This is a genomic window from Saccharothrix deserti, assembly GCF_009769385.1.
Taxonomy (GTDB): Bacteria; Actinomycetota; Actinomycetes; order Mycobacteriales; family Pseudonocardiaceae; genus Actinosynnema; species Actinosynnema deserti.
The window spans coordinates 228,787-285,721 of the sequence record NZ_ML775961.1 but is presented as its reverse complement, the minus strand read 5'-3'; the positions used below and the strand labels follow the sequence as shown (position 1 = coordinate 285,721).

The 56,935-nt window shown below is 71.2% G+C and carries 51 protein-coding genes, 2 pseudogenes and 1 riboswitch (2 of these 54 running past the window's edge); of the genes and pseudogenes, 20 read left to right on the top strand and 33 right to left on the bottom strand.

Features of this window, described 5'->3' with window-relative positions:
* Positions 1–1,529, top strand: the 3' portion of a protein-coding gene (locus FM051_RS06075) for an ATP-binding cassette domain-containing protein (RefSeq protein ID WP_158841511.1). The gene continues 733 nt to the left of window position 1, outside the view; 1,529 of the gene's 2,262 nt are visible here — the last part of the coding sequence; its start codon lies beyond the left edge, outside the window; its stop codon occupies positions 1,527–1,529.
* A gap of 209 nt (positions 1,530–1,738) precedes the next feature.
* Here the strand turns inward: FM051_RS06075 and FM051_RS06070 are convergent, their stop codons facing one another.
* Positions 1,739–2,884 carry a cellulose-binding domain-containing protein gene (locus FM051_RS06070; RefSeq protein ID WP_158841509.1) on the bottom strand — a complete coding sequence of 382 codons (1,146 nt, stop codon included), beginning with the start codon at positions 2,882–2,884 and terminating at the stop codon, positions 1,739–1,741.
* 281 nt (positions 2,885–3,165) lie between these two features.
* On the opposite strand from FM051_RS06070, the gene FM051_RS06065 reads away from it, so the two are divergent.
* Positions 3,166–4,014 (top strand): tetratricopeptide repeat protein, encoded by an 849-nt coding sequence (locus FM051_RS06065; protein ID WP_158841507.1) that lies wholly within the window; start codon positions 3,166–3,168, stop codon positions 4,012–4,014.
* On the top strand, positions 3,948–4,235 hold the full coding sequence (locus tag FM051_RS06060; protein WP_158841505.1) for a hypothetical protein: 288 nt from the start codon (positions 3,948–3,950) through the stop codon (positions 4,233–4,235). Before FM051_RS06065 ends, FM051_RS06060 begins: the two co-directional genes overlap by 67 nt.
* On the opposite strand, the gene FM051_RS06055 is transcribed toward FM051_RS06060, so the two are convergent.
* The 6 genes and pseudogenes from FM051_RS06055 to FM051_RS06030 all read right to left on the bottom strand — a co-directional run bounded on the left by FM051_RS06055 (position 4,218) and on the right by FM051_RS06030 (position 11,572).
* Positions 4,218–6,611: a PEP/pyruvate-binding domain-containing protein gene (locus FM051_RS06055; RefSeq protein ID WP_158841503.1), complete on the bottom strand. Its 2,394-nt coding sequence runs from the start codon at positions 6,609–6,611 to the stop codon at positions 4,218–4,220. The two genes, FM051_RS06060 and FM051_RS06055, sit on opposite strands and share 18 nt — an antisense overlap.
* A gap of 41 nt (positions 6,612–6,652) precedes the next feature.
* Positions 6,653–7,198, bottom strand: coding sequence for a QsdR family transcriptional regulator (locus FM051_RS06050; protein ID WP_158841501.1), 546 nt, complete (start codon positions 7,196–7,198; stop codon positions 6,653–6,655).
* A 112-nt stretch (positions 7,199–7,310) separates the two neighbouring features.
* Entirely contained in the window at positions 7,311–7,502 is a 192-nt protein-coding gene (locus tag FM051_RS06045; RefSeq protein ID WP_158841499.1) for a hypothetical protein, read from the bottom strand.
* 329 nt (positions 7,503–7,831) lie between these two features.
* Complete coding sequence (locus tag FM051_RS06040) at positions 7,832–9,013, bottom strand: S8 family peptidase (RefSeq protein WP_158841497.1); 1,182 nt, start codon at positions 9,011–9,013, stop codon at positions 7,832–7,834.
* 115 nt (positions 9,014–9,128) lie between these two features.
* Positions 9,129–10,089 (bottom strand): annotated as a pseudogene (locus FM051_RS06035) (DMT family transporter).
* 223 nt (positions 10,090–10,312) lie between these two features.
* A complete protein-coding gene (locus FM051_RS06030) occupies positions 10,313–11,572 on the bottom strand; it encodes a cytochrome P450 (RefSeq protein ID WP_158841495.1) in 1,260 nt (419 codons plus the stop codon).
* A 70-nt stretch (positions 11,573–11,642) separates the two neighbouring features.
* A riboswitch (cobalamin riboswitch) is annotated at positions 11,643–11,786 on the top strand.
* A 91-nt stretch (positions 11,787–11,877) separates the two neighbouring features.
* On the opposite strand from FM051_RS06030, the gene FM051_RS06025 reads away from it, so the two are divergent.
* Genes FM051_RS06025 through FM051_RS06005 form a run of 5 tightly spaced genes read left to right on the top strand, consistent with a single transcriptional unit; the run spans position 11,878 to position 17,245 of the window.
* Positions 11,878–13,071 carry a prenyltransferase/squalene oxidase repeat-containing protein gene (locus tag FM051_RS06025; RefSeq protein ID WP_158841493.1) on the top strand — a complete coding sequence of 398 codons (1,194 nt, stop codon included), beginning with the start codon at positions 11,878–11,880 and terminating at the stop codon, positions 13,069–13,071.
* A gap of 28 nt (positions 13,072–13,099) precedes the next feature.
* Positions 13,100–13,735 (top strand): hypothetical protein, encoded by a 636-nt coding sequence (locus tag FM051_RS50400; RefSeq protein ID WP_202918702.1) that lies wholly within the window; start codon positions 13,100–13,102, stop codon positions 13,733–13,735.
* Positions 13,732–14,811, top strand: a complete 1,080-nt coding sequence (locus tag FM051_RS06015) for a CbiQ family ECF transporter T component (protein ID WP_238412159.1) — start codon at positions 13,732–13,734, stop codon at positions 14,809–14,811. Before FM051_RS50400 ends, FM051_RS06015 begins: the two co-directional genes overlap by 4 nt.
* The gene (locus tag FM051_RS06010; RefSeq protein ID WP_158841489.1) at positions 14,808–16,409 is read left to right on the top strand and encodes an ABC transporter ATP-binding protein; all 1,602 of its coding nucleotides are present in this window, start codon (positions 14,808–14,810) and stop codon (positions 16,407–16,409) included. The genes FM051_RS06015 and FM051_RS06010 overlap by 4 nt, the downstream gene beginning before the upstream one ends.
* Positions 16,406–17,245, top strand: a complete 840-nt coding sequence (locus FM051_RS06005; RefSeq protein ID WP_158841487.1) for an ECF transporter S component — start codon at positions 16,406–16,408, stop codon at positions 17,243–17,245. The genes FM051_RS06010 and FM051_RS06005 overlap by 4 nt, the downstream gene beginning before the upstream one ends.
* Here FM051_RS06005 and FM051_RS06000 read toward each other — a convergent pair.
* The 5 genes from FM051_RS06000 to FM051_RS05980 form a co-directional block, all read right to left on the bottom strand.
* Positions 17,190–17,852, bottom strand: coding sequence for a hypothetical protein (locus FM051_RS06000; RefSeq protein WP_158841485.1), 663 nt, complete (start codon positions 17,850–17,852; stop codon positions 17,190–17,192). The two genes, FM051_RS06005 and FM051_RS06000, sit on opposite strands and share 56 nt — an antisense overlap.
* Before the next feature lie 153 nt (positions 17,853–18,005).
* Positions 18,006–19,238 (bottom strand): TolB-like translocation protein, encoded by a 1,233-nt coding sequence (locus FM051_RS05995; protein WP_158841483.1) that lies wholly within the window; start codon positions 19,236–19,238, stop codon positions 18,006–18,008.
* Between the two features lie 95 nt (positions 19,239–19,333).
* On the bottom strand, positions 19,334–20,554 hold the full coding sequence (locus tag FM051_RS05990) for a sugar efflux transporter (protein ID WP_158841482.1): 1,221 nt from the start codon (positions 20,552–20,554) through the stop codon (positions 19,334–19,336).
* A gap of 80 nt (positions 20,555–20,634) precedes the next feature.
* Complete coding sequence (locus tag FM051_RS05985; RefSeq protein WP_158841481.1) at positions 20,635–22,011, bottom strand: acyl-CoA reductase; 1,377 nt, start codon at positions 22,009–22,011, stop codon at positions 20,635–20,637.
* Positions 22,012–22,111: 100 nt separating this feature from the next.
* A complete protein-coding gene (locus FM051_RS05980; RefSeq protein ID WP_158841480.1) occupies positions 22,112–23,182 on the bottom strand; it encodes a LuxE/PaaK family acyltransferase in 1,071 nt (356 codons plus the stop codon).
* A 318-nt stretch (positions 23,183–23,500) separates the two neighbouring features.
* Between FM051_RS05980 and FM051_RS05975 the strand changes: the two genes are divergently transcribed.
* Positions 23,501–24,100 (top strand): TetR family transcriptional regulator, encoded by a 600-nt coding sequence (locus FM051_RS05975; protein WP_158841479.1) that lies wholly within the window; start codon positions 23,501–23,503, stop codon positions 24,098–24,100.
* 502 nt (positions 24,101–24,602) lie between these two features.
* Here the strand turns inward: FM051_RS05975 and FM051_RS05970 are convergent.
* Positions 24,603–25,304, bottom strand: coding sequence for a hypothetical protein (locus FM051_RS05970; protein WP_158841478.1), 702 nt, complete (start codon positions 25,302–25,304; stop codon positions 24,603–24,605).
* Between the two features lie 312 nt (positions 25,305–25,616).
* Here FM051_RS05970 and FM051_RS05965 point away from each other — a divergent pair, with 312 nt between their 5' ends.
* Entirely contained in the window at positions 25,617–26,492 is an 876-nt protein-coding gene (locus tag FM051_RS05965) for a hypothetical protein (protein ID WP_158841477.1), read from the top strand.
* Positions 26,493–26,497: 5 nt separating this feature from the next.
* Here FM051_RS05965 and FM051_RS05960 read toward each other — a convergent pair whose 3' ends face one another.
* Positions 26,498–26,692 carry a hypothetical protein gene (locus FM051_RS05960; protein WP_158841476.1) on the bottom strand — a complete coding sequence of 65 codons (195 nt, stop codon included), beginning with the start codon at positions 26,690–26,692 and terminating at the stop codon, positions 26,498–26,500.
* A 181-nt stretch (positions 26,693–26,873) separates the two neighbouring features.
* A complete protein-coding gene (locus tag FM051_RS05955; RefSeq protein ID WP_158841475.1) occupies positions 26,874–27,656 on the bottom strand; it encodes an MOSC domain-containing protein in 783 nt (260 codons plus the stop codon).
* 79 nt (positions 27,657–27,735) lie between these two features.
* On the opposite strand from FM051_RS05955, the gene FM051_RS05950 reads away from it, so the two are divergent.
* Positions 27,736–28,194 carry an Lrp/AsnC family transcriptional regulator gene (locus tag FM051_RS05950; RefSeq protein ID WP_158841474.1) on the top strand — a complete coding sequence of 153 codons (459 nt, stop codon included), beginning with the start codon at positions 27,736–27,738 and terminating at the stop codon, positions 28,192–28,194.
* Between the two features lie 16 nt (positions 28,195–28,210).
* On the opposite strand, the gene FM051_RS05945 is transcribed toward FM051_RS05950, so the two are convergent.
* The 4 genes and pseudogenes from FM051_RS05945 to FM051_RS05930 form a co-directional block, all read right to left on the bottom strand.
* Complete coding sequence (locus tag FM051_RS05945) at positions 28,211–28,666, bottom strand: nuclear transport factor 2 family protein (RefSeq protein WP_158841473.1); 456 nt, start codon at positions 28,664–28,666, stop codon at positions 28,211–28,213.
* 422 nt (positions 28,667–29,088) lie between these two features.
* Entirely contained in the window at positions 29,089–30,114 is a 1,026-nt protein-coding gene (locus tag FM051_RS05940) for a cellulose binding domain-containing protein (protein WP_158841472.1), read from the bottom strand.
* A 97-nt stretch (positions 30,115–30,211) separates the two neighbouring features.
* Positions 30,212–31,201 (bottom strand): annotated as a pseudogene (locus FM051_RS05935) (glycoside hydrolase family 10 protein); the annotation flags it as partial.
* Between the two features lie 212 nt (positions 31,202–31,413).
* Complete coding sequence (locus FM051_RS05930) at positions 31,414–31,827, bottom strand: winged helix-turn-helix transcriptional regulator (RefSeq protein WP_158841470.1); 414 nt, start codon at positions 31,825–31,827, stop codon at positions 31,414–31,416.
* A gap of 121 nt (positions 31,828–31,948) precedes the next feature.
* On the opposite strand from FM051_RS05930, the gene FM051_RS05925 reads away from it, so the two are divergent.
* The 3 genes from FM051_RS05925 (at position 31,949) to FM051_RS51535 (ending at position 35,670) form a co-directional block, all read left to right on the top strand.
* Positions 31,949–32,803, top strand: coding sequence for an SDR family oxidoreductase (locus FM051_RS05925; protein WP_158841468.1), 855 nt, complete (start codon positions 31,949–31,951; stop codon positions 32,801–32,803).
* Positions 32,804–32,943: 140 nt separating this feature from the next.
* Positions 32,944–33,372, top strand: coding sequence for a DUF6069 family protein (locus FM051_RS05920; protein WP_158841466.1), 429 nt, complete (start codon positions 32,944–32,946; stop codon positions 33,370–33,372).
* Between the two features lie 498 nt (positions 33,373–33,870).
* A complete protein-coding gene (locus FM051_RS51535; RefSeq protein ID WP_238412158.1) occupies positions 33,871–35,670 on the top strand; it encodes a Crp/Fnr family transcriptional regulator in 1,800 nt (599 codons plus the stop codon).
* 105 nt (positions 35,671–35,775) lie between these two features.
* On the opposite strand, the gene FM051_RS05910 is transcribed toward FM051_RS51535, so the two are convergent.
* The 11 genes from FM051_RS05910 to FM051_RS05860 form a co-directional block, all read right to left on the bottom strand.
* A complete protein-coding gene (locus FM051_RS05910) occupies positions 35,776–36,999 on the bottom strand; it encodes an FAD-binding protein (protein WP_202918701.1) in 1,224 nt (407 codons plus the stop codon).
* 148 nt (positions 37,000–37,147) lie between these two features.
* A complete protein-coding gene (locus tag FM051_RS05905) occupies positions 37,148–38,731 on the bottom strand; it encodes an FAD/NAD(P)-binding protein (protein ID WP_158841464.1) in 1,584 nt (527 codons plus the stop codon).
* Positions 38,728–39,138 carry a carboxymuconolactone decarboxylase family protein gene (locus FM051_RS05900; RefSeq protein WP_158841462.1) on the bottom strand — a complete coding sequence of 137 codons (411 nt, stop codon included), beginning with the start codon at positions 39,136–39,138 and terminating at the stop codon, positions 38,728–38,730. Before FM051_RS05900 ends, FM051_RS05905 begins: the two co-directional genes overlap by 4 nt.
* A 42-nt stretch (positions 39,139–39,180) precedes the next feature.
* On the bottom strand, positions 39,181–40,659 hold the full coding sequence (locus FM051_RS05895; protein WP_158841460.1) for a class I adenylate-forming enzyme family protein: 1,479 nt from the start codon (positions 40,657–40,659) through the stop codon (positions 39,181–39,183).
* Positions 40,656–42,071, bottom strand: a complete 1,416-nt coding sequence (locus FM051_RS05890; protein ID WP_158841458.1) for a CoA transferase — start codon at positions 42,069–42,071, stop codon at positions 40,656–40,658. The genes FM051_RS05895 and FM051_RS05890 overlap by 4 nt, the downstream gene beginning before the upstream one ends.
* A complete protein-coding gene (locus FM051_RS05885) occupies positions 42,068–42,835 on the bottom strand; it encodes a class I SAM-dependent methyltransferase (RefSeq protein ID WP_338019458.1) in 768 nt (255 codons plus the stop codon). Before FM051_RS05885 ends, FM051_RS05890 begins: the two co-directional genes overlap by 4 nt.
* Positions 42,832–44,370 (bottom strand): class I adenylate-forming enzyme family protein, encoded by a 1,539-nt coding sequence (locus FM051_RS05880; protein WP_158841860.1) that lies wholly within the window; start codon positions 44,368–44,370, stop codon positions 42,832–42,834. The genes FM051_RS05885 and FM051_RS05880 overlap by 4 nt, the downstream gene beginning before the upstream one ends.
* A gap of 11 nt (positions 44,371–44,381) precedes the next feature.
* Entirely contained in the window at positions 44,382–45,728 is a 1,347-nt protein-coding gene (locus tag FM051_RS05875; protein WP_158841454.1) for an NAD(P)/FAD-dependent oxidoreductase, read from the bottom strand.
* The gene (locus FM051_RS05870; RefSeq protein ID WP_158841452.1) at positions 45,728–46,651 is read right to left on the bottom strand and encodes a UbiA family prenyltransferase; all 924 of its coding nucleotides are present in this window, start codon (positions 46,649–46,651) and stop codon (positions 45,728–45,730) included. Before FM051_RS05870 ends, FM051_RS05875 begins: the two co-directional genes overlap by 1 nt.
* Entirely contained in the window at positions 46,648–47,811 is a 1,164-nt protein-coding gene (locus tag FM051_RS05865) for a DegT/DnrJ/EryC1/StrS family aminotransferase (protein ID WP_158841450.1), read from the bottom strand. Before FM051_RS05865 ends, FM051_RS05870 begins: the two co-directional genes overlap by 4 nt.
* Positions 47,808–48,896 carry a DegT/DnrJ/EryC1/StrS family aminotransferase gene (locus FM051_RS05860; RefSeq protein WP_238412193.1) on the bottom strand — a complete coding sequence of 363 codons (1,089 nt, stop codon included), beginning with the start codon at positions 48,894–48,896 and terminating at the stop codon, positions 47,808–47,810. The genes FM051_RS05865 and FM051_RS05860 overlap by 4 nt, the downstream gene beginning before the upstream one ends.
* A gap of 275 nt (positions 48,897–49,171) precedes the next feature.
* On the opposite strand from FM051_RS05860, the gene FM051_RS05855 reads away from it, so the two are divergent.
* The 6 genes from FM051_RS05855 to FM051_RS05830 are packed head-to-tail and all read left to right on the top strand — an operon-like array spanning position 49,172 to position 54,657.
* Entirely contained in the window at positions 49,172–50,209 is a 1,038-nt protein-coding gene (locus FM051_RS05855) for a Gfo/Idh/MocA family protein (protein WP_238412156.1), read from the top strand.
* Positions 50,199–51,047, top strand: a complete 849-nt coding sequence (locus tag FM051_RS05850; RefSeq protein WP_158841446.1) for a sugar phosphate isomerase/epimerase family protein — start codon at positions 50,199–50,201, stop codon at positions 51,045–51,047. Before FM051_RS05855 ends, FM051_RS05850 begins: the two co-directional genes overlap by 11 nt.
* Before the next feature lie 13 nt (positions 51,048–51,060).
* On the top strand, positions 51,061–52,296 hold the full coding sequence (locus tag FM051_RS05845) for a M20/M25/M40 family metallo-hydrolase (protein ID WP_158841444.1): 1,236 nt from the start codon (positions 51,061–51,063) through the stop codon (positions 52,294–52,296).
* Complete coding sequence (locus tag FM051_RS05840) at positions 52,293–53,345, top strand: Ldh family oxidoreductase (protein ID WP_158841442.1); 1,053 nt, start codon at positions 52,293–52,295, stop codon at positions 53,343–53,345. The genes FM051_RS05845 and FM051_RS05840 overlap by 4 nt, the downstream gene beginning before the upstream one ends.
* Complete coding sequence (locus FM051_RS05835; RefSeq protein ID WP_158841440.1) at positions 53,342–54,244, top strand: Gfo/Idh/MocA family protein; 903 nt, start codon at positions 53,342–53,344, stop codon at positions 54,242–54,244. The genes FM051_RS05840 and FM051_RS05835 overlap by 4 nt, the downstream gene beginning before the upstream one ends.
* Positions 54,244–54,657, top strand: a complete 414-nt coding sequence (locus FM051_RS05830) for a DUF6917 domain-containing protein (RefSeq protein ID WP_158841438.1) — start codon at positions 54,244–54,246, stop codon at positions 54,655–54,657. Before FM051_RS05835 ends, FM051_RS05830 begins: the two co-directional genes overlap by 1 nt.
* 66 nt (positions 54,658–54,723) lie before the next feature.
* Here FM051_RS05830 and FM051_RS05825 read toward each other — a convergent pair whose 3' ends face one another.
* The 3 genes from FM051_RS05825 to FM051_RS05815 all read right to left on the bottom strand — a co-directional run.
* Positions 54,724–55,266 (bottom strand): EF-hand domain-containing protein, encoded by a 543-nt coding sequence (locus FM051_RS05825; RefSeq protein WP_238412155.1) that lies wholly within the window; start codon positions 55,264–55,266, stop codon positions 54,724–54,726.
* Between the two features lie 89 nt (positions 55,267–55,355).
* Positions 55,356–56,603: a nucleotide sugar dehydrogenase gene (locus FM051_RS05820; protein ID WP_158841436.1), complete on the bottom strand. Its 1,248-nt coding sequence runs from the start codon at positions 56,601–56,603 to the stop codon at positions 55,356–55,358.
* Between the two features lie 45 nt (positions 56,604–56,648).
* On the bottom strand, positions 56,649–56,935 hold the 3' portion of the coding sequence (locus FM051_RS05815; protein ID WP_238412154.1) for a hypothetical protein. The gene runs 19 nt beyond the window's last position; the window shows 287 of its 306 coding nt (coding positions 20–306); its start codon lies off the right edge, out of view — the gene reads right to left on this strand; the stop codon is at positions 56,649–56,651.

The window sequence follows — 56,935 nt, the reverse complement described above, 5'->3', positions numbered from 1 at the left end:
TGCAACCCCACATCCGCGCCTTCGTCGACCGCGCCGTCACCTTCACCGAATGCCCCACCTGCCACGGCGCCCGCCTCAACGCCGCCGCCCTCTCCTCCGAGATCGACGGCGTCAACATCGCCGACTGCTCCACCATGCAGATCAGCGACCTCGCCGACTGGGTCGCCAAGATCACCGACCGCTCCGTCGGCCCCATGCTCACCACCCTCAAAGAACTCCTCGACTCCCTCGTCGAAATCGGCCTCGGCTACCTCAGCCTCGACCGACCCGCCGCCACCCTCTCCGGCGGCGAAGCCCAACGCGTCAAGATGGTCCGCCACCTCGGCTCCGCCCTCACCGACGTCACCTACGTCTTCGACGAACCCACCATCGGCCTGCACCCCCACGACATCCAGCGGATGAACGACCTCCTCATCCGCCTGCGCGACAAGGGCAACACCGTCCTCGTCGTCGAACACAAACCCGAAACCATCCGCATCGCCGACCACGTCGTCGACCTCGGACCCGGCGCCGGCACCAACGGCGGCCACATCACCTTCACCGGAACCGTCGCCGAACTCCGCGCCTCCGACACCCTCACCGGTCGCCACCTCGACCACCGCGCCCGACTCCGCGACGAAGTCCGCACCCCCACCGGCCAACTCCCCATCACCGGCGCCTCACTGCACAACCTCAAAGACGTCGACGTCGACATCCCACTCGGCGTGCTCACCGTCGTCACCGGCGTCGCAGGCTCCGGCAAGAGCTCACTCATCCACGGATCCCTCGCCAAGCGCCCCGACGTCGTCACCGTCGACCAATCACCCATCCGTGGCTCACGACGCTCCAACCCCGCCACCTACACCGGCCTGCTCGACCCCATCCGCACCGCCTTCGCCAAGGCCAACGGCGTCAAAGCCGCCCTCTTCAGCGCCAACTCCGAAGGCGCCTGCCCGACCTGCAAGGGCATCGGCCTCGTCTACACCGACCTCGCGATGATGGCCGGCGTCGCCTCCGTCTGCGAGGAGTGCGAAGGCAAGCGGTTCACCGCCGAAGTGCTCACCCACGAACTCCGCGGCAAGAACATCAGCGAAGTCCTCGGCATGTCCGTCACGGAAGCCCGCGAGTTCTTCACCGAGAAGCAGGTCAAAGCCATCCTCGACCGACTCGTCGACGTCGGCCTCGGCTACCTCTCACTGGGCCAACCCCTGACCACGCTCTCCGGCGGCGAACGGCAACGGCTCAAGCTCGCCATCCACATGGCAGAGAAGGCGTCCACCTACATCCTGGACGAGCCCACCACCGGCCTGCACCTCGCCGACGTCGACCAGCTGCTCGCCCTGCTCGACCGCCTCGTGGACGACGGCAACACCGTCATCGTGATCGAACACCACCAGGCCGTCATGGCCCACGCCGACTGGATCATCGACCTCGGCCCCGGCGCCGGGCACGACGGCGGCCGGATCGTGTTCACCGGCACTCCTACGGACCTGGTCGAGAACGCCTCCACCCTGACCGCCCAACACCTCCGCGCCTACGTCGGCCTCTGACCGTCCTGGCGTGTTTTGAAACGAGTCTTTCCCGGTGGCACGGACCACTGGGAAAGACTCGTTTTAGTCAACACTGAAGTTATTGAGAAGACGGTACCGATGGGGCGCATCTCACGACCGGGTGATCGCCCGGTCGGACCGGGCGAAGGCTGGTCCTCCCAGCGTTCCGTGGGCGCCGGAGCCGTACGGACCCCGGCGCCCACGCCCGACTAGCAGGCGATCGGCGAGGAGCCGACCGTGACGTCGTCGTACCAAAGGGTGTCCGCGCCGTCGCCGTAGCTCTCCCAGCCCAGCCGCAGGTCCGTGACGGCGGGCCGCCAGCCGGACCTGGCCAGCCACTGCTGGTCGATATCGGGCGTCGGCACGCCGTCCACCTGCAGACCCTCGACCGGCGCGCCGTTCAGCGAGGTCGAGAGCCTGCCCGCCGGGTCGACGGTGAACTGCACGCAGTTCCACTGGCCGGTGGGCAGCGGTTTGCTCATCGCCACGCCCTGCGGGCTCTGCGCGGGCAGGGTGGCGTCGTCGGACTCCCGGTTCCACTGCAACGCCGCGTTCTGGCCGCCCATGCGCAGGTCCTTGCCCGCGTCAGCGGTGTCCTTCATGGCCATGAACGTCACGTGCGCCGCCGGCAGCGCCGTGGTGTGGCGGACGTAGAACCGGCCGTGCACGGCGGCGGACGACCCGGTCACCGGAGTGCCGAAGAAGATGTGGTTGCAGTAGCCCGCCGCACCGTTGACGCGTACCGACTTCGAGCCGCTGTGCGCGACCGAGTTGTCGATGCTGACCGCGCCCTGGCCGGTGCAGTTGGCCGCGCCGACGGTCCACCGGCCGGCCGGGGTGGTCCCGGTCTGCTGCTCGAAGTCGTCGCACAACGCCGCCGTGCCGCAGCCGACTGGCGGCACACCGGTCGTGGTGGTGGTGGTGGTGGTCGTAGACGTCGTGGTGGTGGTCGGCCCGTCACCACTGCACGAGACGCCGTTGAACGCGAAGTCGGTCGGCACCTCGTTCGTGCCGCTGTAGGTGGCCTGGAAGCCGAACTGCGCGCTCGCGCCCGTGGCCAGCGAACCGTTCCACGGCATGTTGGAGACCGTCACCCGGGCGCCGGACTGCTTCACGTCGGCGCTCCACCCGGAGCTGATCGCCTGGTTGCCGGCGAACGTCCAGGCGAGGTTCCACGAGGTGACCGGAGCGGACTGGTTGGTCACGGTCACGTTCGCGGTGAACCCGGTCGCCCACTGGTTCAGCTTGTAGTCCACGGCGCAGACGGGAGCCGCACCCGCGGTGCTGGTCCCGCCGATCACCACCAACCCGGCTATCGACACCACAGCGGCCACCGCCGCCAGCAGATTTCGCACAACAACCCCTTCGTTGTCGTTTCTGGGAGCGTTCCCAGACACCGACTGTAACGATCCGGTCACCACAACGGAATACCCCGCCTGCCGCCACGGTCACTCGAACGAAGGCGTGCCCGACCGGTCACTACGGTGCACTGTGATCGACAACGGACCGGGCCACCGAGGGGGACCCATGCCGACCGCCGCCGAGGTGAGCTGGACCAGGCCGAGGCGTTGGCCGGACGCACCCTCGCCTCGCCCACTCCCCCGACGACGTCGACCTGCGCATCGCGTGGGGCCGCGTGCTGGTGGCCCGGCACCGCGACGCCGAGGCCATGGCGGCGTTCGTTGGTGACGACGACCGCCTGGTCGCGTGCCGCGTGACCGAACTGTCCCGTGCCCACGAGTACGACCGGGCCGTCGCGGTGGCCACCGACGCGCTCGCGAAGTCACCGGACAGCGTGCCGCTGCGCCTGGCCCTCGGCCGGACCCACCTGGACGCGTGGCGGCCCGGGGCGGCACTGGCGGTCTTCGAAGAGGCCCGGCGGCTCGCCGGGCCGGACGACCCGCGCGCCATCCGCGCCCGGATCAGCCGCCTGCGGGCCGCCCGCCGGTTCGAGGAGGCGGAGGAGACCGCGCGGCAGGCGTTGATCAACGCCCCGGACGAGGCGGCCCTGCACGTGCTGCTGGCCGAGGTGTACGACCACGTGCGCGCGTTCGACCGAGCCGAGCGGCAGTTCGCCGCGGCTCGCGAGATCGACCCGTACCACGGCAGCCACGCCGACCTCGGCGCGTTGTACGTCCAGATGGGGCGGTACGAGGAGGCGTACGCGCAGGCGCAGTCGGCGATCGAGTCGGCACCGGACACGGAGGCGGACCCGCATTTCGTAGCCGGGGTCGCACACCACCGCATGGGGTCGTTGGCGGCCGACGCGCGCGGCCGGTTCGGGTACCGGGTGCGTGCCATGCACCACCTGCGGGAGTGTCTGACGCGCAGTCGCGGGCACGTGGATGCCCAGCGGAACCTGCAGTTGCTGGAGCGGGAGATGAAGGCGGTCGCGCCGGCATCTGGGGCGGCTACGCGGTGGCGACGATCTCGTTGCTGCTGCTCGGCACGATGTGGACGGCGTTCTTCTTCTCCACGAAGGTGACCGCCGTGATGGTGACCGCCACCACGCCGGTGCTGGTCGGGCTGTTCACCGTGGCCGTGCTGCTGCCCGCGTTGATCCGGCTCAAGCTGCCCGGTTTCGAGGCGGATCTGCAGGCGGGCAGCGCCACCGTCTCCCCCGGACCCACCGGGCAGGTCACGTTCGGGCCGGGGCGGTTCACCGTGACCACCGGGCCGACCGGTCAGCTACCCCGACGGGAGTGACTGCGCCAGCACGGTCACGGTGCCGCGTCCGCCGTCAACCCGGACGCGGTCGCTGGTCTTGATGCGGGTGGTGGCGTTGCCGCAGCCGACGACGGCCGGGATGCCCAGCTCGCGCGCGACGATCGCGGCGTGCGACAGCGGTGCGCCGACGTCGGTCACCACGGCGGCGGCGCGGGGGAACAGCGGGGTCCAGCCGATGTTCGTCACCGTGGTCACCAGGATCTCGTCCTGTCGGAGGGCGGCGCCGTCCGCGACGTCGTGGATCACCCGTGCCACGCCCTCCACGACACCGGCCGCGCCGGGGAAACCAGATACCGCATCACCCTGCGGTTCGGGTTCGGTGGACGCGTCGTAGACGTCCGACCTGCGGTTCGGGTCGGCGGCCCACGTCTCGGGGTCGAAGTGGCCCCGGATCAGCGTCGGGTACGGCGGCAGCGCGCGGTAGCGGTCGTAGGCGGCTCGGCGGGCCGGTACCGCTGCCAACGGGGTCTCGTCGCCTTCGAGAACGCGCAAGGTCTCCTCGATCGGCAGGAAGAACACGGCGTCGCCGTGCCCGGTCACCTCCCCCGCCCGCACCAGGAACGCCCGCAGCACGCCGAACGTCCGGGCGAACTCCGACCGTGCGCGCTCACGTTCACGAGCCCGTTCGGCGAATTCGTCGACCTGGCGGCGCAGGCCGGCCACCTTGCCGGGGTGGGCGGCTCGCAGGCGTTCCCACGCCGCGTCCCGCACGGCCGCCTGTCGTGCCAGCAACTCGTCGGGGTCGACTCCGACGTCCTGCAGATCGGGCCACGTCGGGTCCTCGGCCGGGCGCGGCGCGGACACCTCGAACTCGTCGGCGAACCGGTGGCCGTACTGCCGGACGTACGCCTCACGGGTGATCTCGCCACGCCGCAGGCGTGCCAGGCCCAGGACCGGCCCCAGGCTCTCCAACTCCCCCGCCGCGCCGTGCGCGCCGGTCAGCAGCGCGGTGGCGTCGTCCTCCCCCACCAGCTTCACCAGCCGGCGGCGGACCTTGAGCGTCGACATCTGGCCGTTGCGCGCGCCCGTGTCGAACACCCTGGCGTCCACGTGCAGCGCCTCGTCCACATCGGACTTCCACAGCGCGAGCAGTTCGGCGGGCGTGGTCGCGGCGCGGAACGCCGCGTGCAGCCGTTCGGCCCGGCCGGGCGCGGACGCCAGCAGGCCGTCGATCTTCGCCCGGTACTCCCGGCCCTGCCGGAGGAACGGCACCACCGCGCCGACCGCCGCGCGCAGCACGGCCGGGCGTGACAGCGGCAGCCGCGGCAGTTCCACGCCGGGCGGGATGCGCCCGAACGCCTGCTCGGCCACCCGGCGCATCAACCCGCCGAGCCCGAGCGCCGAGCCGACGGCCAGCGCGGCGCTCATGTTGAGGTAGAACCGGCCGCCGATGTTGCCCGACGTCGGGTGCCCGGCGATCGGCGGCTGCGCCAGCACCTTGGCGAACGACCAGGTGGCGGACGTCATCACGCTCGGCACGGCTTCGCGCAGGTTCGCGCACGTCCACAGGTAGTCGCCGCGCAGGCTGTCGTTCCAGACCTCGGCCAGCGCCGTGATCGGGCGGGCCTGCAACACCGCGATCCGCCCGTCGGCCACGGCCCACTCGACGTCCATCGGCACGCCGTACAGGTCCTGGATCCGCGCGCCCAAATCGGCCAGCTCCAGCACTTGGGCATCGGACAGCAGGGAACCACCCGACCGCCGCACCTCGCCGGACGTCGCCACGTACTCGTCGGGGGTGACCGATCCGCCGACGAGCGCCTCGCCCAGGCCGGGCGCGGCGTTGACCACGGTCTCCGTCCGCGCGCCGGTGACCGGGTTCGCGGTGAACAGCACCCCGGCCGCGTCGGCGGGGACCATCTCCTGCACGACCACGGCCAGTGCCACGTCGGTGATGCCGTTGCGGGCGCGGTAGGCGATGGCGCGTGCCGTCCACAGCGACGCCCAGCACCGCTTGACCGCGTGCAGCACGTCGTCGCCCGAGACGTCGAGGAACGTGTCGTGCTGGCCCGCGAACGACAGGTCCGGCAGGTCCTCGGCGGTGGCCGACGAGCGCACCGCGACCGGCCCGGACGGCAGGGCCGCGCGGATCGCGGCGGCGATGTCGTCCGGCACGTCCCTGCGCGCGAACGCGGCGGCGATCGCGGTGGCCGGGTCCTCGCCCCGGAGCCCTTCCCGGATCTCCGCGTCGAGGTCGGCGGTGAACCGGCGGTAGGCGTGCGTGGTGAGGTGGAAGCCGTCCGGAACGGGCAGACCGGCGGCGGCGAGCCTGGCCAGCGAGGCGCCCTTGCCACCCACCGTCTCCAGGTCGGCGGCGGGATCGGCGAGCGGCAGCACCAGCGCGGTGGTCCCCATGCGGTCGATCCTGGCAGAGAGCCCCTGTGGGAAGGCGTGGATCAGCGCAGCAGCATCCTCAGCACCGATTCCGCCTTCGCCGCGTCGGGTTCGCGTCCGGTGATGAAGTTCAGGTAGGTGTAGGACTCGATGATCCGCACGATCACGTACGCGACCTCGGCCAGGTCGGCGGGCAGGTCGAGCCGTCCCGCGTCGGTCTCCTCCCGCAGCACGGTCAGGAACACCCGGATCAGCCGCGGTTGGAAGCCCCGGTCGTACCGGGTCAGCAGGCGCATCGCCAACTCGCCCTCGTGCGCCAGCCAGTACTTCATGCCGGGGTTGCCGATGACCGCCTCCAGGAACCCGACCGCGAGCCGCACCACGCGTTCCGCGCCCGCCGCACGCGGAGGCCGGTCCAGCTCGCCCAGCGCGTACTCCGACAGCGACCACGCCACCTCGACCAGCAGCTGTTCCCGCGAGCCGACCCAGTGGTGGAGGGCGTCGCAGCTGATGTCGAGCCGTTCGGCCAGCACGCCCATGTCCACGCGCTGCCGGCGCAGGAACGCCCGCTTCGCCTCGACCAAGGCATCCGTCAACATCGCTCTCATCCGCGCACACCCGTTCGGCTCAGGTCGGCCACCACTACGAGACCCACCACTGCGGCGGCCACCAGCGGGTGCGCGGCGTGGCGTTGTCGGTTCGCCTGCCGGAGGCGGGTGGTCATGAGGCGGGGAGGAGGCCGGCGCGTCCGTGGGCGCGGGCGTCGAGGTCCGCCCAGGTGAGCGACATCGGCACACCGCGCGGGTCCGCGTCGTGGTCGAGGAACGTGAAGGCGGTGCGGTCGGGTCGTTCGCGTGCCCAGCGCCGCACGAGGTCCACGACCGTGCCGGTGGTGGTCGCGGTTACCGTCATGAGCACCCTCTCTTCCCCGCGATGACAAATTCCGGAATAGGTTTTGTGCAGTTCTGACAACTTTTCCCGGAGCGGTTTCCAGCACGTCGGGCGCAGAAGCTACCGGCGAGTACAAGAACTGTCAACGACACTTTGCGCGAAGCCAATCGAATCGCGGATGTTTTATCCGCCGGCTCGCAAATCCGCCGGGGCGTTTTGTGGGAATCGCACGAAAGTGATCCACGACGGGGGCGCGAGGCCGTCGTGCGGCGCAACACCTTCAGGCGGTGTTGGACGCGGGGGTTCCCCGGCGCGCGGGGTGAGGACAGGCCGCCGCGCGCCGGGGAAGGTCACGAACCGCTGGTGAACAGCAGGCGGTTGACCGTGCCGCCGGTGGCGCCGCCGCTGACGACGTTCGGCGTGGCGCTGGAGTTGAGCCAGTTGTGCACGGTCGCCGACGACTGGTCGCCGAACCGCTGCTTGTAGAGCGCGGCCACACCCGCCACGTGCGGGGTAGCCATCGACGTGCCGCTCATCGTGCCCGAGCCGCCGGTGCGGACGGTCGAGACGATCGAGCCGCCCGGGGCGTAGAGGTCGACGCACGCGCCGGTGCTGGAGAACGACGACCGGGCGTCGGTGCGCTCGGAGGACGCGACCACGCTGGCCGTCTCCACCTTGCGCGGCAGGCGGTCGCACGAGTTGCCGCCGGTGTTGCCCGCCGAGGTGGCCAGGAAGACGCCCGCGGCGATCATGTTGCGGATCGCGGTCTCCAGGCTGGCCGACGGCGTGAAGTTCCACGACGTGTTGGCCACGGCCGGCTTGGTGTGGTTGGCCGTCACCCAGTTGATCGCGTTGAGCACCGACGTGGTGGTGGCGCTGCCGGAGCAGTTCATCATCTTCACGCCGTGCAGGCGAACGCCCTTGGCGATGCCGTAGGTGTTGGAGCCGATGGTGCCGGCGACGTGCGTGCCGTGGCCGTGGCAGTCGGTGTTGTTGCTGTCGTAGGCGTTGTAGTCGAACGTGGCCCGGCCGCCGTAGTCCGCGTGGCCCGGCGTGATGCCGGTGTCGATGATGTACGCGTGCACGCCGGCGCCCGTGTACGTGTAGTTGTAGCTCGCCGACAGCGGCAGGTTGCGCTGGTCCACGCGGTCGATGCCCCACGACGGCGGGTTCGCCTGGGTGGCGTCGAGCGCGTCGGTGACCAGCACGTCCTGTTCGATCGTGGTGACCGCCGGGTCGCGGCTGAGCTTGCGCAGCTGCGCCGGGGTGAGCTTGGCGGCGAACCCGTTGAACGCCGCGTTCCAGACGTGGGTCGGCGTCACGCCCGCCGTGGCGGCGACGTTCGCGCCGCTGCGGGCGGCCGGGTTCAGCGTGACGATGTAGGAGTCCTTGATCGGGTGGACGGTCGCGGACGCCGCCGCGACCACGATGTCGGCCTGGTGCAGGGGTTCGGCCAGGGCGGCGCCGGTGGTGAGTCCGATTGCGGTGGTGGAGACGGCCAGAACGGCAAGGGTTCTGTGGAAAGGACGCACGTGTTGGCTCCTTCGGGTGACCCCCGAACGGGCGCGCTCCGACGCAGGGTTGACGGAGCGGACAGTCACTCGTCCAGGGGTTCACTCAGGAGCCTGACCAGCGGTTATGTCATGGTCAACGGAGGTCGGCCGATCGGCCGCGCAGGTCGTCACCCTCGGTGGACATAACCGACAACGGGTAACGCCGCTTTCCCTCGAACGGGCGCTTGGCCAGGGCCAACCGGGTCATCGCCACACCGCCGAGGACCACCGCCATGCCCACGACGATCCGCGGTGTCAGCGGCTCGTCGAGCACGATCGCGCCCAGTGCGACGGAGACGACGGGCAACAGGTAGCCGACGGTGGCGGCACTGGTCGGGCCCTCGTCCTCGATGATCCGGTAGTTGAGGTAGAACGTGATGCCGGTGCCGAAGACGCCGAGGACCACCACCGCGACGATCGCGGTCACGTTGAACGTGGTCGGGGCCTGGTCGAACGGGAGCATGAGCGCGCTCAGACCCGTAGCGGCGGTCAGTTGGGCGGCGGACACGGCGACCGGGCCGCCCTTGCCGACCAGTTTCCGTCCCATGTAGACGAACGCGACCGCGTAGCTCGCCGCCGCGCCGAGGAGCGCGAGCGCGCCGATGCTCGCCAGGCCGTGCTCCCAGGGGGCGAAGATCAGCAGGACGCCCGCGAAACCGAGGACCAGGCCGGTCACCCGGACCGGGGTGAGGCCGCGTTCCGTGCCGATCACGAGTCCGATGAGCAGGGAGAACAGCGGGGTGGTCGCGTTGAGGACCCCCGCCACACCGGAGTCGACGGTCTGCTCTCCGATGCCGAAGAGCAGGAACGGCAGGGCGTTGCAGAAGAACGCGGCGACCGCCAGGTGACCCCAGAGCTTGCGTGGCAGTTTCTGGTGGCCCGCGGGCCAGGACGAGGAGGACGGCCGCGCCCAGGGCGCACCGGATCACCGTGATCGGCACCGGCGTGAGGCCGGTCAGGGCCAGTTTGATCCACAGGAAGCCCGAGCCCCAGAGCAGGGCCAGCACTCCCATCCGCAGCACGCCTCGTCCGGTCATGGGACCACCGTCCCCCATGACCGACTTCAAGAAAAGTGAAACCTCATGACGTTCCGTTAAGCAGAACTACAAGATCGAGCCGGGCTCCGACCCCAACCCCGAACCCCACTCCGAACCTGAACGTAGAACTCAGGTGCCCCGAACGTTCGACTCTCGAGGTCTGAGCGTTCGACTCTCGCGTGAGTCGAACGCTCAGGACGCGAGAGTCGAACGGTCAGGTACCCCGAGTTCTGCGTTCAGGTCAGCGGGTGTGGACGAGGAGCGAGTCGACGCCGTGGACGATCGACGCGGTCCGGAAGGCCGGGCTGTCGGTCGCCATGCGCAGGTTGGGGAAACGGCGCAGCAGCGCCGGGTACGCGGCACGCAGTTCCATCCGGGCCAACTCGGCGCCCACGCAGCGGTGCGCGCCGTGGCCGAACGCCAGGTGCGCGGACGCCGGTCGGCCGTGATCGAAGTCGGACGCGCCCTCGCGGTTGGCCGCGGACAGGGACACCACGACCACGTCGCCTTCCTCGATCTGCTGATCTCCGACCCGCAACTGGTGTCGGGCGAACCGCGGGAACGCCACCTGCACCACGCTCAAGTGCCGCAGCAACTCCTCCACCAACGGCGCGGTGGCCGCGTCGTCGTCACGCATCGCCGCACGCGCCTCGTCGTCGCTCAACAACACGATCGCGCCCAACGCGAGCATCGACGCCGTGGTGTCGAACCCCCCGGTCAGCACCCCGTCCGCCAGACCGGCCAACTCGGCGTCGCTGACGTTGTCACCGTGCTCACGGATGATCATGCCGATCAAACCGTCACCCGGCGACCGACGCTCCCGGCGCACGATCTCCTCCATGTAGGACAACGACTCCGAGATCGCACCCAACGCCTGCCCCGCACCGCCGAACAGGTCGAACCGGGCCGCCGCCAACTCCTGGAACCGGTCGCGGTCGGAGTAGGGCACGCCCAGCAGCTCGCAGATCGTCAGCGACGGGATCGGCAGCGCGAACTCCTGCACCAGGTCGACCGGCCCGTCGGCGGCCTCCATCGCGTCCAGCCGCTCGGTCACGATCGCGTCGATGCGCGGCACGAGCCGGGACAGCCGGCGCATCGTGAACTCCGGCGTGAGCAGCTTGCGCAGCCGGGTGTGGTCCGGCGGGTCGGCGAAGCCGAGACCACCGGGCGACTGCTCCAAACGTCCCACCGCCGCACCGAGTCGCGCGTAGTCGTTGCTGAACGCACCTGTGTCGGCAAGCACCTTCTTCGCTTCGTCCTGACCGGTGACCAACCACACCCGCAAGCCGAACGGCACCGGGATCCGGTGCACCGCACCGGCCTCCCGCATCCGCTCCAGCTCGGCGACCGGAACCACGCCGTCCCGCTTCAACGGGACCAGCGCACGGTCCGGGAGCAGCGACAACGCCCGCGAACCGATCTTGCCAACAACCCACCGCGTCGCCGAACGCCGTGCGACCCACGCCACCAAACCGTCGCGCACGGACGCCAGAGTCGTCATTCCACACCCCTCTTCCCCAGGTTGATTGATCGACGGTAACGGTACGTAGGGGTGAGGAGCATCGCGCTACAGGCGGATTGACACGCCAGGGTAGTTGACAGACGATCGACAATCGCGCACGAACGGGGGAAGCCGGTCGAAATCCGGCGCTGACCCGCAACGGTAGGTCCCACCCGGGACGAGCCCGAACACCCGTCGTGCGTGCCACGCTCCTGACACCGTCGAGGTCAACGGGTCGGAGCCCGGGGGAAGTCGATCACGGCTGTCCGGGGTCCGCTCACGCCTTGCGCCCGGAAAGGCCGAACATGTCGTTGAGACGGACCGCCGCCGTCATCGCCGTCGCGGCCGTCGCCGCTCTCGCGGTGGTGCCCGCCGCCCAAAGCCAGGCCCAGAGCCAGGCCCAGGCCCCGCCGACGACGGACGTGAGCGACGCCGCCGCGGGGTGGCTCGCCCTGCAACTGGTCGACGGCGACCACTTCGAGAACACCGTCGACGGCACGGTCTACCACGACCAGGGCCTGACGCTGGACGCGCTGCTCGCGTTCACCGCCGCCGGTGTGGCGTCGGACAGCGCGGACAAGGCGAGCGAGTGGCTCGCCAAGCCGGAGATCATCGACAACTACCTGCACGGCGGCGACCCCGCCGAGTCGTACGCGGGTGCGCACGCCAAGCTCGCATTGGCCACACAGGTGCGCGGCCAGGACCCGACGGCCTTCGGCGGGGTCGACCTGATCGCGGGCCTCACCGCGTTGCAGGCGCCGTCCGGTCGGTTCAGCGACAAGTCGCAGTACGGCGACAACTCCAACGGTTTCACCCAGGCGTTCGCGCTGCTGGCGCTGGACCGGCGGGAGGGCGCGCCGCAGGCGGCCGTCGACTACCTCGTCGGCGCCCAGTGCCCGGACGGTGGTTTCCCGCTGATCCTGGAGGCGCCGACGTGTGCGTCGCACGTGGACGCCACCGCGATGGTGGCGCAGGCGTTGCTGGCGGTCGACAAGACCGCGGAGGCGGATAAGGCGCTTGATTGGCTGACCGGCGTGCAGCAGCCCGGCGGTGGGTTCCGCGACGAGGGCAAGGCGGACGAGGGCAACGCCAACAGCACCGGTCTCGCGGCGCACGCGCTGCGCGCGGGCGGACGTACGGCTGCCGTGGACAAGGCGGCGGAGTTCCTGACGTCGTTGCAGGTCGGTTGCGCGGCGGCCGAGGCGGATCGGGGCGCGATCGCGTTCGACAAGGCCGGGTTCGAGCAGGTCAAGTCATTGCGTGCGAGCGCTCAGGGTGTCCTGGGACTGACGGGTGTCGGCTACGCGGACCTGACGGCGAAGGACGGCAAGCCGGGCGCGCCCGTGCTCGACTGCTCAGCCACCACCACGTCCACTTCATCCAGTTCGCCTGGTTCGTCCATTTCGGATACGACGCTGTGGATCGGCGCGTTGGTGCTGGTGGGCGGCGTGCTCGCGGTCGTTCTGGTACGCAGGCGGGTTGCGAGGGCGCGGAAGTGACGGTCGTGGTCGACTTCACCGCGCCGTGATGGGCAGGTGGCGGCGGGTCCTGACGGCGTTGGCGGTCGTCGGGCTTGTGGTGGTGGGTGCTCCGATGACGGCTCAGGCGGTGGACTGCGCGGGCGTGACGGTGGTCGTCGACTTCCGTTCGTTGGGCGGTGGTGTGCAGACCGGCTGTGCTCCGGGTGATCCGTCGTCGGGAACGACCGCGTTGACGGCGGCGGGGTTCGGGTACACGTTCGCGTCCCGGCAGCCGGGATTCGTGTGCCGGATCAACGACAAGCCGAGCAGTGATCCGTGCGTCAACCCCTCACCGCCGACGGCTTACTGGGCGTACTGGCACGGCCGCCCCGGCGCGTCGTGGGTCTACAGCGACACGAGCGCGAGTGCGTACGACCCGGTGCCGGGGAGCGCGGAGGGCTGGTCGTTCGGCGGAGGCGAGCAGCCCGGTGTCGCACCGCCGTCTTCGGAGACTGCGCCCAGTAGTGGTGCGTCGTCGAGTTCATCGGCCACACCGACGAGTACGACGTCGGTGGCGGTGGAGCCGACGGCCGGCACGTCGTCCGGTGGCGCGGTCGGGCTGGTGGTGGGGATCGTGGTGATCATCGCGTTGGCCGGTCTGGGTGTGTGGACCGCGCGGCGGCGCGCCAAGGCGGCGGAGTGAGCCCGCACCCCGGTGCGTGGTGGCTGTGGGCGTTGTGCCTCGCCGCCGTGGCCACCCGCACGACCAACCCGGTGCTGCTCGCGATGGTGATCGCGGTCGCCGGGTACGTGGCCGTGTCGTGCCGCGAGGACGCCCCGTGGGCCAGTGCGTACGGGGTGTTCCTCAAGTTCGCCTTGGTCGTGCTCGCGATCCGGGTGGTGCTGCACGTGCTGCTCGGCGGCGTCAGCGGTCCCACGGTGCTGGTGACGTTGCCCGAGATCCCGTTGCCGGAGTGGGCGCGGGACATCCGGCTGGGCGGGCCGGTCAGCGCCGAGGGGCTGGCTTTCGCGCTGTACCAGGGACTTCAGCTCGCGACGTTGCTGTGCTGCGTGGGCGCGGCGAACGCGTTGGCCAACGCCAAGCGGCTGCTGCGGTCGCTGCCGGCCGCGTTGTACGAGGTGAGCGTGGCGGTGGTGGTGGCGTTGACCGTCGCGCCGCAGTTGGTCGCCAGTGCCCGGTCGGTGCGCCGGGCACGCGCGTTGCGCGGTGACGCGGTGCGTGGTGTGAAGGCGGTGCGGGTGCTGATGGTGCCGGTGTTGGAGGACGCGTTCGAACGGTCCCTGGTGTTGGCCGCGGCCATGGACTCGCGCGGCTACGGCCGCACGGCCGGGCTGCCGAAGCGGACCAGGGTGGTGACCGGCGGGCTGGTGCTGGGCGGGCTGTTCGGGCTGTGCGTCGGGGCGTACGGGTTGCTCGGCGGCAGCGCGCCCGGCGTGGTGGGCGCGCCGATGCTGGCGGTGGGTTCGGCGTTGGCGATCGCGGGTCTGTGGACCGGGTCGCGGCGGGTGCGGCGCAGCCGGTACCGGCCGGACAGGTGGGGGCCGCGCGAGTTGCTGATCATCGCATCCGGGCTGGTGGCGGCGTTGGCGACGTTCCTCGCGCCGGCGGCTCTCGGCGGTGCCGTGCTGACGCCGAGCACGGTGCCGCTGGTCGCGCCGGAACTGCCGTTGCTGCCCGCGATCGGTCTGCTGTGCGCCGTGGCACCCGTCGTGGTCGCCAGTCGGAAGAACCCGAGTTCCACCAGGAAGGCGACATGATCCGGTTCGAGAACGTCTCGGTCGCCTACCGCGACGCCGCCGCGCCCGCGTTGGCCGCGGTGGACCTGCACGTGCCGGAGGGCGAGCTGTGCCTGGTGGTCGGCCGCACCGGGTCGGGCAAGTCGACGTTGCTGCGCGCGGTCAACGGCCTGGTGCCGCACTTCACCGGCGGCACGCTCACCGGCCGGGTGCTGGTGGCGGGACGCGACACCCGCACGCACCCGCCGCGTGAGCTGGCCGACGTGGTCGGGATGGTGGCACAGGACCCGCAGGCCGGGTTCGTCACGGATTCGGTCGAGGAGGAGCTGGAGTACTCGATGGAGTCGCTGGCGTTGCCGAACCCGGTGATGCGCAAGAGGGTCGAGGAGACCCTGGACCTGCTCGGGTTGGCCGAGTTGCGGCACCGGCCGCTGGCCACGTTGTCCGGTGGGCAGCAGCAGCGCGTGGCCGTCGGCGCGGCTCTCACCGCACACCCGCGGGTGTTGGTGCTGGACGAGCCGACGTCGGCGCTGGACCCGGGTGCGGCGGAGGACGTGCTGGCCGCGTTGCACCGGCTGGTGCACGACCTGGGCATGACGGTGTTGATCGCCGAGCACCGGCTGGAACGGGTGGCGCAGTACGCGGACCGCGTGGTGTGGCTGCCCGGCGGTGGACTGCCGCCGGTCGCCGGCGACCCCGGCCGGGTGCTCGCCGACGCACCGGTCGCGCCGCCCGTGGTGCGGCTGGGTCAGCTGGCCGGGTGGGAGCCGGTGCCGGTGTCCATTCGGGACGCTCGACGGCTGGCCGGTCCCCTGCGCGACCGTCTTCCGTCACCTCCCGTATCGTCCTCGACGCGACCGGCGGAACTGTTGCGCGCTACGGGTCTGCGGGTTCGCTACTCCACTGTGGATGCTCTGCGCGGGGTGTCGTTGAGCGTCGGCGCGGGTGAGCGGGTGGCCGTGATGGGCCGCAACGGTTCGGGCAAGTCGAGCCTGTTGTGGGCGGTGCAGGGCACCGGCAAGCGGTCGGGCGGCGAGGTGGCGGTGGACGGCGTCGACCCGGCGTCGCTCAAGCCCGGTCCGCGCCGGAAGGCCATCGGCCTGGTGCCGCAACAGCCCGGGGATCTGCTGTACCTGCACACCGTCGGCGGCGAATGCGCACAGGCCGACCGCGAGTCCGGGAAACCCGCCGGCACGTGCCGCGAGTTCCTGGACCGGCTCGCGCCGGGCATCCCGGACTCGCAGCACCCGCGCGACCTGTCCGAGGGCCAACGGCTGGCGCTGGTGCTGGCCGTGGCACTCACCCCGTCGCCGCGCGCGGTGTTGCTGGACGAGCCGACCCGGGGTTTGGACTACCCCGCCAAGACCCGCCTGGCTGCCGCGTTGCGCGACCTCGCCGACGACGGTCACGCGATCGTGCTGGCGACGCACGACGTGGAGTTCGTCGCCGAGTACGCGAGCCGCGTGGTCGTGCTGGCCGAGGGCGAGGTGGTCGCCGACGGCCCGACCGCCGAGGTGGTCACCGCGTCCCCGGTCTTCTCGCCCCAGGTGGCCAAGGTGCTGGCGCCGCAGCCCTGGCTGACCGTGGCGGACGTGCGCGCGGCCTTGGCGGCACGATGACCACCTCCCCCATCCGCATCCGGCCCCGCGCGACGCTCGCCCTGGCCGTGGCGGCGGCGATCAGCGTGGTGGCGTTCGGGTGGCCGTTGCTGGTCTCCGCGGACGCGGACATCGCCCGGGGCACGACCGCGCCGTGGACGTTCGCGCTGCTCCTGCCGTTGGTGCTGGCCGTGGTGCTGGCCGAGATCAGTGAAGGCGGGCTGGACGCGAAGGCCGTGGCGATGCTGGGCGTGCTCTCCGCCCTCGGCGCGGCGATCCGGCCGCTCGGCGCGGGCACGGCGGGGATCGAGACAGTGTTCTTCCTGCTCGTCCTCGGTGGTCGGGTGTTCGGGCCCGGGTTCGGGTTCGTGCTCGGCAACACGATGTTGTTCGCGTCCGCGCTGCTGACCGGCGGTGTGGGACCGTGGCTTCCCCACCAGATGCTGGGCGCGGCCTGGGTCGCGTTGGGCGCGGGGTTGTTGCCGTCCTCGTTGGGAGGCAGAGCCGAACTGGTGGTGCTCGCCGCGTACAGCGCCGCCGCCTCACTGGTCTACGGGCTGCTGCTGAACCTGTCGTTCTGGCCCTTCGCGTTGGGCGCGGGCAGCACATCGCTGTCCTACCAGCCGGGCGGGCCGATCCTGGACAACCTGGTGCGCGTGGTCGCGTTCAGCCTGGCCACGTCCCTCGGCTGGGACGTCGGCCGCGCCATCACCACCACGATCCTCGTCCTCGCGACCGGCCCGGTGCTGCTGCGGACACTGCGCCGGGCCGCCCGCAAGGCGTCGTTCGGCGATCCCGCGTTCAGCGGGGCAACTGCGCCGCCACCTCCGCCAACGCGTCCAACACCTCCGGCGTGACGTAACCGCCGGCGACCTCGGCCTCGGCGACGGTGACCGTGGTCCGGTCGCGGTCCGAACCGTAGTTGGCCCCGCTGAACGGGATGTCCGCCAGACCGACCAGGTCACCGCCCAACGGCTTGACGTCGCCGGTGCCGGAAGCGTCCATCAGGTCCTGGAACTCCCGCGCGTCACTACGCGACGAGAACCCGACCCACGACACCGCGATCACCGCCGAGTTGCCCACGTCGTCACCGACGACGAACAGCACGCGGTCCATCGACGTGCACCCGGTCCGCCGCAAGAACTCCCGCACACCGCCGAACGACGCCGCCACGCACTCGGTCTGCTGCTTCGCGGTCTGCTTGAACCCGCGCAACCCCATCCGCCGCCACGCGCCGTCGGCGTCGCCCCGCCGCGCCAGCTCACCGCCCTCCTCCTTGCGGGTCTCGACGTTCACCCCCGCGCCGCCACCACCGGAGCCGCCCGTGCTGAGACCGACCGCTCCCCCATACCCCACCGCGCAGAGCGCGACCAACCCGGCCAGCAGCACCGACCCGCTTCGCCCGCCCCCGCCGGCGACCGGCCGCACGCGGCCGTTGTCATCCGCGTAGAAACCCCTGGGCACTGTGACCTCCTCCCCTGAGGAAGGTTTAGCAACCAGGGGGGTCGTAGACCCGAAATTCGCGGAGAACCCCTCGAAGAGCGCAAACCGAACGGTCGGTCCCCTGACCGTGAGTAGTCCGCCACCTGGCGTAGTACTCCGGTGTGCGCACACCGGCTAACGCCAGGACCACATCCGTTCCGGCAGCAACTCCGGGAGCGCGACCGCGTAAAGGCCCGTTGGAGTGCACGACGTTGCCCACAGGCAGCTTTCGCCGAACACGGCCACCCGCGAGTTCGAGCTGATGCTGGGCGACCGGGCGTACGCGACATCCGTGCGCGGTTCGGGGATCAGGGTCTCGATGCCGGTCACCAGGTCGTGCACGTAGCCGCGCGCTGCGGCGAAGTACTTCCCGCTCACGCCGGTCTGCCTGAAATAGCCGACCAGGTTGCCCGTGTAGTTGGTGGAGGTCGGGTACACGCCCCACGTGACGCTGTCTTCCCACGCCCGCAGCAGCTCAGGCGAGGCGCCGGGCTTGGTGGCGATCCTCTTGAGCTCGAACCTGCCCCCACCGCAGCTCGGGCAGCCGAAACCGCGACCGTAGAAGATCCACTCCCCATTGCCGCTGATCATGAAGCCTTCGCCCTGCTCGCCTTCCGGCAGGGTGCGCAGTTCGCCGGACGCGGCGTCGAGGACCGAGAGCCGGATGGGGTCGGCGGGAGTCTGCCGGTACTGCAACGCGATCGTGTTGCCGTCGTCGGACACGTACGGCCCGGTGTAGATGTAGCAGCCGTTGCGCGGGTCTCCGCAGTCGAGCAGCGTGGTGGTCTGGCCCGTGTGGAGGTCGTGCCGGATGAGAATGTCACCCGCCACCTGGGTGTTCGCGGTCACCCAGGACAACCATCGCCCCTCGGTGGACAGCGCGACGTTGGTGGGCGTCCAACCCTCCGGCATGGTGACGATCGGCCGCACGCCGGAGGTCAGGTCGCGGTGGTAGAGAACGATCGGCCCTTCGCCGTAACGGCCTGCATACGCGAACGTCGTGCCGTCGCGCCCCAGTGCACCGGCCGACCAGCTGACCCCGAGCGGACTACCGTTCTCCTGCACGCTCGCGAGAATGATCTCGCCGGACCGCACGTCTTTGCGAACCATGTAGGTCCACTCGTCCGTGGGAGTGCGGTGGGGCTGGGGCACCAGGGTGCTGTTGCTGCGCACCGACAACAGCGCGTACCGGCCGTCCCCGGACAGCCCGACCATCTGCGCTGTACCTTCGGGGTCCGGCTGACCGGCGGCGTCGGTGTCGACCCTGGTCAACCGCGGCGCACCCGGCGCGGCACCGGCCTGCGCCGTGGGAACGATTCCGGCCGTGATCGCGACCAGTACGACGACAAGTCTTCGAAAAGCCTTCATGGATACCCCCACGAGAGCTGAGATGATCAGCAGAGTGTGCCGGCCGGCGGGACATCACGAAGGCGGTTTACCCGGCGTTGTCCTCGCAGACGCGATCACCGGCGGCGGGCGGCCAGCAGCAGTGCCAGTCCGAGCACCGACATGACCAGGCCCATGCCGTACGCGGTGCGGTAGCCGAGGTGCTGGGCCAGGCCGAGCAGCGGTCCGGCCAGCATCGAGCTGGTCTTGGCCGTGTTGGTGTAGAGCGTGGTGGCGTAACCCGGCCGGTCCGGCGCGAGGTCCTGGAAGTACGAGATGCCCACGCCCATCACCGCGGAGATCACCACGGCGTGCAGCACCTGCGCGGCCATCACCTGCCAGGTGGCCTGGGTGGCGAGCATGACCCCGTAGTACGCCAGCGCGACCGCGCCGCCCGCCAGCACGAGCAGCCGGTGGTTGAACCGGATCGCCAGCGCGCCGAAGCCGAGCATCAGCGGGATCTCCAGGGCCGCGCACAGACCGAGCACCAGCCCCGCGTCACCGGTCGTGCCGCCCAGGTTCTCCGTCACGAACAACGGCATCGCCGCCACACCGACCGACGTCGCACCTTGCAGCAGCACGAACGCCAGCGCCGCGAGCACGACCTCCCGACGCAGCCCGGACTGCCGTTCCACCTCGTGCGACGGCGCCGCGGACGAGCCCAACTCGGGCAGCCACACCAGGGTCACCACTACCGCCAGCACGTACACCGCGGCACCGGCGGCGAACAGCCCGGTGAACCCACCGCCCACGATGAGCAGCGCACCCAGCGGCGGCCCGCCGACCCAGGCGATCGACATCGTCGTCCGCAGACCGCTGATGGCCAACGGCGCCTTGGCCGACCCGCTGCGTTCCAGCAACTGGCGGGCGTAGGCGTACATCTGCGGCATGTGGGAGGACGCGACCGCCCACAACGTGACGGCCACCGCCAGCAGCAGCCAGTAGTCGCGCAGGACCGCGAACAGCGCCCACCCCAGCGCGCCCGCCGCCCCGGCCACCGCCAGCAACGTGCGGCGGATCGCCCGCGAGTCGGAGAGCCGTCCGACCAACGTGCTCACCAGCATCGACACCAGCGCGGTGACCAGCAGGAACGCCCCGACCGCGACCGGGCCCGCCTGGACTTCCTTGATCAGGAACAGCGACATGAACGGGCCCGCCAGCGCGTACCCGACGCCCGTCAGCAGGCTCACCGACACCAACGGGATGAAGGGCTGGGAACGGGCCGGGGTCTCGCTCAGGGCGGGCACACCGAAATCCTCGCTGCCCAGCCGGGCGACGAGGAAGCCGATTTCCACCATCCGGGCTTTGTGAGAGCGCTATCACACGGGAGGGCCGTGCCCTGTCCACCCGAACAGGGCACGGCCATTCCACGCCCGGGTCAAGAGGTCTCGAGCTCCGGGTGCAGCTCGATGTCACACCAGCGCACGAGTCCGGCGATGCGCGGCTGCCCGTCGTGCCGCCACACCATCGACGGCCTGGTCATCGCGCCCGGCGCGGACACCCGGCTCGCACCGAGCACGGCGAGCTCCCGCGCGGTCCGCTGGAACTCCTCGCCGACCGCGCCCAACCCCACGTTCTGGAGGTGCTTGGCGTACGGCCGCATCGCGTCGACCGCCGCCGCCACGTCCGGCACCGAGACGATCCGCGCCACCCGGTTGCCCGCGCCGCTGAGCGGCATCAGCGTGTCGTCCAGCACGACGGTCCACTCCAGACCGTCCGGCGCCCACACCTCGCTGGTGTCCGAGGTGGCCGCCCGCCACTCCGCGACGAGCCTGCGGTGTTGCAGCACCGTGGCGTCCTGCGCGTCGATCGCCCCCGGCGGACTGTCCTGCGCCTCGCGCCGCATCGCCACGGCCAGGTGCCGCGCGATCTCGCGGGCGTGCTGCTCCTGCACCAGGTAGACCTGCGGCGACAGGCACGCGTGCTGGTCGAAGTCACTGCAGTCGGAGGCGATCTGCCGGGCCACCTCGGCCGCGCCGTGCCGGGCCGCGTACTCCGCGCTGACGATGCCGAACGACAGCTTGTGCGAGTGCTCCTCGTAGAGCTGGTGCGGCCGGACCCTGGCCCGAATAGCCGCGCACGCCTGGTCGCCGCCGTAGGCGATCACCGCGTCGGCCTGTCCCAGCGCGCCCTCCAGCGTCTCCTCGTCGTCACGGTCCCAGTACGTGGCCACCACGGCGTCGGCCAGCACCGGCTCCACGTCGTGCAGGGTGCGCAGGAACGCGGCGGTGAAGTGCGGCTCCTTGGCCGGGATCTTCGCGATCACGGTCGCCTTGACCAGCAGCGCCCGCACCAGCGACCGCGCCGGCAGGCCCGGGACGTTGCCGGAGAACACCGCCAGCACGGTCCGCGGCCCGACCGCCGTCGTGCCGCTGCGGAAGCCGTCCAGCGCCTCCGGGGCGCCCAGCTCCCGGGTCAGCGCGGCCAGCAGCGACTCGGCGCGCAGGTTGCCCAGCTCGGCGTCCAACGCGCCGTCGATCGTCTCCTCCGACATGCCGGTGACCAGCGCCGCGTTCCGCACCGCGGTCCGGCGTGCGGTGAAGTCCCGCTTGGCCCACAGGTCGACGACCGCGTCCACCGCGTCCACGATCCGCCGCACGGGCAGCCGCCGCAGGTCACTGTGCGCGGCCTCCAGGCCCGCGCCGATGGCGGTCCAGTCGGTGGGTCTGACCCCACGCCACTCGTGCGTACCCGAGCGCAAGGTGAACGGCACGCCGTCCGCCGTGACCCACTTCGGCATCCACGACACGCTCATGCGCACACCTCGCCGGCGGTCGGCGTGGCAAGAGCACAGCGCGCTGTGCTGAATGATCCGCTCGCAAGCTCGCCAATGCCGCCAATGCCGCCAATGCCGCTCATGCCGCGCCTCCGGTCATCTCGTCGAGGGTGAGGGAACAGCCCCGGCTGGCGCTGCCCGCGATCCGGCCGGCGATCGCGACGCCCTCCGGCCCGGCGATGCCGAGGTCGCCGGTGAGCAGCACGTGCGGCCGGTCCAGCAGGGACAGGTCGGTGATCTCCAGCAGGCCGTGCCCCTCGGTCAGGTACTCGCGGGTGCGCGGGTCGCGGACCTTGGGCCCGCCCGCCGGGTGGCTGCCCTTGGGTCGTTCGCCGAGCGGGCCGACCGGGGTGTCCGAGGCGTCGTAGATCATGTTGGCCAGCTCGGTCATGCCGAAGATGTTGCCGTGCCGCTCGATGCCGAACACCCGGCGCACGGCGGCACGCAGGTCGTCCACCCGCATGATCCGCGAGCGGCCCTTGAACCCGCCGCCGTCGTACATCCGCGAACCCGGCGGCAGCTGCCAGCTCCTGCCCTGCTCCTCCAACGCGTCACAGATGTTGACGAACGCGAAGGTCGCGCCGACCAGCACCACCGGCAGGCCTTCCGCCACGGCGGCGTCCAGGCGGTTCGCCAGCAGGTCGAAGTCGACCCCGTTCGCGCCGACCACGGCCGTGCTGAGCTCGGGGTTCCCGCACGACTCGGCGATCCGGGCCATGTCGAACGCGATCGCCATCTCCGGCGCCGCCTCCTCCGACGGGGCGAACGGGATGACGACGGGCCGCACGCCGTCGTCCGGCCGCAGGTGCCGGCGGGCGTTGGCCTCGATCGCCATCCCCTTCAGCTCCAGCCCGAGCTTCGAGTACCGGACGGTGCCCCGGACGCTCCCGGTCGTTCCGCTGGTGCGGAACACCCGGACCGGGGGCGCGTCCGGGAACAGGTGCGGTCCGCCGTCCTTGTAGGCGGTGTCCGGAACGCCGACGCCGACACCGACCTGTTTCCAGTACCGGGCGACGTCCGGCGAGTTCTCCATGGCCAGCTCGACCAGCTGTTCGTGGATGTCGAGCGGATCACCGACGCCGTCGGAGACCAGCAGTGCCATGTGTTCGAAGAGCCGCGCGACGTGAGGGTCGTCGTGGGCAACGGTCATCGATTTCCTCCTGCGGTGAAGGTCAACTCGGCAAGTCAGCAGGGGACGGACGCGTCGGACAAGATCCGTCCCCGGAACGGCGTACCGCTAACCGGGGGTTGCCGAGAGCCTCAGGATGGCGGAGGAACGGCGCAGGTAGGAACGAATCAGCGCGTTCCGCTTCGGGAAGCGGAACGCTAAACGCCCCTCCCGGTGCTGGTCGACCGAGCGGTAGTGACCCGGAACGACCCCGGAACGCCGGGAAGGTCTCAGGGGTCGCCTCGCGCAGGCCCCGTGACGACGTGTCAGTCCTGACACGGACTCTGCGACACTGGCGCCGTGGTCACTCCAGGACGGCGGGAACTGCACAAGGCCGCGACGCGACGCGCCCTCCAGGACGCCGCCCTCGACCTGTTCGAACGGCACGGCTACGAGCGGACGACCGTCCGCGACGTCGCGTCCGCCGCCGGGGTGACCGAGCGGACGTTCTTCCGCTACTTCCCGTCCAAAGAGGACCTGGTCCTCGGCGAAGTGCTGGACCTGATCCCCGTGCTCGCCGAAGCCGTGCGCGCCCGCCCGGCCGGCGAGCCGCCGTACGAGGCCGTGCTGAACGGGCTCCTGGCGGTCGCCGAGCAACGCGGAACCGGCCTGGGTGTGCTGTTCAGCGGCCCGCCCGCGCACTTCATGTCACGGGCGACGCGGGCCGCGCAGCCGGTGCTGCTCCAGTTCGAGGACGGACTCGCCGCGGCGCTCGCCGATCGGCTCACCGCCACCGGCGACCGCGAGGTGGAGTTCCGCGCGTCGGTCCTCGCCCGCGCGTCGGTCGCCGCGATGCGCAGCACGCTGATCGCGTTCGGCGGCCTCCCGGAGTCGGACAAGGGGCTGCCCGCCGCGCTCCGACTGGTCCGGGAGGCGTTCGACGTGCTGGTCAAACCCTGATCCGCTGGAGGTCGTCGCCGACGATCACGCCCGCCGAACCCGCAAACGGCCTTGGCGTACCAGCTCGCGTCGGGGATGGCCGTCGTGCCGGGCGTGAGGTTGCCGAACCGCTCCACCACCTCCATGTCGATCGCTTCGTGCACGAGCACGTCCGCGCCACGAGCCAGCGTCACGATGTTGTCGGTGACCGTGGTGTCGCCGCTGAACACGACCGAGCCGTGCGGGGTGTCGAACCGGAACGCGAAGGACGGGAAACACCGGCGGGTGCCGGACGAGGATCGCGCTCACCCGCACCCGGTCGTCCGACACGACGGTGAACGGCTCCATGGCCGGCGCGACGTCGCCGAGCGGGCTCGCCCCGACATCGGGCAGCTCGATGTCGGCCTTGTCGAACACTGCGCCGGAGAACAGCGCGGTGGACCGGAGGAACCGCCGACGTCCGGGGTTCACCGGGCCGTTCGAAGAATCTGTCACGACTGACACTTTAACCAAAACCTGTCAGTCATGACAGATTCGCTCGTCGGAGGGGGCCGGCCCACGGGTCGGCGTCAGCCTCTCCGACGCCGGGGACGCGGACGCCCCCGGTTCTGTCCGCTGTCCACGCCGTCTCCAACAAATTGACGTCTATTCGCGGGAGTTCGAACCGGCCCGCCACTTTCGGGTGAAGAGCGGTAACACGGGTGGGACTACGATCGAATTCCGATGATGTAAGGGTGCCCCTTTCGGGGAGGTGATCGGTGATGATCACGGCTTGGCGCACGTTCAGCGTGGCGGTGAGTGCGTTCGCGCTTCTGATCGGCTGCGGTTCGCCCACCGACACGGACAGCGGAGCAACGACCACCACCGAGACAACCGAGACCGGGTTCGACACCACCGGTACGGAACCGACCGACACCACCGAGCGCACGACGACGAACGGCGCCCGTCTGATCAACGTGGCGGGCGCACGGCTGGACGGCAGGAGCGACACGTCGTCGTGGCCGCGATTCTCCCTGCACGAGGACGATTCGACGCGAACCGAGTGCAAACCGTTCTTCGTCAACGAGGACACGTCCGTCCCCATCACAGTGGACGTTTCACTTTCCAACTCCGCGGTCTTCCAACTCCTGTCCAGTGGTGAAGACTGCAGTTCCAACGACGGCGACTGCCGCGGCTTCACCTTCCCGCCGGTGAACGGGAAATCGCAGCAGAGCTGCCGGGTCAACGTCGAAGCGTCACGCCCTTCCAGCAGTCAGGCACAGGCCACGGTGACGTTCACCTTCAACGCCCTGTGCCCGTCGACGGCCGGAAAGCCCTGCGACGATCCGAAGGTCGCACCCGCGTCGCCGTCGCCGAGCAAGCCGGTTCCGGTCACCTGGCGGAAACAGGTGACGCTGACGGCAGTGGTGTTCCCATGCCGGCCGGAAGAACTCGAAGAAGGTCCCGACGGTCAGCGGATCTGCCCTACAACGGACACCACCACAACGACGAGCCAGACCACAACGACCACGAGTCCGACCACGACACCGCCGACCTCATGACAGCCGAATCCGCGACGGTCCTCAGCCGGATTCAGTCGTTCGCCACGATCGCCGCACCGACCACACTCGTGGCGGCACTGCTGTTCTACTTCGGTTACGTCTCGACGCTGGTGAGGTACGAGTACTTCGGGGTCGATCTGAACGCGCTCGACCTGTCGACCACCGAACTCCTGCTGCTCGGCACGGAAGTCATCTTCCCGCCGATCGCCGGTCTGCTCGTATTCCTCGTCCTGGGCCTTGTCGCTCACCGAGGCGTACGGGCGCTGCTGCGGCGGCCGAGATCACGTGCGGCGAAAATCGTCGGGGTACTCCTGATGATCCTCGGCGCGGCCCTGTTCGTGCGGGCGGTCGTCGGCATGCTGGTCGTGAGCGTGTCGCGGAACGAGTTCCCGGGCGTGACCGCGATATCCCTGGGCCTGGGTCTTCCACTGCTGGCCTACGGAGTCTGGGTGTACCGCGGCACCGGCAGACCGAGGCGCAGGCGTTCCAGCTCTGCCGACGTGCTGCTGGTGACCGCACTCGGCGCGATCGTCGTGCTCGGCTTGTTCTGGGCGACGAACAACTTCGCGGCGGCGTACGGGCGTGGCAGAGCCGCCGAGTCGGCCGCCGAGTTGCACACCCGACCGGTCGTCGTGCTGGACCTGGAGCAACGGCTGTACCTGCCGGAAGGCACCAAGGGGGTCCACCAGTTCCCGCTGCCGGACTCGGACGGCCGGCGCTTCCGGGTGCGGTGCCAGGGTCTGCGGCTGCTGACCGAGGCGGGCGGGCGGCTGTTCCTCGTTCCCGAGCACTGGACGGGCTCCGACTCCACGCGGAGAACGATCGTGGTCCCCTACGACGAATCGGTCCGAATCCAGTTCCTCCCCGGATAGCGCGCCTAACGGTCGCGTCGCCGGTCCTTCATGTCCATCCCGCCGTCACCGCCCTCGCCTTCGGGCGTGGACTCGTCCGGCCGCGTGTTGGGCGTGCCGGCTTGCTCATCGGCGACGGTCGGCCGGGTGTGCTCGTCGGCGAAGTCGGGTTCCCGCTCCATCTCGGCGGCGGTGGCCGGGTCGATCTCAGGTGTGCTCATGCGTCCGTGATTACCCGCTGACGGGCAGCTCGACGCCTCGGCACGCCAACGCCGGCTACGTGGCTCGGTGACGCGTGAACGTCAGCCGCTGGTCGTGGCCGCTGCCGTGCGGAACCAGGTCCTTCCCCTGCTCGTGAACGCGGGCCTTCTCGCAGACCAGGGCTGAACGCGTTGCGGCTCGTCACGTGACCGCGTCGCCCACCGCGATCCGACCGGGCCGGAGGACCGCGAACTTCGCGCCGAACGCGACGCCGCCCTCCGGGACGCGGCGGTAGCGGCTGAGGGTGCGCAGCGGCTCCGGTCCCGCCTTACCCCCGGTGTCCTGGTCGACCATCGTGATGACGCAGCGGATCGCCTGTTTCGCGTAGCCGAGCTCGGCCGCGCCGATGGTGAGCCGCTTCGCGTGGTCCTCGTGGTACGGGTCCGGCCAGCCGTCCACGACGACGTTCGGGCGGAAACGGGCCGTGGGCACCGGCGCGGTGAGTCGGCCGGCGAGGTCGTCCAGTGACGCCGTCGACAGCAGGTGGATCGCGCAGCTGTCGGCGTACGCGGAGGTGCCGGGGGTCTCGCCATCGGTGACGCGGTCGTGGTCGGGTGGGACCCGGACCAGGCGCCGGGGCCCGCCGAGGATCTCGCTCAGCCACGCGGCCACCCGGTCGCCCTGGTCGATGCCGCGGTAGGCCTCGCCGAACAGCGTGACCGGGCGGCTCGGCCCGGTCGCGTTCACCGGCACGCGGATCTCCGCCATGCCGGGCGCGCGCAGTGTCAGCTCGTCGCCGTCCAGGTTCGGCCGGATCACGGCCAACGTGGGGTCACGGCGCTGGTTGCGGAACCCGCCGGCCAGGTCGGTCACCATGAAGGCACGGTCGCCGGCGATGCCGGCGGGGGTGAGCACGGCCTCCCGCACCGCGACCGCCGCGCAACTCTTGATCGGGTAATACCGCAGCTCAACGACGGTGGCCATGCCGGCAACGCTAGGCGATATCCTTCGCAACGCGATTGCGAATATTGCCTTCCACGCCTCACATGCGCAATATTCAGGCATGGATCGGATCGATCGCGCAATCGTCGAGCAGTTGCGGCTGGACGCCCGGCTGCCCAACACCGAACTGGCCGACCGCGTCGGGCTCACGCCGGCGCCGTGCCTGCGGCGGGTGCGCAGGCTGGAGCAGGACGGCGTGATCACCGGCTACCACGCGCACGTCAACCCGACGGCGACCGGCCAGGCGTTCGAGGTGATCGTGAACGTCGACCTGGCCAAGAAGGACCGCGCGACAGTCGCCCGGTTCGAGTCACGGGTCGCGGCCTACGACGAGGTGGTCGAGTTCCGCCGCATGTTCGGGCTCCCCGACTACTTCCTGCGGATCGCGACCGAGGACCTGTCGTCGTTCGAGGAGTTCGTGACGACCAAACTCGAGGACACACCGGGCATCGCCCGCGTCGACTCGCACCTGACGATGAAGACGATCAAGTCGCAGGCCTGGGTCGGCCACGGGGCCTGAACCCTCGCGAACACCTCTAGCGCAGCGGAATCGAGTCTTCGCGTTCGTCGGGGCGGCGGGAACCGAAGATCCGTCGGTCGGCAGCCGTGATCGGGACGTCGTTGATGCCGGCTTCACGGCGCCGCATGTAGCCGTCGGCGTCGAATTCCCAGTTCTCGTTGCCGTAGCTGCGCCACCACTGGCCGGACTCGTCGTGCCACTCGTACTGGAACCGGACCGCGATCCGGTCCGCGGTGAACGCCCACAACGACTTGCGCAGGGCGTAGTCCAGCTCACGCTCCCACTTGCGAGTCAGGAAGGCCACGATCTCGTCGCGTCCGACGACGAACTCGGACCTGTTGCGCCACACGGAATCGGGCGTGTACGCGGCCGCGACGCGAAGCGGGTCCCTGGTGTTCCACGCGTCCTCGGCGGCTTGCACCTTCTGCCGGGCGGTGGCCTCGTCGAAGGGCGGAAGGGGCGGGCGTGTCATGTGTCTCCTACCTCGGGGCGTTCTAACGTCTGCGTCGCACCGTTGCCGTTAGAAGCCAATCACACCAATCTAACGCATGCAAGCGGGTGTTAACGTTAGATCGTTGGCCCGGCGAGACCAGAGGGGAGACAGGATGAGCGAGACGTTCACCCCCGCCCGCGCCGACCTGACACCGAACCGCCGCTGGAACGCGAAAAAGCACCGGTCCCGTGCGGGGTTCCGGTGCTTATCTCCTTCTTCGGCATCGCGACGCGCCGACTGAAGTGGTTCAACGCCGGTTCACCCAATCGGAGTATCAACCGCCATATCCGCGCCCTGGGGACGTGCCACCGTCGATCCCCTCCGCGGCCGCAGCCCTCGGGATACCCGCACCAAGTGCTTGGCGCGGGTATCCCGTCGATCGCACGCGGGTCAGGAGTCGGTCACGGGCTGGCGCAGGTCAGGTCGCCCGGGGTGGACGACCCGCCGTTGACCACGAACCCGAAGGTGGTGGACGCGCCCGCGCCGACCGACCCGTTGTAGGCGGCGTTCTTCACGGTGACCGCGCCGCTGGTGCCGGTGTTCACCCCGCCCCAGATGTTGGCGAGGCTCTGCCCGCCGGGCAGGGTCATCCGCACGGTCCAGCCGTTGAGCGCGGACGTCGCGGTGTTGCGGACGGTGATCTCGCCCTGGTACCCGCCACCCCAGGAGTTGACGACGCGCGAGGTCGCCGTGCAGGCACCGACGGGGTCGGGCGGCTGGTTGCCCCCGTTGCCGATGCTGCCCGGCACCGACAGCAGCGCGTTGTACCAGGCGGTGGCCATCTTGCTGTAGCCACCGGCGTTGGGGTGCACGCCGTCGGCGAGGTCGGCGGTGGTCAGCGCGCGGTACTGGTCGACCAGGTACACCTTCTTGCCCGCGTTGGCCTTGCTCTGCACCATCGGCGGGATCGTCGCGTTGAACGTCCGCACGGTCGAGTCGTAGGAGGACAGCGGGGTGATCGTCGCCACGAACAGGCGCGCATTGGGCGCCAGGGTGGTGATGCGGTCGACCAGGGCGGACAGCCGGTTCGGCGCGCCGGCCGGGTCGCCGCCGTACATGTCGTTGGTGCCGATGTGCAGCAGGATCGTTTCGGGGGTGTAGGTGCGCAGCCAGTTGGTGACGTTGCTGTCGATCTGGGCGATGGTCCAGCCCGAGTGGCCCTCGTGGTCGCGATCGCCGAGGCTGCTCGGACCGTTGACCGCCGAGCCGACGAAGTCGACGCTGTAGCCGCCGGCCACGAACTTCTGCCACAGGTCGACGCGGTAGCCGCCGGGGACGTTGAAACCGTCGGTGATCGAATCACCCAGCGGCATCACCCGGACCGGTGCCGCGGCGGCCACGTCGGCGGCGGCGACCGCGGGCACGGACGGGGCGAGCAGTGCCGCGAGGGCGATGGCGCCCGCGAGCACACGACTCGTTCTTGCCATGGAACTTCCTCCCCTGCTGGTGGGGTCGGCGGCGGTAGGTCCCGGGCGTCACGCCCCGAGGTCCACCGCCTGGCGCGGCCCGGGATGATCAGCTGTTCAGGACCGAGAGCACCGAGTTGTACGCGGGCTTCTTGTTGTAGTTGCCGTCGAACAACAACGGCGTCTGGCTCGCCCGCCACGAGTACTTGTCCGTCACGCCCCAGACCGTGATGGCGTTGCAGCGCGACACGGCCAGGCAGGCCCTGATCACGCGGGCGTAGGCGTCGGCCTGCGAGGTGCCCGAACCGCCGATGTCCAACTCGGTGATGTGGACGTCCACGCCCAGGTTGGCGAACCGCTGGAGGTTGGCCTGGATGTCACCCGGCACGCTGCCGGTGGACAGGTGGGCCTGGAAGCCGACGCAGTCGATCGGCACGCCGCGCGCCTTGAAGTCGCGCACCATGTTGTACACGGCGGTGGACTTCGCGTTCTGGCCGTCGGTGTTGTAGTCGTTGTAGCAGAGCTTGGCGCTCGGGTCGGCGGTGCGCGCGGCGCGGAACGCCTCCTCGATGTAGCCGTTGCCGATGCGCTGCTGGAACACCGTGCTGCGCCGGGCGCCGCTGGTGCCGTCCGCGAACGCCTCGTTCACCACGTCCCAGTAGGCGATCTGGCCGCGGTAACGGCCTGCCACGTTCGAGATGTGGTTGCGCATCACCGACAACAGCTCGCTGCCGGAGCCGATGTTCGACACCCAGCCGGGCAACTGGCTGTGCCACACCAGTGTGTGGCCGCGGACCGCCATGCCCTGGCCGCGGGCGTGGTTGACGACGCGGTCGGCGTTGCCGTAGGTGAACTGGCCGCGGTTCGGCTCGGTCGCGTCCCACTTCATCTCGTTCTCGGGCGTGGCCTGGTTGAACTCGCGGTTCAGGGTCGTGACGTAGGCCGACTCACCCAGCCGGTTGGCCGCGACCGCCGCGCCGAACACCCGTCCCTTGGCCGAAGCGCCGGCCTTCAGGGTGGTCGCGGCGGCCGAGGCGCCCGGCGCGGTCACCACCAGGGCCGCGAGCACCGGCACGACGGCCAGCACGACCCCGAGTGACTTCCTCATGCGTTCCTCCGTGATCGTCGTTGATCAGGCGGCGGCAGAAGTGTTTCGTCAGCATGACAGAAACTTTCGGGGTCGAGAACCCGGCGACGCCAACTGAGACGATCACGGCGGAGACTTCGAACGAACAGGCGCACACACCGCTGCCTCCCGGCGGCACAGGTGCCGCATCGGGAGGCAGTGCGAGTGGTCCGCGGAAGCGCCCGGCGGCGCGGTCAGCCGTTCTTCGCCGCGTCGTAGCGCTGGTTGGCGGCGATCACGTCGGGCATCTGGGCCTCGACGTCGTGGATGAGTTCGACCAGCAACGCGGCGGTGCGCTTGCCGCGGTCGGTGAGGCTGTACTCGACCTTCGGCGGGATCGTGTGCTGCGCTTCGCGGTGCACGAAACCGTCACGCTCCAACGCCTGCAGGGTCTGGGCGAGCATCTTCTCGCTGACCCCGTGGACCCGGCGGCGCAGTTCGTTGAAGCGGAACGTGCCGTCGTGCAGCGCCGCCATCGCCAGCACTCCCCAGCGGCCGGTGAGGTGCTCCAGGGTCGCCCGCGACGGGCAACGCTGCGCGAACACGTCGAACAACAACTGGTCGTGTTCGGTCTCGCGCTCGACCGCGCACTCGGACACCTCGCTCATGTTTCTGAGGATACTCTCAGCACAGCACCTCCTCACGTGATGGTACTCACCCCAGGGTTGCACTTTCTAAAAGTTAGTGCAGTCTTGTGGAGAGCAGAGTTTCGAGTTGAGGAGTTTCTCGATGATCGTTGTCACCGGTGCCACTGGACAGCTCGGCCGCCTGGTCGTGGAAGCCCTGGTCAAGAAGGTCCCCGCGGATCAGGTCGTAGCCACCGTGCGCGACCCGCAGAAGGCCGCCGACCTCGCCGCGCTCGGCGTCCAGGTTCGCACCGCGGACTACAACGAGCCCTCCACCCTGGTCGAGGCGTTCGCCGGCGCGGACAAGGTCCTGCTGATCTCCAGCAGCGAGGTCGGCCGGCGGGTGCCTCAGCACGCCGCCGTGATCGACGCCGCCAAGGCCGCCGGTGTGAGCCACCTGCTCTACACCAGCGTCCTGTACGCCGACACCACGAGCATCTCCCTGGCCCCCGACCACAAGGCCACCGAGGAGCTCATCCGCGAGTCGGGCATCCCGTTCACGTTCCTGCGCAACAGCTGGTACACCGAGAACTACGAGCAGTCGGTCGCCCAGAGCCTCGACTTCGGCGCGATCGTCGGCAGTGCCGGTGACGGCCGGGTCGGCGGCGTTCCCCGCATCGACTACGCCGAGGCCGCCGTGGCGGCCCTCACCGGCGAAGGCCACGAGGGCAAGGCCTACGAGCTGGCCGCCGACGAGCCCTTCACCTACGCCGAGCTGGCCGACGCCATCGCCCGCATTTCCGGCAAGACCGTCGCCTACCAGGACGTTCCCGCCGACCAGCACCGCGGGATCCTCGTCGGCGCCGGGCTACCCGACTTCGTCGCCGACATGCTCGTCGACGCCGACCGCGCCATCGCCGCCGGTGAACTCGCCAGCACCTCCGGCGACCTGCGGACGCTGATCGGCCGGCCCACCACGCCCCTCGACGAGGCCGTCGCCGCGCTGCTCAAGAACTGACCCCTCCCCCGACTCAGGTGGGGCTGCCCGCGAACACCGGGCGGCCCCACCTGACCCTTTCCGCAGACCATCTGTCCGAACTCGACAGTGCCGGTCGAGCACCGGATCGACAGCGCTATCGACACCGTTGGGGAGTAGCCGTGGAATCGAGCAAGGGTCGGGTCGTAGTTGGCGTCCTGGCAGCGATCGTGTTGGCGTCCGCGGGTAACACCGTGGTGTCCTTCGCGGCCCAGGCGCTCGGTGCGTCGCCGCAGGTCATCCAAGGCCTGGCGCCGCAGGCGTACGTCTTCCTGACCACCGTCGGCGTGGTCGTGGCCGCCGTGGCGTGGTCGCTGATCCGCAGCAGGGCCAAGCGCCCGAACGCGTTGCTGCGCAAGCTGGTGCCGATCGTGGTCGTGGTGTCGTTGCTGCCCGACCTGCCGCTGTTCGGCATTGCGGGTGCGAGCGCGATCGGTGTGATCGGGCTGATGGTGATGCACTTCGTGGTGGCCGGGGTCGCGGTGCCGATCTTCGCCAAGGTCCTGCCGCTGCCCGCCGACGCGCCGGGAACGGCCGCCGTCCCCGCCTGATCGAAGTCGCCGCCGTCCGGAGATCGCCGGCACAGCGGCTGTTCGCGCCCCTCGACGGCGGGACCGGGTTATCGCCCGGTCCCGCCGTCGAAGTCTGGGAGCGTCCCGACGCCGTTGCTCGGTGGGGTCATGCCGAACGCCTCCGGACGAGCGTCGGGGGCGGGCCATTTCTGTCCAACTCATCAGACGTCTAAGGTCGCGGGGACCGAGGAGCGCCGCCTTCACGGATGTCGAGGGCGGCGCTCACCCCCTGATGAGCACCGCCGGGCAAAAACTTGCACGGTTTTCCGCAATATTGCGGATAGCGTTCGGACATCCGACCATTTGACCCGTAACAATGTCAGGCATGCGCTAACGAATACCCGGAGCAACCGATATCGCCGCTATGGACGAGGATTCCACTCCGACGGCACGAGTGCGCGCGCCCGAACGCCGGAACACGGCGTCCGAACGCGTGAACAGCGCTGTCGCAGACCGAGCAACCACCTGGGGTGCCGGATGAACCGTATGGTCGAACTCGAAGCAGTCCTGTCCCGGTCCGCCCCGGACCGGCAGGCGGCACGGCGCCTCGCCGTGGACTTGGCACGCTCGCTGGACACGCTCAGCGCCCGCCGGGACGTGGACCGCCTGCTGCGCTGTGCCGCCGCGCTGACCCGGATCGGCTCCGCCGACGCCGCGGACGCGCTGCTGATCGCCATGCTCGCCCTGGTGGACCCGACAGGTCCGGAGGCGTCACGGGTGCGCGACCAGCAGGCGCTGGCGTCCGTGGCCCGGGGTCGGCGTGAGCCGGGCACGATCGCGCCGCGTCAGGTGCGGCGGAGGGCGCCGGGTGCGGCGTTCGGTCGGGGTGCTCCCCTGCGCCAGGTGGTGGGCGACTTCCTCGACCCGGCGACGGTGGCCGACCCGGTGGCGGTGGGTTCGGTCGCGGTGGCGGTCGAACCGGTGAAGTCGACCGAGACGGGCGCGTTGGAGCTGGCCTTGCAGCGCAACGCGGCGGTGCTCGGCTCGAACCACCCGCAGACGTGCGTGGTCCGGCTGAACCTGATGTGCGCGCGGTTCCGGATCGCCCGCGACCACGGTGACGCCGAAGAGGTCGCCGAGGCGTTGACCGATCTGCGCGACGCGACCGACCGGGCGCTGAACTCACTGGGACCGAACCACCCGCGGGCGCTGGTCGCGCAGGCCAACCTGGCGTCCGCCGAGTTCGAGCTGGCCAGGGTGCGCCGGTCCGCCGAACGGGCCCGGCTCGCGCTGCCCAGCCTGCGGTCGGCCGCCGACCGCACCGCCACCAGGCTGGGCGCGGACCACCCGCACGCGGTGATCGCGATGTCGAACCTGGCGTCGGCGGAACTGGAGCTGGCACACCTCGAAGGCACCCGCACGCAGGCGCAACGCCTGCTCGACGTGGTGCGCGACGCGTCGACGCAGTCCGCGGCGACACTCGGCCCGGACCACCCGGCCGTGCAGGCGCTGGACGAGCAGCGGCGGGCGTGCGAGGCGCTGTTGGCCGGCGTGCTGCCCGACCCGTCGTTCGAACGCGGCTACGCGTCGTTCGCCGACGCCGGCCGGTCGCTGGCCACCACGAAGTCGAGCACGCCCGCGGTGCGGCAGAGCGTGGCGACGCCGGAGTGGCCACCGGGCACCCTGCTCGCCCGGCTGCGGGAGAGCAGCAGGCAGGAGCTGCTGACCCTCGGGACCGCGGTCCGCTACGCCGCCGACCGGGAGATCATCGTCCAGGACGCCACCGACACGCACGTGTTCCTGCTGCTCGAAGGCGTGGTGAAGGTACTGGTCAACGACGCGAGCGGGGACACCGCCGTGCTCACCGTGCGGGTTGCGGGCGACCTGGTCGGCGAACTCGCCGGACTCGACCACAAGCCGCGCTCGGCCACCGTCGTGACCTGCGGTGACGTCACCGCGAAGCTGATCACCAGCGCCGAGCTGCACGGGTTCCTGCACCGCCGCAACGACGGGTTCGTGGAGCTGATCGGGGTGATCGACGACCAGCTGCGGTGGGCCAACCGGCGGCGGCGCGACTTCCTGTCCCACACCGCCGCCGAACGGGTGGCGCGGGTGCTGGCCGAGCTGGTCTGCGCGCACGGCAGGCAGGAGGTCGACGGCTGGGTGCTGGGCATCCCGCTGACCAAGGTGGAGCTGGCGTCGATCGCCGGGATGAAGCCGCGCACGGCCGAGAAGGCGTTCGCCGACCTGCGCAAGGCGGGTGTCGTGGTGAGCCACCTGCGGCGTGACGTGGTCGTGCCCGACGTGGAGGCGTTGCGGCGGTTCGCCCGGTTGTGAGCTCCCGGTTGTGAGCTCCCGGTTGTGATCGTGCGGTCACGTCGGTGGGGCCCGGTCCGTCAGGGTGGGTGACGGACCGGGAAGCCGTGCTCGGGCGGACCCCGCTTATCCGGTGAACCAACCGTCAATCAAGGGGTTGCGGAATTTGCCGGCGGGGTCGAGTCGCGCCTGCAGTTCGGCGAACCGCGCCCAGTTCTCGTACCGCTCACCGGGGTCGGCCATTTCGAACACCTTGCCCCAGTGCGGGCGTGGACGCCACGGGCTGAGCGAGGCCTCGATCTTGCGGAGCACGGTGCGGACGGCCGTGTCGTCGGGCTGCCAGGTGAAGTGGAAGGCGACGCTCGGCCGGCCGTGCACCGGGCTCAGCCACTGCGCGTCGGCCGCGACCGTGCGGACCTCGGAGGTCAGCAGCACGGGCGCGAGCTCGGCGGCCAGGGCGTTCAACGCCTTCAGCGCCTCGGCGGCGTGCTCGCGGGCCACGAAGTACTCGGACTGCAGCTCGCGACCGACGCTGGGGGTGAAGTCGGCGCGGAAGTGCGGCAGCCGTTCGTGCCACGGGCCGGGCACGCCGAGCTGGGTCGTGCAGTGCAGGGTGGGCTGGCCGGGGACCGGGTGGTGCGGCTCGGTGGCCGCCGTCGCTCCCGTCCAGGCCAGGTCGTGCCTGGTGTCGGTCGTGCGGTGCTTGGCGAACACGTGGGCCACGCCCTGCCAGGTGGTGAAGGCGCTGACGCTGTAGGCACTGGCGAAGACCGCGTCGACGTTCGCGACCAGGGCGTCGAACGGCATGTCCTGGTAGACCCGCTGCTCGACCTCGAAGGTCGGGACGACGTCCAGCTCCACCGCCACCACCACGCCGAGCGACCCGAACGCCACCACGGCCCCGTCGAACCCGGCGTCTCCCCTGCTCAACGTGGTGATGCCGCCGTCGGCGGTGACGAGGTCGAGTGAGCGGACCAGGCTCGCGAGCGACGGGATGTCGTTGCCCGAGCCGTGGGTGGCGGTCGCGCACGCACCGGTGATCGTGATGTGCGGCAACGACGGCATGGCGGGCAGTGCGAGGCCGGCGGCGTGCAGCAAGTCGGCGAGCCGCGCCAACCGCATCCCGGCGCCCACCCGCACCGACCCGGACCGGACCTCGAACACCTCGGGCATCCGGTCGAGGCTGATCAGCGTGCCGGAGGTGTCGGCGATCGTGCTGAACGAGTGGCCGGCGCCGACCACGTGCGCCGACTCGGCCGCCCTGACCGCGTCCTGGACCTCCTCGACCGAGGTCGGGTGCGCGGTCAGCCCGGCGGAGAAGGTGAAGTTGCCTGCCCAGTTGGTGCTCACCGGCCAGATTCTGCCTCATGTTCAGCAGCGCTCCGGCCACCCGCAGCCTCTCCGCCGCACGGTTCTCCGCCATCCGATCGGCGTGCGCCTCGCCTCGTCGATCACGAGCGACGCCACCGGCGTCCCGGCCACACCGGCGAGAGCAGGTTCATGACAGTGCCGCCCGTGCGATCGCATCGGCCTCCACCAACGTCACCGATGCCGACCACGGGCGGACTCCGGCGGCCGTGACCCAGTGGACGTATTCCGTCGGCACGCCGAACGCGAAGCGACGCGGGTGGGGTCGACCGGTCGCGTCCACGACGCGTGACGGGGTTCGGGTCACGTCCAAGCCGCCCGTCTCGTAGGCGCCGAGGCGGAACGGACGGGCCTGGGCGGTGCGCAGGAGGTGGCGCAGGAGCGGGTTCGCCGCCTGGCGCACGTCCACCTCGGGCATCCGCGCCTCGACCACGGACGTCACCTCGACGTCCCCGACCGTGAACCCGGTGGGACCGTGTCGCAGGTCGGGCCCTACGGCCTGGAGCACGCCCGACCTCAGCAAAGCGATCATCTCCTCGATCCGGCCGACCGGTGGACCGATGGACAGGAACGCGTTCAGCGGCGTGTACCAGCCGGCGACGTCGTCGCGGTAGGACTCACCGGAGATGCCGCCGTGGTCGACGGCCAGGCGGATCTCGTTGCGGATGTCGCGCAGGACGTCGAGCGCTGCCTTCACGGGGCCGCGCACGTTGCCGCGCTTGGCGTGGGCGACGTCCCGGATCAGGTGGCCGACGAGCCAGTTCTGGTAGGTGGCCCGGCTCGGGAACCGCAGGCCGCGGGCGGGTTGGGCGATCCGACGCCAGTTCCACGGCGGGCCGGACGGGTGCGCGCGGTGGTAGACGTGGCGCACTTCCTGGTCCACCAAGGGCCAGATGTCGCGGCGGAAGCTCGACCGGCCGCGTGGGAGGGCGGCGATCCGGTCGTGGGTGAGGAAGACCGGCTCGTGGCGGCCCGCCGTGCCCTTCTGGTTGACGCCCCGCGCGTGGTGCGGCACGCCCCGCCGGGAGGTGGCGAAGAGCTGCGGTTCGCGGCCGGACGGCAGGTAGCGGAGGGCGCCGTCGGCGCGGGTGAAGCGTCCGCCTCGGCCCACCGTGCACATGCTCAGGTAGTCGAAGAACGTCAGGCCCATGCCGCGCAACAGGACCGGGTCGCCGGGGCGCAGTGCCGACAGGTCCGCGTCGGCCGCGTTGCCGGGTGACAGGTGTCCGGCGGTCCACGACGGGGTCACCAGGTCGTGGCCCAGGGCCAGGACGACCGCGTCGGCGGTGATGCGGTGGCCGGTGGAGAGGGTGACGGACTGCGTGACGCCCGTGTCGTCCAGTGCCACGGCTTCGGCGCGGTGCACGACGACGTCCACCTGTCCGGTGAGCCGCCGGAACACCCAGCCGAGGTAGCGGCCGTACTGCGCCCGTGACGGATAGCCGTCCGGGTCGACGCCCGCCCACTCCGCCAGCGACGGTCCCGGCACACGCGGGCCCGCGCACGGCACGGTCGCGTCGGTGAACAGGCTGACCTGGCCGGCGGGTGTGTTCATCAGCAGGTGCTCGGGCTGGTCGGTCCGCCACACCCGGCCGGGGCCGGGCGGGAACGGGTCGACCACGTGCACCCGGACGGGTTCGCGGGCGTTGGCGCAGATCCGTTCCAGCACGGAGGTCCCCCGTGGTCCCGCGCCCACGATGCAGACCACCGTCATACGAGCCGCGCGCTGATCGCCAGGCGGTTGTACGCGTTGATCACGATCGCCACCCACACGACCTGCTGGGTCCGCACCTCCCCCAGCGCCCGGATCGCGGCGTCGAGGACGGCGTCCGGCACGTGCCCGTCGTGCACCAACGTCACCGCTTCCGCCAACGCGAACACGGCCCGCTCCACGCCCGTGAAGGCAGGATCGGTCCGCCAGGCGGAGACGTCGCGCTCCTCCCCCAACGCCGCCGCCGCGTCGCCGTGCAGCCGTATGCAATAGGCACACCCGTTGATCTGCGAACACCGCAACCGCACCAGCTCGACGAGCCCGGCCGGCAGGTCAACGTCGCCCACCGCCTTCGCCAACGCGTTCAACGCGGCGAACCCCGGCCCGGTAAACGGATCGAGCCTGATCACAACCACCTCCCAATCGTCTCCGAGCCACAACCCACCGGACGGTCACAGCGCGGCCCCGTGCTGCTCGGCGGCCAGCCGGGTCACCGTGCGCAGGCAGACCTTCCCGGTGCGCCCCAGCGGTAGTTCCGGCAGGACCACCAGGCGTTCGGGCAGCTTGCGGCGGCTCACGCCGCGTTCTTTCAGGAACGCCGTGAGCTGCACCAACGACAGCGGCCGGTGGCCTGGGCGCATGGCGACGCACGCGCACAGCCGCTCCCCCAGGTCCCGGTCCGGGATGGGGACGCACACCACCTCCGCCACGCCGGGGTGGCCGTCCAGCACCAGCTCCACCTCGGCGGGGCTGATGGTGTAGCCGCCCCGGATCACCACGCGCTTGAGGCGGCGCACCACGTGCAGTGTGCCGTCGGCGTCGAAGTAGCCCTCGTCACCGGTTCGCACCCAGCCGCCGGGCAGGCGGTGGCGCTCGTCCAGCTCCGGCGCGTCGACGTAGCACAGCGGTGTCATCGGGCCCAGCGCGCAGATCTCCCCGTCCACGACCCGGATGTCGGTCACGGCCGGGTCCGGTCGGCCGACACCGTGCTCGGGCGTGGACGTGTGGCAGTTCACGCCGTCCGACGAGCCGTAGATGTTGATCACCGGGCGGCCGAACGCCGCACGCACCACTGACAACGTCTCCGGCGTCAGCACGTCACCGCTCGACACCACCGCACGCACCGACGAGGTGTCCACAGTGGACGCCACGGCGGACAGCGAGGCAGCCATCCGGCGCAGCATCGTCGGCACGCCGAACACGTGCGTCGGCCGGTGTTCCCCGACCATCCGCAACGCCGCCGCCGCGTCGAACCGCCGCATCAGCATCACCGTCCCGCCGAACCGGCACAGCGTGATCGCCACCCCGAACGAACCGAACGCCGACGCCAACGGCACCAGCACCAGGTCGCGCGGCACCGCCACACCACCGTGCACCGCCCGCACGTAGTTGCCCCGACCACCGGCGAACGCGTTGTGCGAATAGGCCACCAGCTTCGGCGCCGCCTCCGAGCCCGACGACACCAGGATGCGCGCGGGTGCCTCCGGGTCGACCGTGACCGGTGACCAAGGAGCGTCCCCCTCGGACTCCAACGCCGCCGACACGTCGGTGATCACCGTGCTCACCACCGGCGAACCGCCACCGGACAGGTGCCCATCAGGCAGGTGCACCGCCACCGCACCCACCGCCGCCACCGCCAGTTCCGCCACCACCCCCTCTCGTCCGTTCGGCAGGTCGATACCGATGATGTCGGAGGGACCATAACCACGGAGTAACGTCGCCAACCGCCGCACGGCGCGGTCCAACGACGCGTAATCCATCGACCCGAAGTCGTCGATCACCGCCGTACGAAGGGGATGCGCCGACACCCGGGCACGGAACAACGAGTACAGATCCCGATCCGGGCAGTACCCCGCCGCAACCCAGGACCGGCGCAACGCGGCAGGCACCAGATCCCGCAACACCACCCCGGTGGACGACGTCCAACTCATCCGAACTCCCACGCCGACACCGGCACCACACACCCGTCCCGCACCACGGCACGCGAAAACCGCGAATCCCGACCCAACGCCGCCAGATCCGTGCACACCGGCACGCTCAACGGCGCCGTGCACCGCCGCGTCGCCCGAGCGTTCAACCGCGAAGCCGCCGACAGCAACGACGACGCCACCGACTGCCCCACCCCGGACCGCAACCGCCGCACCAGGCCGTCCACCACGCCCCGCGCGCACACCACCCCGCCGAACACGTCCACGATCGTCATCAGCGACGGCGGCACCCCGGCATGCGCCTGCACCACGAAATCCGTCCCCAACGGCGACCGCGGCCCCAGCGAGTCGGACCACAGCTCGTCACCCCACCCGGACGCGTGCGCGTACACGATCCCCTGCCGCACCCGCGCCAGGTCGACCGCCCGCAACGCCCAGGCCTCAGCCTTCCCCGGCCCCCAGTTGTGCAGGAACACGTCCGCACCCGACGCCAGCTCCAGCAGCTCCCGCCGCCCGGCCACGGTACCGAGATCGGCCTCCACCACCCGCTTGCCCCGGTTCAACGCGTGGAACCGGGCCGACACGTCACCGGACATCGGCGGCACACCCCGCAGCGGATCGCCACCCGGCGGCTCGACCCGCACCACGGACGCCCCGAGCTGCCACAACAGGTGCCCGGCCAACGGCCCCTGCACCCGCCGGCACGACTCCAGCACCACCAGTCCCGACAACGGCAGCACGCCGGCGTGGTGCGGTGCCCCGTCACCCACCGGGCCCGACTCCGCACCCAACGGCCGGACCAGGTACGGCGGCAGGTCGTCCACCGCCCGGTGCGCCACCCGCACCAGCGTCGTCCCGGTCGCCACGGCGACCCGTTCCAGCAGCACGATCGGCAGCCGCGCGGTCAACCCGGTCAGCTCCGCCGGCAACGGGCACGTCGCGGTGGCGAACCGCTGCTGGAACGGCCGCCACGCCCGCGCCACCGCACCCGGATCGGCCTCCAACGCCGCCCAGAACCGCCGCCACACCTCCGCGTCCAACGCCTCGATCTCGAACGCCACCCCGTCGCCGGACACGAACGGCGGCCCGCCCACCCCCGCGCTCACCGGCCCCGGCTCGTCCGCCGTGGCCGCCGCGAGGTACTGCGACACCGCCAACAACGCCGCCTGGGCGACCGAAGTGGACACCGTCCGCACCGGCACACCGCGCAACCGCGCCACGTCCAGCGCCAACGCACCGATCGCGTCCAGCTCCGCAGCCACAATCGACGCGTAGTCCAGCCCGAGCGCGGTGGGCCGACCGAACCGGCGCCCGTGCACCTCCATGAGCCCGCACGCCGCCTGCACGTCCAGCTCACCGCCCAGCGGCAGGTCCACCGGCCCGGACCACGGCACCGCCGTCAACGTCGACGTCATGCGGCCCGCCGACCGTGCACCGAGTAGACGACGGGCGAGGTGGCCAGGAAACGCTCGTCGGCCAGCACGCCGCGCACGGCGGCCAGCTGCGTGTCGGTCATCCCGGCCGCGACCAGCTTGTCCCGCAACATGTGCGTGGTGTGCGCGAGCAGCCGCACGCCCGGCGATCCGGCCCGCCACGGGTGCACGACCACCCGCGGGTCCACGTCGACCAACCCGGCCGCGGCCATCGCACCGGCGGCCTTGCGCCCCCACCCGCCGTCCACGCCGAACGCCTCGAACACGCTCTCCTTGACCGCCAGGAACGTCTCGTACAGCTCGCCGGCCCGCCGGTCCGGCGCGAGCAGCACCGGGCTGTACGAGTTGTCGAACTCGTCCACCTGCAACCACCCGCCCGGCTTCAACGCGGAGACGAGCTTGAGCAGCACCCCGTCCCGTTCCGGCAGGTGCCGCAGCACCAGCCGCACGTGGATCAGGTCGAACTCGGCCTCGGGCAACGGGTCGCACACCACGTCGTGCCGCAGCACGGTCAGCCGGGGCGCGGGCGCCACGTGCTCCGGCTGCACGTCGGTGGCCACCACCGTCGCGCCACGCCCGGCCAGCCAGTGCGCCACGCTGCCGCCGCCCGCGCCGACGTCGAGGCACCGCCAGCCGGGCCGGATCCCGGTCTGCGCCAGCCGGGCGAACGTCACCGGGTCGTACGCGGCGGCCAGGCAGCGGTGCTGCTCGGCGACGTGCGCGCGGTCGAAGACGTACGTGGTCACGTCCACCGCCCGGTGCCGTAGGTCTCGGCGCTGCCGACGAGCCGGGTGAGCAGGTCCAGCCGCCGCACCTTGCCGGTGGCGGTGCGCGGCACGTCCTCCCACGCCAGCACGTGCGGCTCCGACATCGGCGGGAGGTCGGACACCGCCCGCCGCCACACCATCGGGTCCAGCGGACCGGACATCACCAGCACCGGGATCGGCCGCCGGCCGGGCGTGCCGAGCACCACGCACTCCACCACCTCGGGCAGCCGGTCCTCGACCAGGTCCTCCACCTCCAGGCAGCTCAGCCCCGGCACCGCGTCCACCTCGCGGTCCAGCAGCCGCACCGCGCCGCCGCGGGTCAGCACGCCCAGGTCGCCGGTGTTCCACCACGGCCCGGTGTTCTTGGCCTCCCACCGGTCCTGCTCGCCCACGTACCCGACACACCGCGCCGCCGTCCGCGCCAGCACCAACCCCGGCCGCCCACGCGGCACGGGCGTGAACGTCGTCGGGTCCACCACCCGCAGCCGCGTCCGACCTGGCACGGGACGTCCCAGGTCACGGGCATCGGGTGAACGGTCGAGCGCGCGCCGGGTGAGGAACCGGAACGTCAGCGGACCCGTCTCGGTCTGCCCCCAGCCCTGCATCCACAGCGGGCGCTTGCGGCGGGACGCGTGCAACATCGCCCGCATCGCCGGCGGGTGCATGGCGTCGTACGTGCTGACGAACAGCCGGACGTCGCGGAACGGGTTGTCCGGCCGCGCCGCCAACGGCTGCCACCGCACGTACGCCGACGGCAGCGCCTCCAACGTCGTCGGCGGGTGCTCCGCCAGCACGGACGACGCCGACGCCGGGTCGCTGAGCAGCACGATCCTGCGCGGCGCGAGGCAGAACACGCTGGCCGTCCAGCAGAACGTGCGGCCGTGCGCGTACGAGCTGGCGTTGGCCACCACGTCATCACGTCGCACACCGATCACCGGCCAGCGCACCGCCTCGAACCGGGCCAGCCGGTGCACGATCGTGCGGGTCGTGTGCACGACGAGCTTCGGCACACCGGTCGTGCCCGACGTGTGGTTGACGACCAGCGGATCGTCGTCCTGCCTGCGCCGGGGCGCGGGCGCCCGCGAGCCGCGCACGTCGTCCAACGTCAGCGCACCCGGCACCGGCGGGCCGAGCGCCAGCACCCGCCGCGCCAGACCGGTCGGCGGCACCCGGTCGGTGACCAGCACCGCCGGATCCAGCCGCTTGAGCAGGATCTCCAGCACGTCGTCCGCCAGGTGCCCGGACAGCAGCGCGGGCACCGCGCCGATCCGCACCGCCGCGCACGCGAGCAGGTCGTAGTCGTAGTGGTTGCGCTTGACCACCGCCACCCGGTCACCCCGGCGTGCGCCCGCCGCGTACAGCCAGCCCGACGCCTCGCGGACCAGCCCGGCCAGCTGCGGCACCGTGTAGTCGACGCCCGACCCGAAACCGGGCGGCACGATGTCGAACGGCCGGTCCAGGTGGACGGTGGTGTGCGGGTCGCGCGCCGCGACCTCGTCGAACAGCGTGCCCATGTCGTGCGGCCTCACGTGTGCTGCCTCCTGCTGCGGATGTCCGACGGGACGGTGCTGGACGGGGGTTTGGCCCGCACCCGTGCGGCGGCGTGACGGCCGGACCGCACGGCGGCCTCGCTGTACGGGGTCAAGCTCACCCAGTCGCCCGCGTAGTCCACGACCCCGCCCAGCCCGGACGCGAACTCGCCGCGCAACGCCAGGGCATGCGGCGTGGCCTCGGGCAGTCCGTGCCGGAACCGGTGCACGACCGACTCCGTCACGGCCGCACGCAGGCCGGGCACGAACCGCTCGGCTTCGTCGGCGAGTACGCGCACCACCTCGTCGTCCGGCGCGTCCAGCAGCGCCGGCGCCATCACCGGACTCGCGATCAACGTCACCAGGCCGCGGCCCTCGGGCGCCCGGTCGGGGTGTTTGAGGTGGTCGAACAGCACGACCGACACCGACGGGCTCTCCGATCGCGGCACGGCCAGCAGGTACACGCGCGACTCGGGGCGGTGGTCCAGCATCAGGTGCACCTTCACCATCGGCGTGAACGTGCACGCGTCCAGGAACGGCCGCTCGTGCGGCGGCGCGTTCACGTAGACCTGCCGCGCGACGGGGGCGGGCACGGCGAGCACCACGGACCGGGCGCGCAACTCCGTGCCGTCACCGGTGATCCGCGCGAACCCCGGTCCGGCCAGGACCTCCCGCACCGGGAACGACGTGGTGACGTCCAGCGGAGCGGCGAGCGCACGGGCCGGCACGTCCATGCCGCCGTCGTAGGTGCGCCACGCCGTGGACGGGCCGATCGCGCCGAGCAGGCCCAGGAACGGCGCGGCGGCGGAGTGCTCCGGCCGCCACCCGAAGAACCCGGACACCACCGGCTGGCACAGGTATTCCAGCAGGTCACGGTGGTACGGCGCGGCGAACTCCGTGACGGTGGCCGTGCCCAGCCTGGACGCCTCGGGCCGTTCGGTGTCGGACACGTTCCGCTTGGCCAGGCCGCGCGTGGCGCGCACGAAGTCCACCCGTGCCCGGACGGACATCCCCGCGCCGGTGACCATGCCCAGCGGGTGCGCCAGCCCCCGCCGGACCCGGCCGCCGCGCCACACGCCCAGTTGCCGCCCGATCTTCGGCACGGCGTCGTCGAGTCCCAACCGCCGCAACAACTCCCACGTGTGCGGGTAGCCGCGGGTGGAGATCTGCTCGGCGCCCGTGTCGACCACGAACCCGGACACCCGCCGCGTGGTCATCCGGCCGCCGACGTGGTCCGCCGCCTCGAACACCCGCACCTCGCGGCCCGCCCGCGCCAGCTCGTGCGCGGCGGCCAGACCGGCGACTCCCGCGCCGATCACGGCCACGTCGACGTCCACGCCCATCACCGCACCACCAGGTTCACCACGACCAGCGCCACCACGGTCACCCGGTGGACGTCGATGCCGATCCGCCGCGCCCGCAGGATGTCGCCCTCGCCGAAACCGACGCGCAACTGCTTGAACCGCAACAGGATCGTGGGCAGCAGGGCGAGCGGGAACCACCACGGCCCGCCGACCAGCGGCAGCGCCAGGATCAGCAGCAGCTCGCACCCCGAGACGGCGCTGACGAACAGCATGTTGCCGCGCGGCGAGGTCAGTGCGGCCACCGTCGGCCGCCCGACCCGCCGATCGCCCGCCACGTCGTTGGTGTTGGAGTAGACACCGAACAGCAGCGGCCCCAGGCCGAAGATCAGCGCCTGCACGACCACCACGCCGTCCACCCCGCCGGTGACCAGGCCGTACGGCGCCAGCACCAGCGCCCAGCCGAGCGCGGCCAGGAAGAACTCCTGGAAGCCGCAGTAGCTCAGCTTCACGCCCCACGAGTACTGCAGCGCGAAGAAGTAGGTGACCGCCACCAGCACGACCGTCCACAGCGGACGGTGCGGTGCGATGGCCAGCGCGCCGAGCCACACCGCCGCGCCGATCACGGCCGTGAGCAGCGCGAACCGCAGCACCTGCGGCTCGGTGAGGGTGCCCGCGACCAGGGGTTTGCGGTTGAGCTTGCGCGCCGGCGCGTCCGGGGCGTAGTTCGCGATGTCGCTGCCGTCCCGGTACCCGGTGAGGTCGTCCAGCGCGACCATCGCGACGATCACGAACACCTCGCCGACCAGGAACAGGCCCATCGTGGCCAGCACGCCGCCGTCCAGCCGCAACGCGGGCGCCAGCAGCGCCCACACCACCAGGACACCGAGGTAGTAGTCGATGATGTCGAGCTTGGCGAGCTTCACGTACGCGCCGGTGGATCCGGGCGCGATGGTGGTCGTCATCGGTCCTCCTCAGCTGTGTGACCGGTCTGGGTGCCGGATTCAGAACCGGAGGTCTGCGCGAATCGGCAGACCTCGTCGGCGATGCGCTCCACCTGCGCGTCGGTCAGGTGGGGGTGGATCGGGATGGCCAGTTGCCGCCGTGCGGCCGACTCCGCGGCGGGCCACTCGCGACCCGGCTGCGCGTGCCCGGCGAACGCGGGCTGGCGCGGCAGCGGCGCCTGGTAGTAGACGTGCGTGCCGATGCCGCGGGCGGTCAGGTGGTCGCGCAACGCGTCCCGCCGGTCGGCCAGCAGCGAGTAGACGTAGAAGCAGCGCCCGTCCCGGCCCGGCGGCGGCGCGAGCACGCCCCGGCCGGCCAGGCCCGCGAACCGCTCCGTGTAGTACTCGCCGATCCGCGCCCGCCGTTCCAGCCGCTGCGGCAGGGTGGCCAACCGGCGCAGCTGGAAGGCGGCCATCACCTCGTCGAACCGGCTGTTGTAGCCGATCCGGTGGTGCACGAACCGCTGCACGCCGTCCTGGCCGTGGTTGCGCAGCATCCGCACCGCCCGGCCGAGCGCGGCGTCGCCGGTGACGACCATGCCGCCCTCGCCGGGCATGCCGAACGTCTTGACCTGCACGAACGAGAACACGCCCGCGTCACCCCAGGTCCCGGCCGGTCGTCCGGCGAGCACACCGCCCTGGCCGACCGCGGAGTCCTCCAGCAGCCGCACGCCCGACTCGGTGGCGATCCGCCGCAACGAGGGCATGTCCGCCATCACCGAGAACATGTGCGCGGGCATGATCACCTTGGTGCGCTCGGTGACGAGCTTGTCCACCTCGGCCGGGTCGACCACCATCGTCCACGGGTCGACGTCCGCGAACACCGGCGTGGCGCCCAGCAGGAGCGGAGCGGACGCCAGCGGCGCGCACCCGTACGCGGGCACGATCACCTTGTCGCCCGGCCCCACGCCCATCGCGTGCAGCAGCAACGTCAACGCGGACGTGCCGCTGCCGCACGCCACCGCGTCCGCGACACCCAGCGAGTCCCGGAGCACGGCCTCGAACTCCGCCGTGCGCGCGCCGAGGATGAACCGCTGATCCGGAGTCAGGCCGACCTGCTCGACCACCTCCAGCAGCAGGTCGCGGTCGAACAGGTCCGGTGGGAAGAACGGGATGATCACGTGCGCCGTCCGAGGTAGAAGGAGCGGATCACGTCGCACACGCGGTCGACGTCGCCGAGCGGCAGATCCGGGTACAGCGGCAACGCGAGCGTGCGCCGGCACGCCGCCTCCGCATTCGGGAAATCACCGGGCCGGTGCCCGAGCTCTTCGAAGCACGGCTGGAGGTGCAGCGGCACCGGGTAGTAGGTCTCGGTGCCGACACCGCGTTCGGCGAGGTGCGCGGCCAGCTCGTCACGCCGGTCCACCTCGACCACGTACACGTAGAAGACGCCGCGCACACTCCCCCGCCGGGTCAGCACCGACGGCAGTTTCAGCACGCCGGGAACGCCCGCCAGGCCCTCGGCATACCGCTTGGCCAACTCCGCGCGGCGGTGGATGTCCGCTTCCAGCCGACCCAGCTTGGCCAGCAGCACGGCGGCCTGGACGTCGTCCATCTTGCTGTTCACCCCGACCACGCCGGTGGTGGTGGCGATGCCGGGGAAGTTGTCGATCGTGCGGCCGAACCGCCCGTGGTGGCGCAGCGCGCTCACGGTCTCCGCGATGTCCGGGTCGTTGGTGATGACCGCACCCGCGTCACCGAGCGCGCCGAGCGTCTTGGTCGGGAAGAACGACAGCACTCCCCCGGCGCCGAGCAGGCCCGCGTGCACGCCGTCGTAGCGCATGCCGATCGCCTCGGCGCTGTCCTCGACCACGGTCAGGTCCAGCCGGCGGGCGACCTCGGCCAGGCCGGTCATGTCCGCGAGGTGGTGGAACAGGTGCACCGGCATGACGAACCGGGTCCGCGCCCCGGCGACGGCGGCAACTGCGCCGGGGTCGAGGCCGTAGCCGTCCGGCTCGATGTCGGCGAACACCGGCTTGCCGCCCGCGAGCACCACCGACGACGCCGACGCGATGAACGAGAACGCCGGCACCACCACCTCGTCACCGGGCTGCAGCCCGCAGGCCCGCAGCAGCAGCACCAGCGCATCGGTGCCGTTGTTCACCCCGATCACGTGCGCGGCCCCGGTGTACGCGGCCAGCGCGCTTTCCAATTCGAGGACTTTGCGCCCGTGCGAGTACTTGCCGTTCTCGACTACTTCCACAATGTGCCGTCGCGTTATCGGCCACAAATCGGAAAATATCGCCGATTGCGTGAAGAAAGGCACTGCCAGCGCACTCACCTCCGCGTCGCTGCTTCCGGGTGCGAGCGTATGGCAGGTGACCGGACGAGCCGTGGACCACCGGGGAGTTCACTCTTCCTGGTCAACTAACCCGCACGGAGTTGACAGCACCACGTGATTAGGACAACGTCGGGGTCATCAATTGCGATCGCCAATTCATGGCGCCTTCGAGACTGGACGAGACAAGACGGGGCTCAATAGTGCGAACACTCGTCGTGGGGCTGGGCCGGGCCGGCGCGGACCTGCACCTGCCGGTACTGGCCAGGGCGCGGACCTCGGTCCGGCAGCTGTTCGACGACCGCCCGATCGTGGCGTGCGACCCGCGGCGGCTGCCTGCGGAACGACCGGGCCTGGCGATGGTGGGCAGCCTCGCCGAGGCCGCCACCCTGCTCGACCCGGCCGACACGGTGGCGCACGTGTGCACGCCGCCGACCGTGCGGGCCGAGGTGATGGCCGAGCTCGCCGAACGCGGTTTCCGCAACGTGATCGCGGAGAAACCGCTCGCCGCCGACACCGACGACCTGGCCAGGGTGATCAGGCTGCGCCGCAAGTACGGCCTGCGGATCGCGGTGGTGGAGCCGTGGCTGACCAGCGCGCTCACCGTGCGGCTCACCGAGCTGGTGCGCGGCGGCACGCTCGGCGAGCCGAAGGCGATCTCGATCGTGCAGAACAAGCCGCGCTTCCGCCGATCGCTGACCAGGCCGAGCCACCAGACCGCGTTCGACGTGGAGCTGCCGCACGGCGTCGGCCTGGCGTTGCGGCTCGCGGGCAGCGCGCGGGTCACCCACGCGGCCGGGTTCGACCTGGTCGTGGGTGACGTGGTGGTGCCCCGGATGGGTGGCGCGCGGATCGGGCTGCGGCACAACAGCGGGGTGCGCACCGAGATCAGCTCGGACCTCACCTCGCCGGTGCGGGAACGCCGGATCACGGTGGAGTTCGAGAAGGGCAGCGCGGTCGGCCACTTCGCGGTGAGCGACGACGACGACCACTCGCAGCTGACCGTCACCGTCAACGGGCGGCGTGAGCACGAGGTGCTGCGGGACGACTCGCTCACCGAGTGGATCATCCGCGCCTACCGGCTGTTCCACGCCGCGGGCGACCAGCACGCGCGCGGGTTCGCGTTCGCCACGGACGTGGTGCAGCTGCTGTCCGTGGCGAAGAACATCTGCGCCGAGCCCGTGGTGCCCGCCGCACGCGGTGAGGCGTCACCCGGCCCGGTGGCCGCGCATGTCCGCTGAGACCGTGTCGACCCCGGTCACCGGACCGGGACCGGTGCTGGCGGGCATCACCGACGAGGCCGCGTCGGACCTGGCCGGGCAGCTGGCGGTGCTCGACGAGCTGGGCTGGTCGCACGTCGAACTGCGCACCGTGGACGGCCGCGCGATCGCGGACCTTGACCACGCCGAGTTCGCGGTGGTGGCGAAGAACCTGGCCGCGCGGGACGTCCGCGTGGTGTGCCTGGCGTCGCGCATCGGCGGTTGGGCCCGGCCGATCAGCACCCGGTTCGAGGACGACCTGGCCGAGCTGGACGTGCTGCTGCGCCGGTGCGCCGCGCTGGGCACCCGGTACGTGCGGATCATGTCCTACCCGAACGCGGGCCTGTCCGAACGGCGGTGGCGCGACCGGGTGATCATGCGGGTGTCGATGCTCGCCGAACTCGCCGAGGCCTCCGGTGTCGTGCTGCTGCACGAGAACTGCTCCGGCTGGGCGGGCACGAGCGCCGAGCGCGCCCTGGACCTGCTCGACGCGGTCGACAACCCGGCGTTGAAGCTGCTGTTCGACACCGGCAACGGTGTCGCGCACGGCTACGACGGGTACGCGTTGCTGCGCGAGGTGGTCGCGCACGTCGAGCACGTGCACGTCAAGGACGCCGTGGGCGACCGGTTCGTGCTGCCCGGCACCGGTGAGGCGCGGGTGGCCGAGTGCGTGGAGTTGTTGCGCGCCAACGGGTACCGGGGCGCGTGGTCGTTGGAGCCGCACGTGTCGCTGCGCCCGCACGCGTCGGGTGCGCTCGCGCCCGACGCGGCTTCCGCGTTCGTCGCGGCCGGCCGGGCGATGGCCGGGCTGGTGCGGTGATCGGGCGCGTGCGGTGATCGGCGAGGACCGCGATCTGCTGCTGCGGCTGCTCGAACTGCCGACCGCCGGCCCGTTGGAGACGACCGCCGCGGTGCACCTGTGGGACGCCGTGCACGCGTACGCGGAGGCCGCCGAGAGTTTCGGGATGCGCACCGTGCACCTGGGACCGGCGCGGGAGGCGGACGTGCTGCGGCACGACGTGCCCGCCGTGGTGCGCGAGGCGATCGCCGAGGACCCGGATTTCCTGGAACGGCAGCCGAGCCTGGTGCTGCGGGTCGGCAGGACCGAGCCGGTGGTGATGTTCAACGTGCACCTGGACACGGTCGCGCCGTTCGAGCCGGCCGGGTTCGACGGCGTCCGGTTCCACGGCCGGGGCGCGATCGACGCCAAGGGCCCTGCGGTGGCGCTGCTGGCCGGTGTCCGCGCCGCGATGACCGATCCGGCGGTGGGGCGGGACGTCAGCGTGATGATCCAGGCGGTGTCCGGCGAGGAGGGCGGCGCGATGGGCGTGTTCGGCACCCGCCCGCTGGTCGAGGCCGGGTACCACGGCCTCCTGAACGTGTTCTGCGAGCCCACCGGCCTGCGCTACCTGCCACGGTCGACCGCCGCGATGACGGCGTGCGTGCGGGTCGACGGCGAGGACGCCATCGACGACCAGCCCCACGCCGGGCACAACGCGTCGGTCCTGCTGGGGTTCCTGGCCCAACACCTGGCGGGCGCGCTGGCCGGTCGGACGTCCGACGGTCAGGTGTGCGTGGCCGGGCTGCACACGGGCCGGATGCACAACCGCGTGTACGGGCGCGGTGAACTGCTGCTGAACCTCTCCTACGGCAGCACGGCGTCCGCGCGGGTGCTCGCCGTGGCGCTGGACGCCGCGCTGCGCGAAGGGCTGGCCGAGTTCACCGCCCGGTTCCGCGGCGTGCCGCCGTTCCACCGCACCGCGGTCGACGCCGCAGCCATCACCCGGCTGGTGTGGCGCAAACGCGGCCTGCCCGCGCTGCCACCGCAGGACGTGCCGCTGCTGGACGGCGTGGTGCCGCGCTGGCCCGCGCACGAGCCCGCGTTCACCTGTGACGCGATCTGGCTGGCCGACGTGCCGGGCGCGCACACCGCCGTGCTCGGCCCCGGATCGCTGGAGGCCAACAACGCCCACGCGCGCGGCGAGCACGCCGACGTCGCCGACCTCGACCGGTTCACCGCCGTGGTGCGGGACATCGTCGTGCGGTTCGCGCGGAACGGAGGATCATGACCGTCCTGGTGCCCTATCCGACCCTGCTTGCCACCGTCACCGGTGTTTTCCGGGAGCGCGGTATGCCTCCCGACCGGGCGGCGGTCGCCGCGGAGGCGTTGTGCCACGGCGACCTGACCGGGATGAGCACGCACGGTCTGGTGAACCTGACCAGGCTGTACCTGCCGCTGTTCGACTCCGGCCGCACGCGCCCGGCCGCCGACATGGCGGTGATCGCCGACCTCGGCGCGTCCGTGCTGGCCGACGCGCGCAAGGCGCTCGGACTGTGGTCGGCGTCCCAGGCGATGGACCTGGCCGCCGCACGGGCCGCGCGGTACGGGATCGGGCTGGTGACGCTGCGGGGCGCGACGCACATCGGGTGCGCCGGGTACCACGCGGCGCGGGCGGCGGCGCACGGGATGGTCGGGCTGATCGCGTCGAACTGCGGCGGGCAGCGCATCGCCCGGCCGCCGGGTGGTCGGGAGCCGATGCTGGGCACGAACCCGTTGGCGTTGGCCTGCCCGGCGGGCGACCGGCCGCCGTTCGTGCTGGACATGAGCACGACGGTGGTGCCTACGGGTCGGGTGCGGGCGGCGGCGCGGGCCGGTGAGGAGATCCCGCCGGGGTGGCTGGCCGCCGACGACGGGACGCCGGTCACCGATCCGGCGGCGTTCGACCGGGGTGACGGGCACCTGCTGTGGCTGGGTGGCGCGCCGGAAACGGGCGCGTACAAGGGTTTCGGGCTCGGTCTGCTGGTGGAGGTGCTGGCGGCGCTGGTGCCGGGTGCGGCGATGGGGCCGACGTCGACGGAGTCGCGGGACGACGACATCGGGGTGATGGCGTTGGCGTTCGCGCCGTCGGCCCTGCGGCCCGGGTTCGCGCAGGACGCGTCGGCGTTGTTCGGCGCGGTGCTGGGCTCGCCGTCGGTCGACCCGCGCAAACCGGTGTCGTACCCGGGGTGGCACGAGGGCGAGCGGGCGCGGTGGCGGCGGGCGCACGGCGTGCCGGTGCCGGTGGCGTTGTACGAGGAGTTGCGCGCGGTCGCGCCTGAGCTGCGGGCGGCCGGATGAGCGGGCCGAGGCTGATCCGGCTGGGGCTGGTCGGGCTGGGCGTGATCTCGCGGTTCTACCTGGCCGCGATCGCCTCCTCGCCGCGTTTCGAACTGGCCGCGGTGTGCGATCTGGACGAGCAGGCGTTGGCCGGGCACCACGTGCCCGCGTACCGGTCGCACCGGGCGATGCTCGACGCGGGCGGGCTGGACGCGGTGGTGGTGACCGCGCCGAACAACGTTCACGCACGCGTCGCGTTGGACGTCATCGCGCGCGGGCTGCCGGTGTGCGTGGAGAAGCCCCTGGCCATCACCCTGCGGGCCGGGCTGGAGGTGGCCGAGGCGGCGCGGGCGTGGAATGTCGCGCTGTTCACCGCGTTCCACCGCCGGTACAACGCGAACGTGCTGGCGCTGCACGAGAAGCTGACCGGCGCCGCGCCGATCGCCGAGCTGACCGTGCGCTACCTGGAGCGGATCGAGGACCACGTCGGCCGTGACCGCTGGTACCTCGACCCGGCGCGGTCCGGCGGCGGGTGCCTGGCGGACAACGGGCCGAACGCGCTGGACCTGGTCCGGCTGTTCCTGGGCGAGCTGACGTTGGAATCGGTGCGGATCACGCGTGCGGCGGGCATCGACCGGCAGGCCGTGCTGCGCGTGCGCGGCACCGCGCCGGCGGTCGTCGAGCTGGACTGGTCGTACCCCGGCGAGACCAAGGACGTGACGGTGCGGCTGACCGACGGGACCGTGCTGCGGGCGGACATGCTCGCCGGCTACGACGAGTTCAAGGGCTCGCTGTGGCACGAGTACGCGGGCGTGCTGGACGCCTTCGCGCACGCCGTGGCGTTGCGGTCGAAGTGGCGGGACGGCGGCCTGGCCGCGTTGGACCTGGTGGACGAGGCTTACCGAAGAGAGGGTGCGTGATGGTGGAGGACGGCGAGAAGCGGGCGGTCGGCAGCCGGGTGGTGAAGGTCCTGGTGCACCGCCGCGACGACCGCGGGATGAGCCTGGAACCGTTCGCCAGCCGATGCGTGCGCCGGGGTGAGGTGCACGAGCTGGTGACCACGGACCACGACGAGACCGCAGCGGGCGCGCGCATCGACCGGGTCGCGTTCCTCGGGTTCGTGGAGATCGACAACGCGGGCGTGATCGACCGGGGCGACGAGGTGTGGTGCGACGGCGAGCTGATCGGCACCGTGCTGGGCTTCGACGCCTGCCACTACCCGAACCACTACAACATCCTGATCAGCACGGCCACCCCGCGCACCGGCCCCGAACTCGGCCTGCGCCCCGACGTGGGGGTCGTGTTCAGCCCGGCGGTCGTCCCGGCCCTCTGAGCACCCGAACCGAATACGCCAACGGCGCCCCGGGGATCGTCCCGGGGCGCCGTTGTCTGTGTCCGGTCAGTGACCGAGGAGCGGCACGTCCAGGGTGCCGAAGTGGTAGGCGCGCACCGCGGCCACCAGTTCGTCCACGGTCAACGTCCCGTTGCCGCTGGTGTCGATGGTGCGGAACGCCTCGACGGCGGACGAGGCGTCCACCCCGATGGCCTCAAGCCACTTGCGGAACTCCGACGGGCTCACCTCGCCGTCGCCGTCGATGTCGCACAGGCCGACCATGGCGGCGACCGTCGGCCGGATCACGCGGTTGAAGCCGGCGTCGCCTTCCGCGAACACCTGCGCCTCGACCACGCTCAGGAACTGGTCCTCGGTCATCGAGCCGTTCGCACCCACACCGGCCTTGGTCGCCAGGAACTCGAACATGGAGATGTAGGCGTCGATCAGCGCTCGTGCCTGCGGCGACGACGGATCCTCGTCGAACGCCTTGATGATGCGGTGCGCCTCGGCCTCGTAGTCGGACTTCTCGATCAGGCCGTTGCCGTCGACGTCCCACTTCTCGAAGCGCTTCTTGAGCCGATCGCTCTTGACCGACGTGGACATGACCATTCGGGACACTCCTCATTGTGAAAAAGCTGGTTCAGCGAAACCTGGCGTGCTGTTCCGGTCCGGAGACCGGTTCCCCGGTCAGGGGAATCTCACAGGCGCATGACCTCCTCTCCCGGCACGCTGCCCGTGACGTCGAGCAGCAGCCGTGCGTTCCTGGCCAGGTGGCCGAGGTCGTAGCCGCTGTGCGCGACGAGCAGCACGGTGGCGTCGCTCGTGCGCAGCGCGGAGTCGAGGTCGGCGGCGGCCGGTCCGAGCGCGGGCACCTCACCCGCCACCGGATCGTGGTAGGTCACCGTGGCGCCGAGCGCGCTCAGCTCGTCGGCGATCCGAAACGCGGCGGACTCCCGCGTGTCCGGCACATCGGCCTTGTAGGACACGCCCAGCAGCAGGATCCGCGCGCCGTCGACGGACACCCCGTCGCGGCTCAGCATCCGCACCGCGCGTTCGACCACATAGGACGGCATCGACGCGTCGACCCGCCGCGCGGCCTCCACCACGCCGAGCTGGGCGCCTTCACGGCGAGCCTTCTCGAGCAGGTAACGGGGGTCGACGGGGATGCAGTGCCCGCCGACGCCGGGTCCGGGGGTGAACGGCTGGAAGCCGAACGGTTTGGTGGCCGCGCAGTGCAGCACGTCCCAGACGTCCACCCCGAGCTGGTCGCAGAACACCGCGATCTCGTTGACCAGAGCGATGTTCACGTACCGGTAGGTGTTCTCCAGCAGCTTGGCCATCTCGGCCTCACGGGTGCCGCGCGCCACCACGACCGACTCGACGAACCGGCTGTAGAAGGTGGCGCAGTGCTTGGCGCACAACGGCGTATGCCCGCTGACCACTTTGGGCGTGTTGCGGATGCCGTAGCGCCGGTTGCCGGGATCGATGCGTTCGGGTGAGTAGCCCAGCGGGAAGTCCTCGCCGGCCACCAGGCCGTTCCGCTCCAGGACGGGCCGCAGCACCTCGTCGGTGGTGCCGGGGAAACTGGTGGACTCCAGTACCACCAACGTCCCCGGTCGGAGGTGGTCGGACACGGTCTCCGCAGCCGCCAGGACCGCGCCCAGGTCCGGTCGTCCGTCAGGCCCCAGACCGGTGGGCACGCAGATCACCACGGTCTCGGCGCCTGCGATGACGGCCGGGTCGGTCGTGGGGGTGAAACCCCTGGCACGCATGGCGCGCAGCTCGGTGGACGGCACGTCCGGCACGTGCGAACGGCCCTCGGTGAGCGTGCGCACCACCTCCGGGCTCGTGTCGTACCCGGCCACCGCCATACCCGAGGCGGTAGCCGCCGCCGCCAGCGGCAGCCCTACGTAGCCGACTCCGACCACGACCAGATCGAAGGACACGTGCGCCCTTTCCACGACATCGGTTTGGGTTGCCGGCAACGGCGGTCAGGCTCGGAAGGTGGCGCCGAGCGCGGGCACGTGCGTGCCGTAGCCCTCCTCCACCGCCACCAGGGGCGAGAAGCACATCGGGTCGCTGTAGATCGTGACGTCGCCGTCGGTAAGGTTCGCCAGCACGTGCGCGCCCGGCGGGAGCGACTTGCAACCCCGGGGGTTGTCGTAGGTCTCAAGTGGAACGACCTCGACCGAAAACACGACCACCCGGCCAGTGGCCGCGTGCGCCGCGGGGGTGAACGGGACCAGCAGGACAACCGCAGCGAGCGCGCTGAGCATCA

Excerpts from the sequence above, each read along its gene's own strand:
- FM051_RS06055 (WP_158841503.1), bottom strand. The coding sequence starts at position 6,611 with ATGGGGACCACCGCGCTGGTGCTGCCGCTCGCCGATCCCGCCGCCGAC.
- FM051_RS06050 (WP_158841501.1), bottom strand. The coding sequence starts at position 7,198 with ATGAGAGCGATGTTGACGGATGCCTTGGTCGAGGCGAAGCGGGCGTTC.
- FM051_RS06045 (WP_158841499.1), bottom strand. The coding sequence starts at position 7,502 with ATGACGGTAACCGCGACCACCACCGGCACGGTCGTGGACCTCGTGCGG.
- FM051_RS06030 (WP_158841495.1), bottom strand. The coding sequence starts at position 11,572 with ATGACGACTCTGGCGTCCGTGCGCGACGGTTTGGTGGCGTGGGTCGCA.
- FM051_RS06025 (WP_158841493.1), top strand. The coding sequence starts at position 11,878 with ATGTCGTTGAGACGGACCGCCGCCGTCATCGCCGTCGCGGCCGTCGCC.
- FM051_RS50400 (WP_202918702.1), top strand. The coding sequence starts at position 13,100 with ATGGGCAGGTGGCGGCGGGTCCTGACGGCGTTGGCGGTCGTCGGGCTT.
- FM051_RS06010 (WP_158841489.1), top strand. The coding sequence starts at position 14,808 with ATGATCCGGTTCGAGAACGTCTCGGTCGCCTACCGCGACGCCGCCGCG.
- FM051_RS06005 (WP_158841487.1), top strand. The coding sequence starts at position 16,406 with ATGACCACCTCCCCCATCCGCATCCGGCCCCGCGCGACGCTCGCCCTG.
- FM051_RS05995 (WP_158841483.1), bottom strand. The coding sequence starts at position 19,238 with ATGAAGGCTTTTCGAAGACTTGTCGTCGTACTGGTCGCGATCACGGCC.
- FM051_RS05990 (WP_158841482.1), bottom strand. The coding sequence starts at position 20,554 with ATGGTGGAAATCGGCTTCCTCGTCGCCCGGCTGGGCAGCGAGGATTTC.
- FM051_RS05985 (WP_158841481.1), bottom strand. The coding sequence starts at position 22,011 with ATGAGCGTGTCGTGGATGCCGAAGTGGGTCACGGCGGACGGCGTGCCG.
- FM051_RS05980 (WP_158841480.1), bottom strand. The coding sequence starts at position 23,182 with ATGACCGTTGCCCACGACGACCCTCACGTCGCGCGGCTCTTCGAACAC.
- FM051_RS05965 (WP_158841477.1), top strand. The coding sequence starts at position 25,617 with ATGACAGCCGAATCCGCGACGGTCCTCAGCCGGATTCAGTCGTTCGCC.
- FM051_RS05960 (WP_158841476.1), bottom strand. The coding sequence starts at position 26,692 with ATGAGCACACCTGAGATCGACCCGGCCACCGCCGCCGAGATGGAGCGG.
- FM051_RS05955 (WP_158841475.1), bottom strand. The coding sequence starts at position 27,656 with ATGGCCACCGTCGTTGAGCTGCGGTATTACCCGATCAAGAGTTGCGCG.
- FM051_RS05950 (WP_158841474.1), top strand. The coding sequence starts at position 27,736 with ATGGATCGGATCGATCGCGCAATCGTCGAGCAGTTGCGGCTGGACGCC.
- FM051_RS05945 (WP_158841473.1), bottom strand. The coding sequence starts at position 28,666 with ATGACACGCCCGCCCCTTCCGCCCTTCGACGAGGCCACCGCCCGGCAG.
- FM051_RS05940 (WP_158841472.1), bottom strand. The coding sequence starts at position 30,114 with ATGGCAAGAACGAGTCGTGTGCTCGCGGGCGCCATCGCCCTCGCGGCA.
- FM051_RS05930 (WP_158841470.1), bottom strand. The coding sequence starts at position 31,827 with ATGAGCGAGGTGTCCGAGTGCGCGGTCGAGCGCGAGACCGAACACGAC.
- FM051_RS05925 (WP_158841468.1), top strand. The coding sequence starts at position 31,949 with ATGATCGTTGTCACCGGTGCCACTGGACAGCTCGGCCGCCTGGTCGTG.
- FM051_RS51535 (WP_238412158.1), top strand. The coding sequence starts at position 33,871 with ATGAACCGTATGGTCGAACTCGAAGCAGTCCTGTCCCGGTCCGCCCCG.
- FM051_RS05905 (WP_158841464.1), bottom strand. The coding sequence starts at position 38,731 with ATGACGGTGGTCTGCATCGTGGGCGCGGGACCACGGGGGACCTCCGTG.
- FM051_RS05895 (WP_158841460.1), bottom strand. The coding sequence starts at position 40,659 with ATGAGTTGGACGTCGTCCACCGGGGTGGTGTTGCGGGATCTGGTGCCT.
- FM051_RS05890 (WP_158841458.1), bottom strand. The coding sequence starts at position 42,071 with ATGACGTCGACGTTGACGGCGGTGCCGTGGTCCGGGCCGGTGGACCTG.
- FM051_RS05880 (WP_158841860.1), bottom strand. The coding sequence starts at position 44,370 with ATGGGCACGCTGTTCGACGAGGTCGCGGCGCGCGACCCGCACACCACC.
- FM051_RS05875 (WP_158841454.1), bottom strand. The coding sequence starts at position 45,728 with ATGGGCGTGGACGTCGACGTGGCCGTGATCGGCGCGGGAGTCGCCGGT.
- FM051_RS05870 (WP_158841452.1), bottom strand. The coding sequence starts at position 46,651 with ATGACGACCACCATCGCGCCCGGATCCACCGGCGCGTACGTGAAGCTC.
- FM051_RS05850 (WP_158841446.1), top strand. The coding sequence starts at position 50,199 with ATGTCCGCTGAGACCGTGTCGACCCCGGTCACCGGACCGGGACCGGTG.
- FM051_RS05840 (WP_158841442.1), top strand. The coding sequence starts at position 52,293 with ATGACCGTCCTGGTGCCCTATCCGACCCTGCTTGCCACCGTCACCGGT.
- FM051_RS05835 (WP_158841440.1), top strand. The coding sequence starts at position 53,342 with ATGAGCGGGCCGAGGCTGATCCGGCTGGGGCTGGTCGGGCTGGGCGTG.
- FM051_RS05830 (WP_158841438.1), top strand. The coding sequence starts at position 54,244 with ATGGTGGAGGACGGCGAGAAGCGGGCGGTCGGCAGCCGGGTGGTGAAG.
- FM051_RS05825 (WP_238412155.1), bottom strand. The coding sequence starts at position 55,266 with ATGGTCATGTCCACGTCGGTCAAGAGCGATCGGCTCAAGAAGCGCTTC.